Origin of the sequence: Brevundimonas sp. Root1279 (genome assembly GCF_001425945.1) — a bacterium.
Lineage (GTDB): Bacteria > Pseudomonadota > Alphaproteobacteria > Caulobacterales > Caulobacteraceae > Brevundimonas.
In genome coordinates, this window is record NZ_LMEB01000006.1 from 1 (window position 1) to 55,321 (window position 55,321).

The 55,321-nt window shown below is 70.6% G+C and carries 58 protein-coding genes (1 of these 58 cut by a window edge); 29 read left to right on the forward strand and 29 right to left on the reverse strand.

Annotated elements, in window-relative coordinates:
- A partial coding sequence (locus ASC65_RS07990) for a HAMP domain-containing protein (protein WP_162245663.1) occupies window positions 1-1,064 on the reverse strand: 1,064 nt, incomplete at its 3' end.
- A 182-nt stretch (window positions 1,065-1,246) separates the two neighbouring features.
- Here ASC65_RS07990 and ASC65_RS07995 point away from each other — a divergent pair.
- On the forward strand, window positions 1,247-2,443 hold the full coding sequence (locus tag ASC65_RS07995; protein ID WP_056451468.1) for a carbohydrate porin: 1,197 nt from the start codon (window positions 1,247-1,249) through the stop codon (window positions 2,441-2,443).
- Between the two features lie 7 nt (window positions 2,444-2,450).
- Here ASC65_RS07995 and ASC65_RS08000 read toward each other — a convergent pair whose 3' ends face one another.
- A complete protein-coding gene (locus tag ASC65_RS08000; RefSeq protein WP_056451470.1) occupies window positions 2,451-3,581 on the reverse strand; it encodes a S41 family peptidase in 1,131 nt (376 codons plus the stop codon).
- 230 nt (window positions 3,582-3,811) lie between these two features.
- Window positions 3,812-4,495, reverse strand: a complete 684-nt coding sequence (locus ASC65_RS08005; protein WP_056451472.1) for a hypothetical protein — start codon at window positions 4,493-4,495, stop codon at window positions 3,812-3,814.
- Window positions 4,496-4,621: 126 nt separating this feature from the next.
- Between ASC65_RS08005 and ASC65_RS08010 the strand changes: the two genes are divergently transcribed.
- From ASC65_RS08010 to ASC65_RS08050, 9 genes are all read left to right on the forward strand, one after another.
- Window positions 4,622-5,353, forward strand: a complete 732-nt coding sequence (locus ASC65_RS08010; RefSeq protein ID WP_056451474.1) for a response regulator — start codon at window positions 4,622-4,624, stop codon at window positions 5,351-5,353.
- Entirely contained in the window at window positions 5,350-6,975 is a 1,626-nt protein-coding gene (locus tag ASC65_RS08015) for an ATP-binding protein (RefSeq protein WP_056451476.1), read from the forward strand. The genes ASC65_RS08010 and ASC65_RS08015 overlap by 4 nt, the downstream gene beginning before the upstream one ends.
- Before the next feature lie 16 nt (window positions 6,976-6,991).
- On the forward strand, window positions 6,992-8,326 hold the full coding sequence (locus tag ASC65_RS08020; RefSeq protein ID WP_056451477.1) for a S41 family peptidase: 1,335 nt from the start codon (window positions 6,992-6,994) through the stop codon (window positions 8,324-8,326).
- Between the two features lie 111 nt (window positions 8,327-8,437).
- Window positions 8,438-9,445 (forward strand): type I glyceraldehyde-3-phosphate dehydrogenase, encoded by a 1,008-nt coding sequence (gene gap / locus ASC65_RS08025; RefSeq protein ID WP_056451479.1) that lies wholly within the window; start codon window positions 8,438-8,440, stop codon window positions 9,443-9,445.
- Window positions 9,445-9,810, forward strand: coding sequence for a hypothetical protein (locus ASC65_RS08030; RefSeq protein ID WP_056451481.1), 366 nt, complete (start codon window positions 9,445-9,447; stop codon window positions 9,808-9,810). Before gap ends, ASC65_RS08030 begins: the two co-directional genes overlap by 1 nt.
- Entirely contained in the window at window positions 9,807-11,015 is a 1,209-nt protein-coding gene (locus tag ASC65_RS08035; RefSeq protein WP_056451483.1) for a phosphoglycerate kinase, read from the forward strand. Before ASC65_RS08030 ends, ASC65_RS08035 begins: the two co-directional genes overlap by 4 nt.
- A 66-nt stretch (window positions 11,016-11,081) precedes the next feature.
- Window positions 11,082-11,636 (forward strand): heme NO-binding domain-containing protein, encoded by a 555-nt coding sequence (locus ASC65_RS08040; protein ID WP_056451485.1) that lies wholly within the window; start codon window positions 11,082-11,084, stop codon window positions 11,634-11,636.
- 110 nt (window positions 11,637-11,746) lie between these two features.
- The gene (locus ASC65_RS08045; RefSeq protein WP_056451487.1) at window positions 11,747-13,486 is read left to right on the forward strand and encodes a response regulator; all 1,740 of its coding nucleotides are present in this window, start codon (window positions 11,747-11,749) and stop codon (window positions 13,484-13,486) included.
- Between the two features lie 83 nt (window positions 13,487-13,569).
- A complete protein-coding gene (locus tag ASC65_RS08050; RefSeq protein WP_056451489.1) occupies window positions 13,570-14,595 on the forward strand; it encodes a class I fructose-bisphosphate aldolase in 1,026 nt (341 codons plus the stop codon).
- 19 nt (window positions 14,596-14,614) lie between these two features.
- Here the strand turns inward: ASC65_RS08050 and ASC65_RS08055 are convergent, their stop codons facing one another.
- Window positions 14,615-15,253: a DUF2799 domain-containing protein gene (locus ASC65_RS08055; protein WP_056451491.1), complete on the reverse strand. Its 639-nt coding sequence runs from the start codon at window positions 15,251-15,253 to the stop codon at window positions 14,615-14,617.
- A 129-nt stretch (window positions 15,254-15,382) separates the two neighbouring features.
- On the opposite strand from ASC65_RS08055, the gene ASC65_RS08060 reads away from it, so the two are divergent.
- The 3 genes from ASC65_RS08060 to rpoH all read left to right on the forward strand — a co-directional run bounded on the left by ASC65_RS08060 (window position 15,383) and on the right by rpoH (window position 17,833).
- Complete coding sequence (locus ASC65_RS08060; protein ID WP_056451493.1) at window positions 15,383-16,381, forward strand: RluA family pseudouridine synthase; 999 nt, start codon at window positions 15,383-15,385, stop codon at window positions 16,379-16,381.
- Between the two features lie 47 nt (window positions 16,382-16,428).
- A complete protein-coding gene (locus tag ASC65_RS08065; protein ID WP_056451495.1) occupies window positions 16,429-16,737 on the forward strand; it encodes a GNAT family N-acetyltransferase in 309 nt (102 codons plus the stop codon).
- A gap of 208 nt (window positions 16,738-16,945) precedes the next feature.
- Window positions 16,946-17,833, forward strand: a complete 888-nt coding sequence (gene rpoH / locus ASC65_RS08070) for an RNA polymerase sigma factor RpoH (RefSeq protein ID WP_056451497.1) — start codon at window positions 16,946-16,948, stop codon at window positions 17,831-17,833.
- 55 nt (window positions 17,834-17,888) lie between these two features.
- Here the strand turns inward: rpoH and ASC65_RS08075 are convergent, their stop codons facing one another.
- From ASC65_RS08075 to ASC65_RS08110, 8 genes are all read right to left on the reverse strand, one after another.
- Entirely contained in the window at window positions 17,889-18,692 is an 804-nt protein-coding gene (locus ASC65_RS08075) for a response regulator (RefSeq protein ID WP_056451499.1), read from the reverse strand.
- Between the two features lie 73 nt (window positions 18,693-18,765).
- On the reverse strand, window positions 18,766-20,061 hold the full coding sequence (locus tag ASC65_RS08080) for an adenylosuccinate synthase (RefSeq protein ID WP_056451501.1): 1,296 nt from the start codon (window positions 20,059-20,061) through the stop codon (window positions 18,766-18,768).
- A gap of 85 nt (window positions 20,062-20,146) precedes the next feature.
- Window positions 20,147-21,310 carry a phosphoserine transaminase gene (locus tag ASC65_RS08085; RefSeq protein ID WP_056451503.1) on the reverse strand — a complete coding sequence of 388 codons (1,164 nt, stop codon included), beginning with the start codon at window positions 21,308-21,310 and terminating at the stop codon, window positions 20,147-20,149.
- Window positions 21,310-22,230 (reverse strand): DnaJ C-terminal domain-containing protein, encoded by a 921-nt coding sequence (locus tag ASC65_RS08090; protein ID WP_056451505.1) that lies wholly within the window; start codon window positions 22,228-22,230, stop codon window positions 21,310-21,312. Before ASC65_RS08090 ends, ASC65_RS08085 begins: the two co-directional genes overlap by 1 nt.
- An 86-nt stretch (window positions 22,231-22,316) precedes the next feature.
- Window positions 22,317-26,030, reverse strand: coding sequence for a baseplate multidomain protein megatron (locus ASC65_RS08095; protein WP_056452539.1), 3,714 nt, complete (start codon window positions 26,028-26,030; stop codon window positions 22,317-22,319).
- Complete coding sequence (locus ASC65_RS08100) at window positions 26,030-26,488, reverse strand: NlpC/P60 family protein (RefSeq protein WP_056451507.1); 459 nt, start codon at window positions 26,486-26,488, stop codon at window positions 26,030-26,032. The genes ASC65_RS08095 and ASC65_RS08100 overlap by 1 nt, the downstream gene beginning before the upstream one ends.
- Window positions 26,485-27,138, reverse strand: a complete 654-nt coding sequence (locus tag ASC65_RS08105; protein WP_056451509.1) for a baseplate hub domain-containing protein — start codon at window positions 27,136-27,138, stop codon at window positions 26,485-26,487. The genes ASC65_RS08100 and ASC65_RS08105 overlap by 4 nt, the downstream gene beginning before the upstream one ends.
- On the reverse strand, window positions 27,138-27,767 hold the full coding sequence (locus tag ASC65_RS08110; protein WP_156459595.1) for a DUF2460 domain-containing protein: 630 nt from the start codon (window positions 27,765-27,767) through the stop codon (window positions 27,138-27,140). The genes ASC65_RS08105 and ASC65_RS08110 overlap by 1 nt, the downstream gene beginning before the upstream one ends.
- 110 nt (window positions 27,768-27,877) lie before the next feature.
- Here ASC65_RS08110 and ASC65_RS08115 point away from each other — a divergent pair, with 110 nt between their 5' ends.
- Window positions 27,878-28,537, forward strand: coding sequence for a DUF805 domain-containing protein (locus ASC65_RS08115; protein ID WP_056451513.1), 660 nt, complete (start codon window positions 27,878-27,880; stop codon window positions 28,535-28,537).
- 60 nt (window positions 28,538-28,597) lie between these two features.
- Window positions 28,598-29,326 carry a DUF805 domain-containing protein gene (locus tag ASC65_RS08120; protein ID WP_056451514.1) on the forward strand — a complete coding sequence of 243 codons (729 nt, stop codon included), beginning with the start codon at window positions 28,598-28,600 and terminating at the stop codon, window positions 29,324-29,326.
- Here the strand turns inward: ASC65_RS08120 and ASC65_RS08125 are convergent, their stop codons facing one another.
- The 8 genes from ASC65_RS08125 to ASC65_RS08155 all read right to left on the reverse strand — a co-directional run bounded on the left by ASC65_RS08125 (window position 29,327) and on the right by ASC65_RS08155 (window position 33,085).
- Window positions 29,327-29,863, reverse strand: a complete 537-nt coding sequence (locus tag ASC65_RS08125) for a hypothetical protein (protein ID WP_056451515.1) — start codon at window positions 29,861-29,863, stop codon at window positions 29,327-29,329. It lies immediately after the preceding gene.
- On the reverse strand, window positions 29,856-30,032 hold the full coding sequence (locus ASC65_RS16720) for a phage tail assembly chaperone (RefSeq protein WP_235561443.1): 177 nt from the start codon (window positions 30,030-30,032) through the stop codon (window positions 29,856-29,858). The genes ASC65_RS08125 and ASC65_RS16720 overlap by 8 nt, the downstream gene beginning before the upstream one ends.
- The gene (locus ASC65_RS08130) at window positions 30,029-30,334 is read right to left on the reverse strand and encodes a GTA-gp10 family protein (RefSeq protein WP_056451518.1); all 306 of its coding nucleotides are present in this window, start codon (window positions 30,332-30,334) and stop codon (window positions 30,029-30,031) included. Before ASC65_RS08130 ends, ASC65_RS16720 begins: the two co-directional genes overlap by 4 nt.
- Window positions 30,331-30,744 carry a phage major tail protein, TP901-1 family gene (locus ASC65_RS08135; RefSeq protein ID WP_056451520.1) on the reverse strand — a complete coding sequence of 138 codons (414 nt, stop codon included), beginning with the start codon at window positions 30,742-30,744 and terminating at the stop codon, window positions 30,331-30,333. The genes ASC65_RS08130 and ASC65_RS08135 overlap by 4 nt, the downstream gene beginning before the upstream one ends.
- Window positions 30,745-30,746: 2 nt before the next feature.
- On the reverse strand, window positions 30,747-31,154 hold the full coding sequence (locus tag ASC65_RS08140; protein ID WP_056451522.1) for a DUF3168 domain-containing protein: 408 nt from the start codon (window positions 31,152-31,154) through the stop codon (window positions 30,747-30,749).
- Complete coding sequence (locus tag ASC65_RS08145) at window positions 31,151-31,444, reverse strand: hypothetical protein (RefSeq protein WP_056451524.1); 294 nt, start codon at window positions 31,442-31,444, stop codon at window positions 31,151-31,153. Before ASC65_RS08145 ends, ASC65_RS08140 begins: the two co-directional genes overlap by 4 nt.
- On the reverse strand, window positions 31,441-31,707 hold the full coding sequence (locus ASC65_RS08150) for a head-tail connector protein (RefSeq protein ID WP_056451526.1): 267 nt from the start codon (window positions 31,705-31,707) through the stop codon (window positions 31,441-31,443). The genes ASC65_RS08145 and ASC65_RS08150 overlap by 4 nt, the downstream gene beginning before the upstream one ends.
- Before the next feature lie 142 nt (window positions 31,708-31,849).
- On the reverse strand, window positions 31,850-33,085 hold the full coding sequence (locus ASC65_RS08155) for a phage major capsid protein (protein WP_056452542.1): 1,236 nt from the start codon (window positions 33,083-33,085) through the stop codon (window positions 31,850-31,852).
- A 103-nt stretch (window positions 33,086-33,188) separates the two neighbouring features.
- Here ASC65_RS08155 and ASC65_RS08160 point away from each other — a divergent pair, with 103 nt between their 5' ends.
- Window positions 33,189-34,040, forward strand: coding sequence for a hypothetical protein (locus tag ASC65_RS08160; RefSeq protein ID WP_056451527.1), 852 nt, complete (start codon window positions 33,189-33,191; stop codon window positions 34,038-34,040).
- A 116-nt stretch (window positions 34,041-34,156) separates the two neighbouring features.
- Window positions 34,157-34,426 (forward strand): hypothetical protein, encoded by a 270-nt coding sequence (locus ASC65_RS08165; RefSeq protein WP_056451529.1) that lies wholly within the window; start codon window positions 34,157-34,159, stop codon window positions 34,424-34,426.
- Here the strand turns inward: ASC65_RS08165 and ASC65_RS08170 are convergent.
- Window positions 34,423-34,881 (reverse strand): hypothetical protein, encoded by a 459-nt coding sequence (locus ASC65_RS08170; RefSeq protein WP_056451531.1) that lies wholly within the window; start codon window positions 34,879-34,881, stop codon window positions 34,423-34,425. The genes ASC65_RS08165 and ASC65_RS08170 overlap by 4 nt on opposite strands.
- Window positions 34,882-34,963: 82 nt before the next feature.
- A complete protein-coding gene (locus ASC65_RS08175; RefSeq protein ID WP_056451532.1) occupies window positions 34,964-35,512 on the reverse strand; it encodes a hypothetical protein in 549 nt (182 codons plus the stop codon).
- Window positions 35,513-35,667: 155 nt separating this feature from the next.
- Here ASC65_RS08175 and ASC65_RS08180 point away from each other — a divergent pair, with 155 nt between their 5' ends.
- From ASC65_RS08180 to ASC65_RS08190, 3 genes are all read left to right on the forward strand, one after another.
- Window positions 35,668-36,081 carry a hypothetical protein gene (locus ASC65_RS08180; protein ID WP_056451533.1) on the forward strand — a complete coding sequence of 138 codons (414 nt, stop codon included), beginning with the start codon at window positions 35,668-35,670 and terminating at the stop codon, window positions 36,079-36,081.
- 84 nt (window positions 36,082-36,165) lie between these two features.
- Entirely contained in the window at window positions 36,166-37,044 is an 879-nt protein-coding gene (locus ASC65_RS08185; RefSeq protein WP_056451535.1) for a dihydrodipicolinate synthase family protein, read from the forward strand.
- Window positions 37,045-37,080: 36 nt separating this feature from the next.
- The gene (locus tag ASC65_RS08190) at window positions 37,081-37,554 is read left to right on the forward strand and encodes a hypothetical protein (protein WP_056451537.1); all 474 of its coding nucleotides are present in this window, start codon (window positions 37,081-37,083) and stop codon (window positions 37,552-37,554) included.
- Here the strand turns inward: ASC65_RS08190 and ASC65_RS08195 are convergent.
- From ASC65_RS08195 to ASC65_RS08225, 7 genes are all read right to left on the reverse strand, one after another.
- Window positions 37,536-37,976, reverse strand: coding sequence for an HK97 family phage prohead protease (locus ASC65_RS08195; protein WP_200939813.1), 441 nt, complete (start codon window positions 37,974-37,976; stop codon window positions 37,536-37,538). The genes ASC65_RS08190 and ASC65_RS08195 overlap by 19 nt on opposite strands.
- Complete coding sequence (locus tag ASC65_RS08200; RefSeq protein ID WP_056451539.1) at window positions 37,973-38,200, reverse strand: hypothetical protein; 228 nt, start codon at window positions 38,198-38,200, stop codon at window positions 37,973-37,975. Before ASC65_RS08200 ends, ASC65_RS08195 begins: the two co-directional genes overlap by 4 nt.
- 133 nt (window positions 38,201-38,333) lie before the next feature.
- Window positions 38,334-39,497 carry a phage portal protein gene (locus ASC65_RS08205; protein ID WP_056451540.1) on the reverse strand — a complete coding sequence of 388 codons (1,164 nt, stop codon included), beginning with the start codon at window positions 39,495-39,497 and terminating at the stop codon, window positions 38,334-38,336.
- 96 nt (window positions 39,498-39,593) lie between these two features.
- Window positions 39,594-40,835 (reverse strand): DNA-packaging protein, encoded by a 1,242-nt coding sequence (locus tag ASC65_RS08210; protein WP_235561444.1) that lies wholly within the window; start codon window positions 40,833-40,835, stop codon window positions 39,594-39,596.
- On the reverse strand, window positions 40,765-41,181 hold the full coding sequence (locus tag ASC65_RS17570; RefSeq protein WP_056451543.1) for a hypothetical protein: 417 nt from the start codon (window positions 41,179-41,181) through the stop codon (window positions 40,765-40,767). The genes ASC65_RS08210 and ASC65_RS17570 overlap by 71 nt, the downstream gene beginning before the upstream one ends.
- A 134-nt stretch (window positions 41,182-41,315) precedes the next feature.
- The gene (locus ASC65_RS08220; RefSeq protein ID WP_056451545.1) at window positions 41,316-43,715 is read right to left on the reverse strand and encodes a PAS domain-containing protein; all 2,400 of its coding nucleotides are present in this window, start codon (window positions 43,713-43,715) and stop codon (window positions 41,316-41,318) included.
- Window positions 43,716-43,761: 46 nt separating this feature from the next.
- The gene (locus ASC65_RS08225; RefSeq protein WP_082525991.1) at window positions 43,762-44,232 is read right to left on the reverse strand and encodes a YcgN family cysteine cluster protein; all 471 of its coding nucleotides are present in this window, start codon (window positions 44,230-44,232) and stop codon (window positions 43,762-43,764) included.
- Between the two features lie 162 nt (window positions 44,233-44,394).
- Here ASC65_RS08225 and ASC65_RS08230 point away from each other — a divergent pair, with 162 nt between their 5' ends.
- The 9 genes from ASC65_RS08230 to ASC65_RS08270 all read left to right on the forward strand — a co-directional run.
- Window positions 44,395-46,101 (forward strand): Hsp70 family protein, encoded by a 1,707-nt coding sequence (locus ASC65_RS08230; protein WP_056451547.1) that lies wholly within the window; start codon window positions 44,395-44,397, stop codon window positions 46,099-46,101.
- Window positions 46,098-47,915 carry a hypothetical protein gene (locus ASC65_RS17455; RefSeq protein WP_056451548.1) on the forward strand — a complete coding sequence of 606 codons (1,818 nt, stop codon included), beginning with the start codon at window positions 46,098-46,100 and terminating at the stop codon, window positions 47,913-47,915. The genes ASC65_RS08230 and ASC65_RS17455 overlap by 4 nt, the downstream gene beginning before the upstream one ends.
- A gap of 51 nt (window positions 47,916-47,966) precedes the next feature.
- A complete protein-coding gene (locus ASC65_RS08240) occupies window positions 47,967-49,784 on the forward strand; it encodes an ABC-F family ATP-binding cassette domain-containing protein (protein WP_056452551.1) in 1,818 nt (605 codons plus the stop codon).
- A 57-nt stretch (window positions 49,785-49,841) separates the two neighbouring features.
- Complete coding sequence (locus tag ASC65_RS08245; protein ID WP_056452554.1) at window positions 49,842-50,852, forward strand: alpha/beta hydrolase; 1,011 nt, start codon at window positions 49,842-49,844, stop codon at window positions 50,850-50,852.
- Window positions 50,853-51,437: 585 nt separating this feature from the next.
- Window positions 51,438-51,989, forward strand: a complete 552-nt coding sequence (locus ASC65_RS08250) for a hypothetical protein (protein ID WP_056451549.1) — start codon at window positions 51,438-51,440, stop codon at window positions 51,987-51,989.
- Between the two features lie 53 nt (window positions 51,990-52,042).
- Complete coding sequence (locus ASC65_RS08255; protein WP_056451550.1) at window positions 52,043-53,083, forward strand: ABC transporter substrate-binding protein; 1,041 nt, start codon at window positions 52,043-52,045, stop codon at window positions 53,081-53,083.
- Complete coding sequence (locus ASC65_RS08260) at window positions 53,076-53,840, forward strand: ABC transporter ATP-binding protein (RefSeq protein WP_056451551.1); 765 nt, start codon at window positions 53,076-53,078, stop codon at window positions 53,838-53,840. The genes ASC65_RS08255 and ASC65_RS08260 overlap by 8 nt, the downstream gene beginning before the upstream one ends.
- Window positions 53,837-54,586, forward strand: a complete 750-nt coding sequence (locus ASC65_RS08265; protein WP_056451553.1) for an ABC transporter permease — start codon at window positions 53,837-53,839, stop codon at window positions 54,584-54,586. Before ASC65_RS08260 ends, ASC65_RS08265 begins: the two co-directional genes overlap by 4 nt.
- A 108-nt stretch (window positions 54,587-54,694) precedes the next feature.
- A protein-coding gene (locus ASC65_RS08270) for a hypothetical protein (protein ID WP_056451555.1) crosses the window boundary here: on the forward strand, window positions 54,695-55,321 show its 5' portion. It continues 207 nt past the right edge of the window; only the first 627 of its 834 coding nucleotides appear in the window; it begins with the start codon at window positions 54,695-54,697; the stop codon falls past the right edge of the window.

The window sequence follows — 55,321 nt, forward strand, 5'->3', positions numbered from 1 at the left end:
CCCGAGCGGATGGCCGAGACGTTGGTCACGACCACGCCCATGGCTTCCTGCAGCTGGACGATGGCGCGGTTGAAGTCCTCCTTCAGGCGCGCGGCCTTCGGAGCGACCTCGGCGGTGAAGCGGTGGGTCAGGTTGCCGCCGGCCATGGCCGCCAGGCCCTCCCCCAGGGCGGTGATGGCGACGCGGTCTTCCTCCGCCTCGCGGGCCTTCTCGGCCTCGTTGCGGGTGCGCTCCGCCTCTTCCAGCGCGCGACGACGGTCGGCCTCGGCGGCCTCCTCGGTCATGCGTTGGACGATGAGGTTCTGCAGATCGCCGACCGCGCGGCCCACCGCGCCGATCTCGTCGCCGCGCCGGGCGCTGGCCAGGTCGACGTCGGTGCGGCCGCTGGCGAGGGCCCGCATTTCATTGGCCAGGGCGCGGATCGGGTTCACGATCACTCGGGTGGCGGCGGCGAACAGCGCCAGGCTGAACAGCAGGCCGGCGATCATGGCCGCCATCATCAGCCGCTGGCCGAACACCGACTGGGCCTCAGCCGCCAGCCGGGCCGCCTCCGCGGACGCCTCGATCTCGCCCGCCGTGGTCTCCATCCGGCCCTCGAGATCGAGGAAGGCCTGCTTGAACGCCGGCTGACCGGCGCGGGCGGCGGCCGGATCAGCGCCGGCGAGGCGGACGATCTGTTCAGCGGAGGCGATATAGGCTTGCAGCGGCGCCTCGACCTTGCCGAGGGCGGTCTTGACCTCGGGATCCGTGGCCAGGGCCTGGTTGGCCGAGATGGCGTCGCGGAAGCTCTTTACGTGATCGGCCGTCTCGGTGCGCACGTCGGCGAGGTCGACACCGGCCGAGGGATCCGTCGCGAGGATGGCCGACAACACGTCCGAGCGCAGGGCGTCGTGCATCATGTCGGCCTGCATGTGATTGCGCAGCACCTCGGCGGAGCGGCTGGATTCGCCCAGCGCTGAGGCAAGGGCCGAAGTCATCCAGAGGCCCGCGCCCGCACTGAAGGCGCACAAGACTAGAACAGCAACGCCGGCGACGACGACGCGCGAACGAATGGTCTTGAGCATGCAGGCCTCCCTATCCCACGGGATATGGTCTGCGAGACGTTGACGAAGCGCTGCCGCGACTATGCGGAAAACTACGTATGAAAGGCTTAAATCACCCGAAAGTCCGGCACCGTATCAAGATGTAGAAGCAACTGGTCAGAATCGACCGCTCGGCGAGAGCCAGATATCTTATAGTGATAAGAATGCCGGAAGTTTATATTACGACAACGCGCAAGATTAGCGCCGCCGCGATCGGTACATTTCTCGCCATCACATCAGTATCCGACCCGTGTTCCGCGCAGGAAACGACCCGCCCCTGGACGGTCGAGGCGACCTACACCGCCGACGTGACCGGCGTGGTCTCGGGCGGCCCCGTGCAGGCCGGCCGCTTCCTCGACAATCTGGACGTCATCGTCGACGGCGACCTTGAGCGGCTGATCGGCGCCAAGGGCGCGCGGCTGCATGTCTACCTGCTGAACAACAACGGCGGCGAACCCAATGCGGTCGCCGGGACCCTGCAGGGCGTCGACAACATCGAGGTCGGGGATCAGGGCGCGCGCCTGTACGAACTCTGGGTCGAGCAGGACTTCGGCGCCGACCGGGGGTCTGTGCTCGCCGGACTTTATGACGTGAACAGCGAGTTCTATTCGACCGGCGCGTCCGATCTGTTGGTCGCCCCGCCGTTCGGCATCGGCTCAGAGCTGGCGGCGACCGGGCCGAACGGGCCGTCGATCTTCCCCTCCACCGCCCTCGCCGCCCGGATCCGCTTCGGAAGCATGGAAGGGACCTATGTGCAGGCGGCGGCGGTCAACGCCTCGGCGAGCACCCTCGGCGACGTCGACGGCATCGACGCGGACTTCGACCACGGCGGACTGTTCCTGGCCGAAGCCGGATGGACGGGCCCGGTGCGGATCGCCCTCGGCGGCTGGCGCTATGGCGAACGACAGGACGACATCCGCGACCTGGACCTGGCCGGCGATCCCGTCGGCAGCATCGCCCAAGGCGCCTATGTGCTGGCGGAGGGGGAGTTTTATGCTGTGGAGGACGGCGTCAGCGCCCGCGCCTTCCTGCGCGCCGGCATCTCGGACGGCGACACCACCGATTTCAATGGCGGCTGGCAGGCCGGCGTACGGCTGGACCATCTGCTGGCGTCGCGCCCGGACAGCGCTCTTTCGCTCGGCTTCCACCAGGGCCGACTGTCCGACAAGGCCCGCGCCAATGCGCGCGACGCCGGCGGCGACCCGGCCCTGGCTGAGGAAGGCCTCGAACTGACCGCGGCCGACACCTTCGGCCGCCTGACGATCCAGCCGAGCGTGCAGTGGATTCAGAACCCGGGCGGCGACCGCGCCGCAGACGCCATCGTCGTGGCGACCCTGCGGCTTTCGGTGGCGCTGCGCTGACCCTGGTTTAGGGCGCGGCGGCGGCGGGCGGAGCCACGGCCCTGGCGGTGGCCAGGGCGGCGATGGCCACCTGCAGGGCCTGGTCACGACCCGCGCGACGATCGCCAGGGGCGGCCGAGGCGGACAGGTCAGGCGTCACGCCGCGCTTCTCCAGGCGGATGCCGCCCGAGGTGACGAAGTCGGCCCGGCTCAGGCTCAGGCTGCCGCCGTCGGGCAGGCGCGTTTCCTGCGAGATCAGCACGGCGCCGGCGGTGGGCTCGCCCACGACAACGGCGCGGCCGGCCTCCTGCAGAGCGGCGGGGGTCAGCTCCGCGGCGCTGCGACTGTTGGAATCGACCAGGACCGCGACGTCGTTGGCGGCCGGAACGGTCAGGTCGCCACAGGCGCCGCCGGTCTTCAGCACCACGGCGCGACCGGCGCGGCTGGTCCGCGTGGCCCAGGCCTGATCGCGCGGCAGGAAGCAGCTCAGCACGGCGTCGGCCTCAGTCAGGCGACCACCGGGGTTGCCGCGCAGGTCGATGATGACGTCGGTGTCGGGGGCCAGTTGGGCCAGTTCGCGGCCCATCCACTCGCCCAGGCCGGACTCGAAGCCCTCGATCCGCAGCACGACCACGCCCGGATGCGAGCGATCGGCGACGAAGGGCTGGGTCGGCTCCATGATCACGGGCGTGATCGTGACGTCGCGCAGAACCGCATCGGCGTCGCGGAAGGCCATGGTCACGGGCTGGCCGTCGACCACTTCCAGCTCCGGGTGCCAGGCGCCGGCGCCGGTGGTGTCCAGCTTCCAGCCGGCGTCGATGCCCGCGGCCTCCGCGGGCGAGCCCGCACGGACGCTTTCAACGACATACAAACCGGGCTGCGCCGGATCGACACGCAGCTTGACGCCGATCGTGGCGCGGCGCTCACGCAGCATGTCCTGGCGATTGGTGATCGCGGGCGCCGAGGCGCCGGCGTGATCGTCGTCCAGCAGGTTCAGCATCTCGCCAAGGACCGCATACAGGGCGCGATCATCGGCGGCGTTCAGGGCGCGCGGACGATAGGTCCGGCGGGCCTCGCTCCAATTCACACCGTGCAGGTGCGGATCGTAGTACTGGCTGCGGACCTCCTCCCAGACGCGATCGAACACCCGCTCGTTCATGCGGATACGCTCACGGGGCGGACGGGCTGACGCTTGCGCGGCGACAGCGGTCGGGGAAGACTCCCCAACCGGCGCCGTATTCACATCAGCTGCGAAAGAGGGTCCGGCGATGAGCGCAAAGCTCATTGCGGCTGACCCGGTCAGTCGTAAGAAAACGCGACGGAAGTTCATTGCGCCTAGCCTAAGGCGCCGAGCCGATAACGATCAAATCACGAAAATTATGGAAGTGATCACTGATCACCTTCTCTACGAGATTCAATGCGGTGGGTGAATACGTGGATGTTGCGATCCCCGCTCTGCTCACCGTCTTCGATGAAGCCGGAGTGATCAGCGTCCATGTTTCCGAAAGCTTCACGGAGCGGCGCGGTGAACTCGACTTCGCTGATCTTGCCGTCGCCGTCCTTGTCCAGCTCGGCCTTGCCGCCCTCCCCGCCGACGGTGACGACCTCGATGCGGCGTTCCCCGTCGCCGGTCCATTCGCCGCCCGGCCCGTGAATCACGATCTCGCGTTCCTCGCCTGCGCCGGGTTCGCCGCCGAGGAAGACGGCCCGTTTGCCGCCGGCCTCGCTCCAACTCGCCCCATCGCCGAAGGTTCTGACCTCGATGTTCTGTTCGCCAGGCCCACGGGGACGCCGCATGATCATGACGTCATGCTCGCCGGCCGGCCCCCGGCGGGCGGTCAGTTCCTCGGTCGACAGGCGGCCGTCGCCGTTCTTGTCGATCTGGGCGAAATGATCGTTCATCGGAGCCGTGAACTCCTCGCGCGACACTTGGCCGTCGCCGTCCTTGTCGAGCGAGCCTGGGCCGTCGGGGCCCATCACCATCACCCGGGTGTGAACCTCGGGGGGCGCAGGCGGCGGCGGAGCCGGCGGCTCCTGCATCAGGGCGGCCGAAAGGGCGATGAGGGTCAGCATGGCGGTTCTCCCCGTTTAATCCTGACGCCGTTCGACCATGCCCCCTTTGCCCCTGTATTTCAGAGGCCTTTGCATTTGTTTCAAACCTGAAATGACGGGATCAATCAGCTTCGCCAATATGGCCGGATGCAGCTCGACCCCACCCCCCGCATCCTGGTCGTCGACGACGATCCCGGCATCCGCGAGGTCCTTACCGACTACCTGGCCCAGCACGGCTATGAGACCGAAGGCGCGGCGTCGGCTGCGGAGATGGATCGCGCCCTGGCCGCCCGGCCGCCGGATCTGATCGTGCTGGATTTGATGATGCCGGGCGAGGACGGGCTGTCCGTCTGCCGTCGTCTGGCCGGCAAGGGACCGCCGATCGTCATGCTCTCAGCGATGGGCGAGGACACCGACCGGATCATCGGGCTGGAGCTCGGGGCTGACGACTACCTGCCCAAGCCCTGCAATCCGCGCGAACTGCTGGCCCGGGTTCGCGCCGTGCTGCGCCGTCCGCGCGAAGCGGCCGAGAATGAGGGCCCGGCCATGGCCTTCGCAGGGTGGAAGCTCGACCTGATGCGGCGCGAGTTGATCCGTCCCGACGGGCGCGCCATCGGTCTGTCGGCCGGAGAATTCGCCCTGTTGCGGGCCTTCGCCGAGCGCCCCGGCCGCGTGCTCAGCCGCGACCAATTGCTGGAACGGGCCCGCGGGGCCGACGCCGACGTCTTCGATCGCGCCATGGACGTGCAGATCAGCCGCCTGCGCAAGAAACTCGACGACGGCTCGGGCCTGGAGATGATCCAGACCCTGCGCGGCGAGGGCTATATGTTCGATGTGAAGGTGGAGCGTCTGAACGGCTCGGCGCGGAGCGGCGCGTGAAGGGCGCCTCGTCCATGCCGGTGCTGGTGCAGGTCGCCGCCCTGGCGGCGCTGGCCGTCGTCATGTCTCAGGCGGTGGCCTTCGCGGTGGTGCTTCTGGCTCCCGATCCGCGCCCCGCCGGGTTCAGCATTCAGGCCGCCGCTCGCGCGCTCAAGGGCGAACCGGCGGAGACCTCCGACGGACGCCCGCTGCGTCGCCGCATCACCGACCAGCCGGTCGACCAAGGCGACGATGAGACCGGCCCCGGAATCCGGATGGACCCGTTGCAGATGGCGATCACCGCCGGTCTGGCCCAGTCGCTCGGCGTCAAATCCAGCCAGGTACGCGTCGTCGTCGACAGGGAGCGCCCCCGCCGCCCGGGCCAGCGACCTTCAGGTCCCGAAGAAGGGCGGATGAATTTCGTCCTGGTCCGACCCGGATCCGACAAGCCCGGCGAGGGTACGATCGTTCGCGTTCCCGCGCCGCCCGCCCCGCCTCCGCCGCACGCGCCACCCCCGCCTCCAAAGGTCCCGGCGCGGGAAAGCGCGGAAGCCGCCTGGACACCCCGGGTGCGGATTGTCGGTGAAGGCTCGACCGAGGTCAGGACCGAACTGCACATGCGGCATGCGGTCCCGCGTGACGACAACGGGGCCTTCGTCCTGGACTCGACCACCCAAGAGTTCACCGTCCTGGCCGACCGGCTGACCTTCGCCCCCTTCTCGGCCTCGATGCGCCTCCCGGACGGGCGGTGGGCCACGGTCGAGCCGCCCCGCGACCTGCTCTCGCCCTGGCAACGCCGCCTGCTGATCGCCCTGGCGATCTCCATGCTGCTGTTGGCCCCCCTGGTGTGGTGGATGGCGCGGCGCCTGACCCGGCCGATCCGCGTCTTCGCCGAGGCCGCCGAACGCCTCGGCGCCGACCCCGACGCCGAACCCCTCGAGCCGTCCGGCCCCAGCGAGGTCCGCACAGCCATCCAGGCGTTCAACGAAATGCAGGCCTCGTTGCGCGATCACATGAGCCGCAGGGCCCAGACGATCGCCGCCATCGCGCACGACCTTCGCACGCCCCTGACCCGCCTGCGCTTCCGCGCCGAGCATGCGCCGGAAGCCGTGCGCGACCGCATGGCCGCCGATATTGAAGAGATGGATGCACTGATCAGCCAGGCCATGGCCTATGTCCGCGGCGAGGCGACGCCCGATCGAAGCGAAGCCTTCGACCTCGGAGATCTGGCCGAGGACTGCGCCGTCGGCTTCTCGGAAACCGGCGCCGAGGTGGTGTTCGACGGACAAAGCAGCCTGCCGGTCATCGGCGATCCGACCGCTCTGCGCCGGGGATTGGCGAATCTGATCACGAATGCGCTGAAATACGGCGGCGCCGCGCGCGTTCGCGCCTTCGCCGAGAACGGCCGCGCCGTTGTCGTCATCGAGGACGACGGTCCCGGCCTGAATGACGATGAGTTGGAGGCCGTGTTCGAGCCCTTCCATCGCGCCGAGCGATCGCGCAGCCGCGAAACCGGCGGCGCCGGCCTGGGCCTGACCGTGGCGCGTCAGGCGGCCCGCGCCCACGGCGGCGACGTCGTCCTGGTTCGCCGCGAAGGCGGTCTGACCGCGCGTCTCGACCTGCCTCTCGTTTCCCGCACCTGACGATATGGAGACCTGAATGCGCGTTCTGATCTGCGCCGCCGCCCTGCTCGCCGCCATGCCGGCGTCCGCCGCGCTGGCGCAAGCTCCGGCCTCCGCCGCGGAGCGAGCAACGGCGACACCCCGTGAAACAGCGGCCGCCGTGGCGGGGCGTATCCGGGAGTTCTATTTCGATCCTGCTGCGGCGGAACGGATCGCCGCAGACCTCGAGGCCGCTGCGGCCGCCGGAGCCTTCGACGAGCTGACCGACAACCGCGACCTGGCGGCGGCCCTGACGTCGCGACTGAAGCCGCAGGACGCCCACTTCGCCGTCGTCTACGACCCCGACGCTCCCCCGCCGCGCGCACGCGTCATCGGCCCGGCGCCTGCCGGCTCCGCACCGGCCCCCGCTCCCGAACCGCGGCGCGGTCCGAGCCCGGGAGAAGTCCGCAATCACTTCGGCTTCCGCAAGGTCGAAATCCTGCCCGGCAACATCGGCTACATCGACCTGCGGCAGTTCTCGGACATCGACTTCGAGAACCCGAACGACCCGGCCCGGCGGGCCGCGGACGCCGCCCTCACCTTCGTCGCCGATACGGATGCAGTGATCTTCGACCTGCGCGACAACGGCGGCGGCGCGCCCTCTATGGTGGGCTACCTGACCAGCGCCTTCACCCCCGCCGATGCGCCGATCTACAACATCTTCCACAGTCGCGAGGGTACGGAGAGCGAGGCCCCGGCGGTCTTCCATCCCTCCCCCCGCCTCGACGTCCCGGTCTATGTGCTGATCAGCGGCCGCACCGGCTCGGCCGGCGAGGCCTTCCCCTACACCCTGCAAGGGGCGAAGCGCGCGACCATCGTCGGGGAAGCTTCAGGCGGGGCCGCCAACCCGGGCGGCATGGTCCCCGCGGGCGGCGGCTTTGCAGTGTTCGTCTCCATGGGCTCTCCGAAGAACCCGGCGACCGGACGAAACTGGGAAGGCACAGGCGTGCTTCCCGACGTCGCCACGCCCTGGGACCAGGCGCTGGTCCGAGCCCAGACCCTGGCCCTGCAGGCCATCGTCTCCGCCGATCCGCAGCGCCAGGACGCCGCCTGGGCCCTTGAGGCGCTGGGTTCGACGACCCAGCCCGGCGACCTTTCGGCCTACGCCGGGACCTATGGCGAGCTGGTGGTGTCTGTCTCGGGCGACAAGCTGTCGCTGGTGCGCGGCCGCCGCCCGCCGGTGATGCTGCAGCGCCTGGACGGCGACGTCTTCACCACGGTCGGCGATCCGTCGCGCCGCATCCGCTTCAGCCGGGACCACGCCGGGCAGGTGACGGCCTTCGAGACCCAGTCTCTGGGTGGTCCGTCCACTCGCGCGCGCCGCACCGGCTGAGCTGAAGCGTTACAGTTCATCACGGCTTGTTACAGGCGCGGGGTTGAATCCCCGCGCCGACGGTTCCATTGAAGCGCCAACCTCGACACCTGCTTCTCAGGAGCCCGCCCCATGACCGTCCGCGTCGCCATCAATGGTTTCGGCCGCATCGGCCGCCTCGTCCTGCGCTCGATCGCCGAGCATGGCCGCAGCGACATCGAGGTGGTGGCGATCAACGACCTGGGCCCGGTCGAGACCAACGCCCACCTCCTCCGCTACGATTCGGTCCACGGCCGCTTCCCCGGCACGGTGACCACCGGCGCCGACTGGATCGACATCGGTACGGGCAAGATCAAGGTCACCGCCGAGCGTGACCCGGCCAAGCTCCCGCACAAGGAGCTGAATGTCGACATCGCCTTCGAGTGCACCGGCATCTTCACCTCGAAGGAAAAGGCCTCGGCCCACCTGGCCGCCGGCGCCAAGCGCGTGCTGGTCTCGGCCCCGGCTGACGGCGCCGACAAGACCATCGTCTACAAGGTCAACCATGAGACCCTGACCGCCGACGACATCATCGTCTCCAACGGCTCGTGCACCACCAACGCCCTCGCCCCGGTCGCCAAGGTCCTGCACGACCTGTTCGGCATCGAGCGGGGCTACATGACCACCATCCACAGCTACACCGGCGACCAGCCGACGCTGGATACGATGCACAAGGACCTGTACCGGGCCCGCGCCGCGGCCCTGTCGATGATCCCGACCTCGACCGGCGCCGCCAAGGCCCTCGGCCTGGTGCTGCCCGAACTGAAGGGCAAGCTCGATGGCTCCTCGATCCGCGTACCGACCCCGAACGTCTCGGTCGTCGACCTGAAGGTCGTGGCCGGCCGCGAAGTCACCGCCGAAGAGATCAACGCCGCCCTGCAGGCGGCCGCCGACGGTCCGATGAAGGGCGTCCTGGGGGTGACCACCGACCCGCTCGTCTCCACCGACCTGAACCACATCGCCGCCTCGTCGACCGCCGCCCTGCCCCAGACCCAGGTCGTCGACGGCAAGCTGGCCCGCGTCCTCACCTGGTACGACAACGAGTGGGGCTTCGCCTCGCGGATGGCCGACACCGCCATGGTGATGGCGAAGTTCCTCTGATGCGCGTGCGGCGGCGCCCCGTTTGGCTTTGGGTCGCCGCCGCCTTCGTCTGCATTACCGGCTTGATCACCGGCCCTGCCCTCTATGCTGCAGTCGAGTTCGTCTGGCTCGCGCTTCAGCCGAGGACCTTTTCGTCAGGGTTGGAGGTTGTCGTGGTCATCGGCCTCATCGGCCTCGCGTGGCTGATTGGGGTCATCCTGGTCGGCAAGCGCCTCCACGGCGTTGCTGGACGCCTCTTTGTCCTCGTGTCGATCATCGTGGCCGCCGGTTCGGTCGTTTTTGAACGGCTTCAGCCACCGACCGGGACCACCACCGTCACCATGAGCGCCGACCAGGCCGCTGTTTGGAGCACTCTTTCACAATGACCTTCCGCACTCTCGACGACGCCCCCAAGACCTTTGGCGACCTCGCCGGCAAGACCGCCCTGGTCCGCGTGGACTTCAACGTGCCGATGGAGGGGGGACAGGTCACCGACGACACCCGCCTGCGCGTCGCCCTGCCGACGATCGAGAAGCTGCGCGACGCCGGGGCCAAGGTCGCCCTTCTGGCCCACTTCGATCGGCCCAAGGGCCAGCGCGTGCCGTCGATGAGCCTGAAGCCGGTCGTGGATGACCTGGAGCGCCTGCTCGGCGCCCCGGTGCGGTTCGCCGACGACTGCGTAGGCGCCGAGGCCAAGGCGGTTCTGGCCGACCTCGACGCCGGTGGCGTGGCCCTGCTGGAGAACGTCCGCTTCCACGCCGGCGAGGAGAAGAACGACCCCGAGTTCGCCGCCCGGCTGGCCGAACTGGGCGACCTCTACGTCAACGACGCCTTCTCCGCCGCCCACCGCGCCCACGCCTCGACCGAGGGACTGGCCCGGCTGCTGCCCGCCTACGCGGGCGAGTCGATGCGCCGCGAACTCGACGCGCTCGACGCCGCCCTGGGCAATCCGAAAAAGCCGGTGCTCGGCATCGTCGGCGGGGCCAAGGTCTCGACCAAGCTGGATCTGCTGCAGAACCTGGTCAGCAAGCTCGACCGGCTGGCCATCGGAGGCGGCATGGCCAACACCTTCCTGTTCGCGCAAGGGGTCGACATCGGCGGCTCCCTGGCCGAGCGCGACATGGCTGACACCGCCCGCGAGATCATCGCCAAGGCCGAGGCCGCGGGCTGCGAACTGCTGCTGCCGATCGACGTGGTGGTGGCCACCGAGGTCAAGCCGGGCGCCGAGACCCGCACCGTCCTGGCCCGCGAAGAAATCGGCGACGACGAGAAGATTCTCGATGCCGGCCCGCTCACCGTCGAGAAGCTCGTCAAGGCCATGGCCCTGTCGCGCACCCTGATCTGGAACGGGCCGCTGGGCGTGTTCGAGGTGCCGCCGTTCGACGCCGCCACCGTCCGCGCCGCCCACGCCGCGGCCGAACTGGCCAAGTCGGGCGCCCTGATCGCCGTGGCCGGCGGCGGCGACACCGTGGCGGCGATGAACCACGCCGGCGTCGCCCGGGACATGACCTTCGTCTCGACCGCGGGCGGCGCCTTCCTCGAGTGGATGGAGGGCAAGCCCCTGCCGGGCGTTGAAGCGCTACGGGCCTGATTTCGCTCGTTAAGACTCCGGTGTCGGGTCGGCGTCTAAGGTCGCCCGGCAACCGGAGTGTCCGCCATGAAGGGCGTTGTTTTCAACCTTCTCGAAGAAGCCGTCACCCGGTCGTTCGGCCCTGACACCTGGGATGTGCTCCTGGACGCCTCGGGCGTCTCCGGGGCCTACACCTCGCTCGGCAACTACCCGGACAGCGAGATCGAGGCCTTGGTCACCGCCGCTGGACAGGCGCTGTCGCTCGATCGCGACGCGGTCCTGCGCTGGTTCGGGATCAACGCCATGCCGGTGCTGGCAGAGCTCTATCCCGCCTTCTTCACCAGCGCGGCCGACGCCCGCAGCTTCGTCGAGGGGGTGAACACCATCATCCACGCCGAGGTGCGCAAGCTCTATCCGGGCGCGGAATGCCCTCACTTCCGCATGCACGACGCCGGCGGCGACCTGGTGATGGACTACATCTCCAGCCGCAACATGTGCGCCCTGGCCCAGGGTTTCGTCGAAGGCGCCGCGGCCTGGTACGGCCAGCCGGTCGACTTCCAGCACACCGCCTGCACCACGCACGGCGACGCGCACTGCACCTTCAAGCTGGCATGGCCGCTCGCCGAAGCAGTCGCTGCGTGATCCTACCCGCACCCGAACTTGACCCGACTGATCAGCTTGCCCGCCTGGAACGCCGACTGACGCGCGAGCGCACGGCACGTTTCGCGGCCGAAGCGATCGCCGAACAGGGAATGCGCGACCTGTACCGGCAGCAGCAGCGGCTCGGCCTGGTCGAGACCATCGCCACCGCCTCCAACCTCAGCGACACGCCCGAGGCCGCCTTCGGCATGGCGCTGGACGCCATCTGCGACTTCACCGGCTGGTCTTCGGGCCACGTCTACATGTTTGCCGACGACGCCCCGGACGGCGACCTGGTCTGGTCGGGCGTCTGGCGCGGCGAAGACCAGTTCGCGGCGTTCCGTGAGGCCTCGGCCCGCATGTCGTTCGCCCGCGGCGTCGGCCTGCCCGGCCGCGTCTGGGAATCGGGCCGCGCCTGCTGGGTCGAGGACATCGAGCGCGACCTCAACTTCCCGCGTGTCCGCGTCGCCCTCGACAGCGGCCTGCGAGCCGCCTTCGCCTTCCCCGCCCTCATCGGCGAGGAGGTCGGCGCCGTCCTGGAGTTCTTCCTGCACCACCCCGCTCCGCCGGACGAGGAACTGTTGCGCACCCTCGACCAGATCGGGGGCCAGCTCGGCCGGGTGGTGGAGCGCTACCGGAACGCTCGCCGGGCCGCGGTCGACCACGAGCGCCTGGAAGCCCTCTATGCCGAAGCCCAGACCCAGCGCGTCGCCGCCGAGCAGGCCAGCCGCGCCAAGTCCGCATTCCTCGCCGTCACCAGCCACGAGGTCCGCACGCCGCTCAACGCCGTGCTCGGCCTGGCCGAGGCCCTGCGCCGCGAACCCCTGACGCCGGCCCAGCACGAACTCAACGACGGCGTCCTCGCCTCTGGGGCTATGCTGTTGCGCCTGCTTAACGCCGTGCTGGACATGTCCCGCATCGAGGCCGACCAGGCGACGGCTCAGATCGAAGCCTTCGACCTCGAGGCCAAGCTGCGCAGCATCACTTCGATCTGGACGCCGCGCGCGGCCGAGACCGGCGTCACCCTCGCCTTCCGCCTCGAAGGCGCCAATGGCCCGACCGCGATCCGTTCCGATGTCGGAAGGCTGGAGCAGACTCTGGTCAACCTGATCTCGAATGGGATCAAATTCACGCCTTCTGGCGGCCGGGTCTGCGTACGCGCCGTGTTATCGGAAGAGCGCCTGCGCCTCGAGGTTCTCGACGACGGGCCCGGCGTGCCGGACGACGCGCGCGAGCGTATCTTCAAGCCCTTCGAACAGACCGAGATCGGCCGCGACGCCGGAGGCGCCGGCCTGGGTCTGGCCATCTGCTCGGGCAACATCCGTTTGCTGGGCGGTGACATCGGCGTGGACTGCGACCCGTCCGACCGCAACCGGTTCTGGCTGGAGTGTCCGGTGGAGGTCGTTGCTCACGAGACGCCGGAGGACGCCTTGGAAGCGACCGGCCGCGAGACCGTTGGCCTGCGCGTCCTGGCGGCTGAAGACAACCCCGCCAACCGCCGAGTGCTCCAGGTCCTGCTCGCCCCCGCCGGCGTCGAGATGCGATTCGCCGAGGATGGCGTGGAGGCGGTCGAGGCCGCCCTGTCCCAACCCTTCGACCTGGTGCTCATGGACGCTAATATGCCGCGCATGGATGGCGTCGAAGCGCTGCGGCGGATCCGCGCCAGCGGCGGCGCCGTCGCGGCCACGCCGGTCTTCATGCTGACCGCCAACGCCTTCGCCGAGGACGTCGAGCGCTACCTCGCGGCCGGCGCCGACGGGGTGCTCACCAAGCCGATCCAACTCCCCGAACTGTTCGCCGTCCTGGCCGACTGCGGCGATCGCGCCACGGCCGCGCAAAGAGACGCAGCCTGACCACCGTTCGGCTGTAACAATGCGTGACTTCGAGGGCGACGGGGACTAAAGCGACCGCCAACAATCAAGCTCAGGAGGAACCCATGGATCTGTCGGCTCTCAACGCGGTGGCCAATGCGATGGTCACGCCCGGCAAGGGCATCCTCGCGGCTGACGAATCCACGGGCACGATCAAGAAGCGCTTCGACGCGATCGGCGTCGAGAACACCGAGACCAACCGCCGCGACTACCGCGAGCTCATGTTCCGCGCCGAGCAGACCATGCGCGAGCACATCTCCGGCGTGATCCTGTTTGAGGAAACCCTCTACCAGGACGCCGCCGACGGCACGCCGCTGGTCGAACTGATCAAGGCCTCAGGCTCGATCCCGGGCATCAAGGTCGACAAGGGCGCCTCCAAGATGGCCGGCTTCCCGGGCGAGACCGTAACCAAGGGCCTGGACGGCCTGTCCAAGCGCCTGCGCGCCCACTACGAGCGCGGCGCCCGCTTCGCCAAATGGCGCGGCGTCATCGACATCGCCGACGGCATACCGACGTGGGGCTGCATCAAGTCCAACGCCCACGCCCTGGCCCGCTACGCCCGCATCTGCCAGCAGGAGCAGATCGTGCCGATCGTCGAGCCGGAAGTCCTGATGGACGGCTCGCACGACATCGCCCGCTGCGACGAGGTCACCCGCTCGGTCCTTCAGGCCGTCTTCGCCGAGCTTTATGAGCAACGCGTGGCGCTCGAGGGCATCATCCTCAAGCCGAACATGGTCATCTCGGGCAAGGGCAGCGTCCGCCAGGCCCCGGCTCACGAAGTCGCCGAACGCACCATCGCCGCGCTTAAAGCCACCGTTCCATCGGCCGTGCCGGGCATCGCCTATCTCTCCGGCGGCCAGACGGACGAGCAGGCGACGGCCCACCTCGACGCCATGAACCGCATCGGCGGCTTCCCGTGGAAGATGACCTTCTCCTACGGCCGCGCCCTGCAGGCCGCGCCGCAGCGCGCCTGGGCGGGCAAGGCCGATAATGTGGCCAAAGCCCAGGCCGCCTTCCACCACCGCGCCCGCATGAACGGCCTGGCCTCGCTCGGCCAGTGGGAGAAGAAGCTGGAGAAAAAGGCGGCCTGAGCCGCCCTCTCTCCGAGGCTCACCAGGTCCCGTACTCATGGCGGAGGCGCCAGCGCACGTCGCGCAGTTCCTCCTCCGCGTCGTCGATCGCATCCTGGGCGCGACGCCAGTCGCGCTCGGTGTCCGCCCGTTCGCGCCGGATCTCTTGGATGCGGTCGCGAATGCGCTCGCGCTGCTCCTCAGTCAGGCCTTCGGCGCGCGCCTCGGCCTGCTTGGCGGTGATCTTCTCGTCCAGCTCTTCCAACCGGTTGCCCAGGCTGTCGACTTGGCTGCGTGCATCGTTCACCGCCACTTCTGCGCGGTACACGATCTGCCCATCGCGATAGGCCGGCAGGAAGTCTTCCTCCAGGTCCGACGGGCAAATGCCTGCATAGGACGACCCCGTCCGCCCCGCCTCGAAGCCGCGATCCCGCGTGCAGTAGCTGACCACGCCCTGCGACCAGCCGCTGCGATAGGCCGCGTCGTCCGGCGCCACGCCATGCTTCATGCAGGCCTCGGCGTGCTCGCCCAGCCGGCTCATCGTCAGCCCTGAGGCGCCGTCGGCATAGCCCTGACCCGACCAATCGCCCGCCAGGCACTGTTCTTCGCTCATGGTCGCGCAGCTGCCCAGCGTCAGCACCGCGCCCGCCGCCGCGGCGGCGATGATCCAAGTCTTCATTTTTCGCATATCCCCGATACCGGTTCCAAGATGACTCAGCTTGGCCATACAGCCAAGCCTGGGCTTGCCTGCGACGCCCGAGGCCGTGCTAGATCGCTTCGCGCCCGCCTCCGGGCGGCGGAGCGCCCGGTGTCCGACGAGCCCCTGATCGAAGACGAAGACGCCGAAGTGCTCGAGGCTCGACTCGACCAGGGCGGCGTCCGCCTCGACAAGGCCCTCGCCGACATCTTCCCGACCCTGTCACGCGCCCGCCTCCAGACCCTGCTGGCCGAAGGCGTCGTGACCCGCGACGGCGAACCCGTCTCCAGCGGCTCGGCCAAGGCCCAGCCGGGCCTCTACGCCGTCGCCCTCCCCCCGGTCGTCTCCGCCACGCCCCTGCCCGAGGCCATTCCCCTGACCGTCCTGTTCGAGGACGCCGACCTGATCGTGGTCGACAAGCCCGCCGGCATGGCCGCGCACCCGGCGCCCGGCAGCGAGACCGGCACGCTCGTCAACGCTCTGCTGGCCCACTGCGGCGACAGCCTGTCGGGCATCGGCGGCGTCGCCCGCCCGGGCATCGTCCACCGGTTGGACAAGGACACCTCCGGCGTCATGGTCGCCGCCAAGTCCGACCGCGCCCACGCCGGCCTCTCGGCCCTGTTCGCCACCCACGACATCGAGCGCACCTACCTCGCCCTGACCCGCGGCGCGCCTTCGCCGGTCAAGGGCCGGATCGAAACCCTGCTCGGGCGTTCGTCGTCAGATCGCAAGAAGATGGCAGTGCTGCGCTCGGGCGGACGGAACGCCATCACCGACTATGTCGTCCAGCAGGTCTACGGCATGCCCGCCAAGGCCGGGGCCGCCCCGCTGGCCGCCCGCGTCGCCTGCACCCTGCACACCGGTCGCACCCATCAGATCCGCGTCCACCTCGCGTCCAAGGGCGCGCCCATCCTCGGCGACCCGGTCTACGGCTCCGGCAGCCCGGCCGCCCCGGTGCGCGCCGCCATCGCCGCCGCCGGCCTGACCCGCCAGGCCCTGCACGCAGCGGTCCTCGGCTTCGTCCACCCTGTCACCGGCGAGCCCCTGCGCTTCGAGACCGCGCCGCCCGCCGATATGCAGGCGCTTGAAAAAGGGTTGGCCGAGCTTTGAAACGACCGACCATCGCCGCAAGCCTGTGCTTCTACTGAGGACCGCCCATGACCGACGCCGAAATCCGCGATAACTCCGAGGCCAAGCGCTACGAACTGCCGGTCGGCGCCGAGGTGGCCGTGGTCACCTATAACCTGTCGCCGGCCAATCTGATGATCACCGAAACCCTGGTGCCCCAGGCGCTCGAGGGCCAGGGCATCGCCAGCCGCCTGGCCAAACATGTCCTCGCCGACGCCCGCGAGCGCGGATTGCTGATCCTGCCGGTCTGCCCCTTCTTCGCCGCCTACCTGCAGAAACACCCGGAATGGACCGACGTCGTCCACCCGACCTACCGCCAGATTCTGGGCCTCGAATAGTCAGTCTTGAAAAAGGACGCACCTTGCGCTATATCACCGGCTACCGGCGCCGTGGTTTCGGAGCAACGGTCACGCTTCGATGTGACGATCCGCCTCTGACAAAGGCAGAAACCCGATCCTATCTCGTCGGTTGAGGGGTGAGACGTCGGCGCACATCCGGTGGCCGACGCCGCAGAGCCCGCTCGGTGTTTACGGTCGGAGGGACCAAATGGCTGTTGCTAGATCACTCGCGGTGATGTCGCCTGAACAGGGACTGTCGCGATACCTGACGGAAATCCGCAAGTTTCCGATGCTGGCGAAGGACGAGGAGTTCATGCTCGCCAAGCGCTGGACCGAGCACCAGGACCCCGAAGCCGCCCACCGCCTCGTCACCTCTCACCTTCGCCTCGTGGCCAAGATCGCCATGGGTTATCGCGGCTACGGCCTGCCGATCGGCGAAGTGATCTCCGAGGGCAACGTCGGCCTGATGCAGGCGGTCAAGAAATTCGACCCGGACAAGGGCTTCCGCCTGGCCACCTACGCCATGTGGTGGATCCGCGCCTCGATCCAGGAATACATCCTGCGCAGCTGGTCGCTCGTGAAGATGGGCACCACCGCCGCGCAGAAGAAGCTGTTCTTCAACCTGCGCAAGGCCAAGAGCCAGATCTCGGCCTTCGAGGAAGGCGACCTGCACCCGGAACACCTGTCGGCCATCGCCACCAAGCTGGGCGTGTCCGAGCAGGAGGTCACGGACATGAACCGCCGTCTCGGCGGCGACGCCTCCCTGAACGCGCCGCTGCGCGCCGACGGCGAGAGCGAATGGCAGGACTGGCTGGCGGACGACACCGCCGTCTCGCAGGAGACCCAGCTTGCTGAGGACGAGGAGAAGTCGATCCGTCGCAGCCTCCTCGAGGAAGCCATGCAGGAGCTGACCGAGCGCGAGAAGCACATTCTCACCGAACGTCGCCTCAAGGACGATCCGGTCACCCTGGAGGAGCTCGCCGGCCAGTACGGCGTGTCCCGCGAACGCGTGCGCCAGATCGAGGTCCGCGCCTTCGAGAAACTTCAGAAGGCCATGCGCGCCGCCGCCGAAGAGCGGAACCTGGTCGACGCCTGACCGCGCTCGTCGCCGCGCGGCGAGCGTTAGCGGAACAAGATGATTCAGGCGGGCGTCAGCCCGCCTTTTTCACATCTGGCGGGCACATCGCCAGCAGGGTGCCGATCGGCGCCGCCAGCGTCTCCTTACTCGGCGGACCCGACACAAGACTGACCTCGAGTGCGCCCACGGCCACGGCCAGGCGTGAGTCCGACGCCTTCATGGCGATGGATTTCAACGTCGAGGCCTGCTCGCGGATCGAGCGCGCGGCCTGCGGAGGGTCGTTGTCGAATTGGTCCAGCGCCGCCGCAAGGATGCGCATGCACTGATCCTTGGCAGCCGCGAGCGCCGCGCTGCCGGTCGCCGCCTTGTCGGCGCGCCGCTTGCGCTCGCCGGAGAACTCCCCGGAGTTGAAGCGCCGCCGGTCGGGGCCGACGTAGCCGACCGCCTCGACCCAGTCGCGCGGCTTGGTGGCGACGTTCTCGACTCGCTTCAGCAGGTCGGCGCTTGTGAAAGGCTTGCGCAGGAATTCGTGCACGCCGCAGTCGCGAGCGCCCAGGATCGAGGTCGCGGTCGCGTCGGCCGTCACCATGATGATCGGCGCGCGCCGGCAGTCCATGTTCGAGCGACGGATCTCTCTCACGAGCGACTCGCCGTCCAGGCCGTCGCCGCCGCGCTCCGTGAAGACGATGCATGGCTCCAGCGCCGCCGCCTTCTCCAGGGCTCGCTCCTCGCTCGTCTCGACCACGATCTGCGCCGCGCCCAGACCCTTGATGATCTCGACCAGCGTACGCGCGGCATGGGGGTTCGGATCGACGATCAGAACGCGCTGCAGAACGGGCTGCAACTTCGCCAGGACGCGACGATCGACAGCAAACAAGACTGAACCCTCCAGAAGAGCCCGACATGCTTAACCGCCGCGGGTTAAGGCCCCTTGAACGCTGGGGTTTTGCTCAGCCCTGGAAGGGGTCGCGCATCAGGATGGTGTCGTCGCGTTCCGGGCTGGTCGACAGCAGCGCCACGGGCGCCCCGATCAGCTCCTCGATCCGCCGCACGTACTTGATGGCGTTGGCGTTGATGTCCTTGAAGCTGCGCGATCCGGCGGTGCTCTCGCTCCAGCCTTCCAACTCCTCGAACACCGGCTCGGCTGCCGCCTGGTCCTTCAGGCTCGAGGGCAAATAGTCGACCACCTCGCCGTTGATCCGATAGCCGACGCAGATCTTCAGCGTCTTCAGGCCGTCCAGCACGTCCAGCTTGGTCAGGGCGATGCCGTCGATGCCGTTGATGGCCACCGACTGGCGCACCAGCACCGCGTCGAACCAGCCGCAGCGGCGCGCCCGGCCGGTGTTGACCCCGACCTCGCGGCCCACGGTCGCCAGATGCTGGCCGACTTCGTCATTGAGTTCGCAGGCGAACGGCCCCTCGCCGACACGGGTCGTATAGGCCTTCACAATGCCCAGCACATAGCCGACGCCGCGCGGGCCGATACCCGAACCCGCCGCGGCCTGACCGGCCACGGTGTTCGAGCTGGTCACATAGGGATAGGTGCCGTGATCCACGTCCAGGAAGGCGCCCTGGGCCCCCTCGAACAGCACGCGCTTGCCGCCCTTCTGGGCCTGGTCGAGCACCCGCCACGCCGGCTGCATATAGGGCAGGATCTTGGGCGCGATCTCGAGCAGCGACGCCAGCAGGGCCTCAGGGTCGATCGGCTCGAGGCCGAGACCGGCCCGCAGCGGATCGTGGTGGGCGCGCAGGCGATCGATCTTGACCTTCAGGTCTTCGGCGTTGGCCAGGTCACAGACCCGGATCGCACGGCGTCCGACCTTGTCCTCATAGGCCGGGCCGATGCCGCGGCCCGTGGTGCCGATCTTGGCGCCCGGCGCGCTGGCGGCGGCTTCGCGGGCCACGTCCAGCGCCGGGTGGATGGGCAGGATCAAGCAGGCGTTGTCGGCGACGATCAGCACGTCCGGGCTGATCTTGACGCCCTGAGCCTCGATCTTCTCGATCTCGCCGACCAGGTGCCAAGGGTCGACCACGACGCCGTTGCCGATGATCGAGGGCTTGCCCTGGACCACGCCCGACGGCAGCAGCGCCAGCTTGTAGACCTTGCCGTCGACGACCAGCGTATGGCCGGCGTTGTGACCGCCCTGGAACCGCACGACCATGTCGGCCCGGTTCGACAGCCAGTCGACGATCTTGCCCTTGCCCTCGTCGCCCCACTGGGCGCCGACTACTGCGACGTTCGCCAAGGTTCACTCTCCGCTGGTCCGGCTTCCGGAATGCGGGCGCAGCCTATAGCGGGGGAATCGCCGGGTGTCGTCCTAGCTGGGAGGATTATTCCGCCGGGACCGTCTCGAACGCCGCCTCGAAGGCCCAGTCCAGCCACGGGGCCAGGGCCTCGATGTCCGCCGTATCGACCGTGCACCCGCACCAGACGCGCAGGCCCGCCGGGGCGTTGCGGTGGCTCTCGATGTCGAAGGCCGCGCCGGCGTCCTCGACCAGGGCCTTCATCCGCGTCACCAGCGCCCGTCGCCCGTCGTCGTCCATCGCCGCCAGGCGCGGATCGACGATCTTCAGGCAGACCGAGGTGGTCGAGCGGATCTCCGGCGTTTCGGCCAGGTACTCAACCCAGGGAGTCCGCCGCACCCAGGCGTCCAGCGCCGCGGCGTTGGCCTCGGTGCGGGCGATCAGCGCGTCCAGTCCGCCGACCGACAGCCCCCATTCGACGCCATCGATCCAGTCCTCGATCGTCCAGACCGAGAAGGTGTTGATCATCGACCCCGACGCCAGCGTCCGGTCGAAGCCCTTGCCGTCGCGCAGGCGCAGCACCTTCGGAATGGCCCTCGGCGGCTCATACCCGTCCAGCCGCGCCACGGCCTTCGGCGAGAGCGCCGCCACACCCAGCCCGGCCTCGCCGCCCAGCGCCTTCTGGAAGCTGAACGTCACCACATCCAGCTTGTCGAACGGCAGCGGCATGGCGAAGGCCGCCGAGGTCGCGTCGCAGATGACGATCCCCTCGCGGTCGTCCGCGATCCATTCCGCCCCCGGTGCCTTCACACCCGAGGTCGTGCCATTCCAGGGGAAGACCAGGTCCTTCTTGGGATCGACCTTCGACACGTCCGGGAACTGCCCCCACGGCGCGGTCAGCACCTCGGGCTCCAGCTTCAGGTGGTCGCGTATGTCGGTGGCCCAGACCTGGCCGAAATTCTCGAAGGCCAGCACCTGCACAGGCCGTTCGCCCAGCATCGACCACAGCGCCGCTTCGACGGCTCCCGTGTCCGAGCCCGGAAGATAGACCATCTGCCAGTCCGCCGGGACCTGCAGCAGCTCCCGCGTCAGCCGCAGCCCATGGGCGAACCGCTCGACCACCTCCGGCGCGCGGATGCCGCGGCCCAGCAGCTCATGTGGAATGGCCTGGCTGGACCAGCCTGGCCGTTTGGCGGTCGGGCCGGCTGAGAACCACGGGCGGGCGGGCTTCACATTGGGCCGACCAGCCATTAGCCGCGCCCCTTGGCGCGCAGATCTTCCGCCAGTTTCGTCAACGCCTCGTCTCCCCCCTCGGGCAACATCACCATCAGCTTGGCCAGTAGGTCCCCCCGCTTGCCGCCGACCGCCGCCCCGCGCCCCTTCAGGCGCAGCACCTTGCCCGAGTTGGAACCCGCCGGAATGGTCATGTTGACCGTCCCCTCGGGCGTTCGCACCGGAACCTTGCCGCCCAGCACAGCGTCCACAAACGGGACCGGCAGGTCCATGGTCAGGTCCGCCCCGGACAGGGTGAACACCGGGTGCGGCGCGATCTTCAGGGTGATTAGGGCGTCGCCGGCCTCGCTACGCCCCGAGGCCCCCGGCGCACCCTGGCCGCGAAGGCGGATCGTCTGTCCGTCCGCCGCGCCCTTCGGGATGGTCACGTCCAGCGTGCGACCGTCCGAGAACTGGATCCGCCGCGTCGTCCCCGCGATGGCGTCCTCCAGGCTGATGTCCAGGGTCGCCTTGACGTCCTGCCCGCGGGTCATGCCTTGGCCGCCGAAGCCGCCTCGGGCCCCGCCCGGTCTCGCTCCGCCGCCGAACATGCCGCCGAACAGCTCGTCCAGGTCGATGTTCTCGAAGCCCCCGGCGCCGCCCCGACCCTGCTGGCCGAACGGATTGCCGCCGGCCCGACCGCCGCCTCCGCCGCCGAAACCGCGAAACTGCTCGCGCCCGTCGGCGTCGATCTCGCCGCGGTCGTATTTGGCGCGCTTCTCGGCGTCGCCCAGCAGGTCGAAGGCCGCGGTCACGCGCTTGAAGCGCTCGTCGGCCTCACGGTTTCCCGGGTTCTTGTCGGGATGGAGCTCCTTGGCGAGTTTGCGGAACGCCTTCTTGATCTCGTCCGCGCTCGCGCCCTTCGAAACGCCCAGTTCCTTGTAGGGATCGCCGGCCACGTTCGAGTCTGCTCCTGCCTAAGGGGTACGTTCGTCAGTTAGGCCATTCATGCCGCAGCGCAAAGGCGCACCGACCGATTTCGTCGTCACCCCAGTGGAGCAACCGCCTCCTCGCCCCAACCATGGCCCTCGCCCCACTGCGCCACGGCCACGATAGCCCCGCCGTCCGGGCCGTCCGGAAAATCCGCCTCGACCCACGCCGCCGGATATTCCGCGCCCGGCGCCTCTGCCTCGAAGACCCGCCTCACCTCCGCGCCGTCCAGCACTCGCACCCGAAAACGCATCGCATCCGACGCCGCGGGCTCCCCCTCCCACCGGTCGCCGTCGATGCGGGACCGGGGAATCCAGCTCAGCGTGCGACCCCCGCTCGCCGGCGCACGAACCCGCAGATGCGCCGGGCTCCACGGCCGCCCGTGACGTCCTGTCGGCGCATAAGATATCTCTCGCACCCCGAACCCGCCGATGGCCGCGCCCGCAGGACCCGCGCGCCAGATCAGCGGCGCGCCCACCTCGCCACCCGTCGCCTCCACCCGCGCCAGCTTCCGATCGAGGACGACCACCAGCGCGCCGTCCGTCGACCCGGCCGCCGTCGCAGCCTCGGTTCCTTGCTGTCCGCGCAGCAGGCCGCTCAGCCGCCAGCTCCCATCCGGCTCCAGCTGCGCCGTGCGGTGCTGCAGTATCTCCCAGCCCGCGGCCGTCTCCACCGCCAGGGCGTTCGCCCCGGCCAGCACCGCCGCCGTCGAGCGGCTCTCCGGCGCCGCTCCCTCGAAGCGGACGCATAGGCTGTTGGTCTCGTCCCACCGATAGACCAGCCCGGGCTCCAGCGCCCCGACCAGTCGCCCCACCGTCGCCGGTTCCCGCGCCTCGCCGCGGGGCGTCAGGGCGTCGACCGCGACCCCGGCGCTGATCGCCATGGGTCGCCACGGGTCCGCCGCGACCACGGCGATCGGCCGCGCGTCAGCCTCTGATCCCGCCAGCGGCGGCAGTTCGACGATCCTCAGGAACGGCGCGCCCGCCACGCCGACCGGCTCGCCCGCCGTCGGCCGGCTTCCATCCTCGCCGACCCGCACCCGTGACAGCGGCTCCAGCACCAGCGACGGCGCCTCGTCCAGCTCCGCCCGCGCCGCGCGCCAGTCCCGCCCGTCCAGCGAGACGACGTCGCCCGGCTCGATACGCAGCGCCTCCAGCGGCCCCAGCCGCACCGTTCGCGTCTCGCCGAAGAACTCCAGCGCCCGCTCCGCCGCCGCCCGCGCCAGGGCGTCGGCGCACACCGCCGGCAGATCGAGGTCGAGCCCGCCGCCCTCCCCGTCGCCGCGCACCGTCGCCGTGCCGGTCTGATAATCCGCCGACCCTTCGATGTAGCGCACCCGCGCCACCGCCGGTCGCGCCTCCAGCTCCCGATCCATCTGCTGGCTGGCGCCGGTGTCCGGCAGCGCCAGCGCCTCGGCATCCAGCGCGACCCGGTCCGCATCCGCGCCCACGATCGCCACCCGCCCACGGCGCTCAGCCGCCGCCAGGCCCAGCCCCGCCAGCAGCGGCTCCAACGCATCCCGGACCGGCATCGGCCGGTCGATGACATAGCCGTGGATCGCGCCGTCGACGGCCCCGATCTCGAACGCGTCTTCGCCCAGGCCGCCGCGCATCAGCACCGCCGCGATCAGATCTTCGGTCTCGCCGTCCAGCCGCCCGTTCAGCCAATGCCCGGTGCGCCAGGCCCCGGCGTCGGCCCAGACCTCCCCCCGCGCCGGAAACGCCGGCCACGGCCGCGCGTCCCAGCACCAGACGTCCGCCGCCGCCAGCATCGGCCCGCCGTAGACCTCCGACACCGGATTGTTGGCCGGCTCGGCGAAATGCCCCAGCACCGCCTCCAGCGCGCGCCGCTGCATGCGGTCATCCCGAGCCCCGGTCGAATGCGGCGGCAGGGCGCTCTCGGCGCTCTTGGGGTCCTGGAACAGGTTTGGCGCATTGGCCCCGCGATCCACCGCCGCGCAGCCGAACTCGGTGAGCCGGATCGGCTTCATGCCCGGAACCCAGGCCGTCGGCGTCGCCGTCCGTACGCCGGCGATGCGGTCGTGGTGCGCCTGGCTCCACCAACCCGTCAGGTCCTTCGAGCGATACAGCCAGTGCTCGCCATGGGCCCCGTCGCTGATCGGCGTGCGCACCTGCGCCGCCCGCTCCCCCTCGGACGCGTAGTACCAGTCGAAATTCTCGCCGCCTGCGACCTGCGCCGCCAGATAGTCCCGCGCGTCCGGCCCGGCGTACTCCGCCGCATCGACGCCGCCGTCCCCCGCCCGCCAGTCGCCCAGCGGCGCGTACCAGTCGATCCCGACGTAATCGATGGCCGGGTCGGCCCACAGCGGATCCAGGTGAAACACCACGTCCGCCCCGTCGTGCCGCCCGAAATACTCCGACCAGTCCGCTGCATAGCTCAGCTTCACATCGGGCCCGACTACCGTCCGGCACTCCCCCGCCAGCGCCCTCAGCTGCGCCACCGCCGGAAAAGCGCCGCCGGCGTCCCGTGTCCAGGTCAGCCCTCGCATCTCGGAGCCGATCAACAGCCCGTCCGCCCTGGTCTCCGCCGCCAGCGCCGCATAGTGCAGCGCCAGCCGCCGCAGCCCCCAACCGTCCGCCTCGCCGAACAGCAACGCCGCATCGCCCGCCGCGTCAGCCCCGTCGCGCCCCCGCACCCGACCGCGCCACGGATAGGGCGCCTGCTCGCCGCCGCCGTACGGATCCTCCAGCCCATTCCCGGGCGGCACGTCCATGAACAGGAACGGATAGAGCGTCACCTCCAGCCCGCGCGCTTTCAGCTCGGCCACGGCCTGCCGGACAGCCTCGTCCGAGGGCGTGCCGCCATAGGCCGGGCCGCCGCCGCTCTGCGAGATCAGATGCGCCCCGTCCCGGTCCAGCCCGGCGACCGACCAGTCCAGCGGCTCCGTGCGCTTGTCACGGCTTTCGACACCCGGCCGCACCCGGCAATACGCCGCCCTCAGGTCATCGCCGAACCAGCCGATCACCAGACTGACCCGCTTCAGGTTCGGAGCCTGGGCCTGCAGCTGGTCCAGCGAGATCACCAGATCCGTACGCCCATCGCCGCCGTTCAGGTTCTCGACCTGGCTTCCGGTCAATCCCTCGCGGCGCACCACGCCCTCGGTGGCCAGCACGAACTCGCCTGCGCCGGGGATCAGGCAGACGCCCTCCAGCCGATCCTCCAGCCGCCCCTCGCCCCGCGCTCGCCGAAACACCTCAAAACTCAGCTGCGGCACACGATTGCCGTACGGGCCCAGCGGCAGGTCCTCGAACACCACATAGGCCGTGCCGCGGTAGGCCGGCGCCGCGCCCTCGATCGCCTCGATCACCGGATCGGGCGTCTGGTCCGCCTCGCCGCGGTGCACCCGCATGGCGACCCCGGCCAGGTTCATCGGCTGCCCGTCCGCCCAGACCCGGCCGATCCCGTCGATCGCGCCCTCGCACAACGCCACGGCGAAGCTCAGGCTGTAGCCGTACTCCACCGTTCGCGGCCCGCCCTTGCCGCCCGAAGAGGTCTTGCGGCTCTCGCTGAAGCGCGCCGCCCAGATCACCTGCCCGGCCAGCCGCGCCCGTCCGAACACGCAGGCCATCGGCGCACCCTCGCCCGTGCCCTGCACCTTCAGCCCGTCCAGCCGCGGCCCCTTCTGCCGCGCCGGCTCCAGTGAAGCGACCACGCGCTGGTCGATCATGCTGCCGATGGTCGAGCCGATCACTCGCCCGATCGGCCCGCCGATGGAGCCGCCGACCTCGCTCAGAATGACCTGCGCCATCAGCCCGCCTCCGTCTCGGTCTCGGGCCAGGCGAAGGCGGCCGTCAGCCGGCGCCGCCACCAGGTCCCCATCCAACTCTCCACCACCGCCCGCCCCCAGTAGGCGTGGATCATCCGCGGCTCGCCGCCCCCAGCCAGCGCCCCCTCGCTCAGGATCGCGCAGTGCTTGGCCGGCGCGCCGGGGGCCATGCGGAACAGCAGCACGTCCCCCGGCTGCGCTCGTTCGAGCGGGATTTCCCGCAGCCAGCGCCGCGCCGCCAGCAACAGCGTCTCCTCGCCCCCGACCTCGGCCCAGTCAGGCCGGTATGGCGGCATCGTCTCCGGCTCGACCCCGACCAGCTCGCGCCAGACGCCGCGCACCAGTCCCAGGCAGTCCGCGCCTCCGGCCTTCAGACTCGCCTGGTGCCTGTAGGGCGTGCCCAGCCAGCTGCGGGCGATCTCCACGGCCCGCGCGTTCATCGCCGGCTCCCGCCGTCGTTGCGCCCGCCCTCGAGCGGCGCCGCGACGATGAAATCGTCCCCGGGAATGTCCGGAAAGCTCCGGAAATTCACGCCGTTGGCGAAGCTCCCGACACAGGTCGCCCAGCGCTTGTCGCAACTCGCGCCGGGGAAGTCGGCCAGGTCCACCCCACACCGCCCGTCGCCGAGCTGTGCATCGCAGTCGCGGCCATAGGTTCGGCCCACCACCCGCGACAGCGCCGCCAGCGGCCCCTCCAGCTCGGCGGTGAAGCCGCCGCCCTCCCGGCGGATCCGCGCCACCCGCCCGCCCCACAGCCGCACCCGCAGGTCCGGCCGCCGCCAGTCCACCCGCCACAGCGCGATCGCCGCCCGATCGTACAGACCCGCGTCGATGTCCGCCTCGGTCAGAGCCGCGTCGTCCAGCCCGCCGGCCGCCGCCGCCGTCCCCGCACTCAACCCGACCGCACCTTCCGCGGCCCCGGCGGTCCAGCCGCTCGCCGCCCGGCAGACGGTCCCCTCGATCTCCAGGTCGCAGTCGTGGTCGGTGAAGCCCAGAACCGCGCCATCGGCCCGCGTCAGCAGCCAGGCATGGCACAGGGTCGCGGCGCCGCTCTCGATGCGCGCCGCCATCTCCTCAGGAACCACCCGCATCAGACCCGCATCTCGATCAGCGGCGCGGCGGCCATGCGTCCGGCCGCGAAGCTCTCCAGCGTCACCTCGATGCGGTCGGTGTCGAAGCGCACCGGCGTGTCGAACTCGAACCCGGCCGTCACCGCCTCGCCCGCGCCCGGGGCCGCCGCCAGCGTCACCAGACCCGTCGTCGGATCGACGGAGAACACGTCCGCCGCCAGCTCGCTTCCGTCGACCGCGATCCGCACCGTCCCCTCGACGGGCTTGGCGATCACCCGTTCGGCCGCGGTCTCATCCTCGCCATACCGCTTTCTCAGCGGGAAGCTCATTCGCGTCCCGTCGCCCTCGCCCAGCACCTGATCCAGCGCCGTGGTCGCGGCGCCCGGCGCGCACGACTTGAAGTCCGCGAAGTCCCTGAACCGGAACCCGTACAGCCGCCCCCGCCGCGCCTCGAAGAAGCCGGTCAGCGCCGCCATGTCGTCCAGCGACCTCAAGTTCGCCCCGATCAGATAGCGCCGCCGCCCCGCCGCCCACGGCGTCGAGCGCCGTTCGAAGCCCGACGCCAGCGTCACCACCTCGGTGCGCCGCTCAACGCCTCCGGTCGACCCGAACGCCAGACGCGCGGGCAGCCTCACCTCGTGAAAGGCCATGATGTCTCCTTGTAGGATTTCGCCGCCGCCGCTCGTTCAGACGCCACGGCTCGGCTTGTCTTTACGTCTCCCGCCGACCACGGTGCCGCGGCATCGGGGGAGTGTGATTCATGCAGGGCGAGATCGTCAGCGTTGACGCCGTGACGGGCGACGGAAGGATTCTGGCGGCCGACGGACGGGAGCTCTCGTTCCGTGCCGCATCCTGCACCGCTCCCGTCGAGGTCGGCCAGTCGGTGGACTATGTCGAGATCGTCGGCGATGTCGCCGGGGAGATCACCCCGGCCGGCAAGGCCTTCCGCTTCGCCAAGCAGCGCCCTGCCCGCGCGCCTGGCGCCCTGGATTGGGGCTCGCTGTTCCTGACCTCCGAGGGCCGTCTTCGGCGCCTCCACTACTGGATCGGCATGGCCATTCTGCTGGTCGTCAGCCGTCTGCTCGGCCCCGTTCCGCTGATCGGCGCTGTCGTCGGCCTCGTGGCCTTCATCCTTTGCTTCGCCCTGCAGGCCCGGCGTCTGCGCGACATCGGCCAGAGCGCCTGGTGGCTGCTGATCCCGCTCGGCGTCTGGATCGCCGGCTGGTTCCTGACGATGAACGCCCTCCGCAACTTCTCTCCGGCGAGCTCACTCGGCATCCTCAGCCTCAGCTGGGCCACCCTCTTCGTCCCGGCCGTCATCGTGGTGCTCGGCCTCATCCCCGGCCAGCGAGGCCGCAACCGCTTCGGCCCGGACACCAAGCCCGCCCCGCCGGAAGCGACCGCCGCAACTTTCGCCTGAAGCCACGCTTGCCTGTTCGAGCACCCGCGGTCAGAAGGCCGGCGCTAGGGGAGTTTTCCAATGTTCGGTGAAGTCATCAGCGTCGACCCGACGACGGGCGACGGCGTGATCCTCGGCGAGGATCAGCAGCACTATCCGTTCGCCGCCTCTGCCTGCCGCGGCCGACTCAATGGCGGACAGAAGGTCGAGTTCGATGCCCTCGACGGCGTGGCCTCGGATATCTTCAAGCTCTCCGCCGCCCGCCACCGCCTCGGCATGACCCCGCCATCCTCGGCGCAGCTCAAGCGTGAGGACGCCGTCGACACCCCCCTCGGCTACGTCCGAAACAACCGCGGCTGGGGCCAACTGCTCTGGTCCCCGGACGGCCGCATCAACCGGGGTGAATTCTGGAAGGCCTTCATCGTTTTGACTGTCGCGAACGTGCTCCTGGGCTGGATCCCGTTCGCCGGCTCCTTCGTCAGCTTCGGGACCACCTGGGGCACGATCGCCATCTATTCGAAGCGACTCCACGACATGGGCCACACCGGCTGGCTGCAAATGCTTCCCATAGCGACCTGGATTGTTGCCATCATCCTCGCGATTCCGGCGTTGGCGGCCAATCCGGATAGCCTGTCCGGCGGGGTCAGCAGGATGCTTTGGATGCTCGGCCTCGTCCCACTGCTCATCGTCGGTGTCGCCAATCTCGGCTTCCTTGTCTGGGTCGGTTCCGTCGCAGGCCAGTCGGGTCCCAACCGCTTCGGCCCCGATCCCAAGGCCACGCCCGACCGCACCGCCGAAGCCTTCGCCTGACTACAGCCGCCGCGCGCCCAGCGCCGCAGCGCGAGCCAGCATCTGGGCGATCTGACCCTCGGACCGCAGCAGCGCCTGCGGCCCGCCGTCGACGGTGACGTTGACCGTCACCCCGCCGCCCGCGCCGGCCGCCTCAATGACGCCCGCCGTCTGCGGCCGGAACACCTCCGGCCCGCGCTCGCCGACCAGATAAGCCCCGCCGCCCAGCGCCAGCCCGCCCTCGGCCCGCGCGCCGGAGAAGGCCCCGCGCACCGCTTCGGCGATCGCCGTCCCCAGCCCGCCGCCGCCGTCGCTCCCTGACGCCGCCGCGTTCACCGCCGCGAGCACCGCCCGCGCCAGCTCGGCCAGGCTGACCTCGCCATCCGCCGCGGCCCGGGCCAGCGATCGCGCCAGGCCCTCGCCCGCGCGCCCGAAGGCCTCCTCGATCGAGGCCGCCGCCCGCGCCGCCGGCTCCTTCAGCGCCTCCAACGCCGCCGCCGCCTCGGCCGCCTGCCGCGGCACGTCATTCAGTCCTGTAGGCTCCATCGCATCAGTCATCCGGCCACGCCTCCGCCATCCGCTCGAACTCGTTTCGGCCCATCGGCGCGGCCTGCGCCGGCCCGGCCGTCAACATCCGCCACTCCGCCAAAGACAGCCGCCAGAAGGCCGCCGGCCTGATCCCCAGCGCCGCCGCCGTGCGCAGCATCCCGCCCCACGGCGTGCTCATCCGGCCTGACCGGAGGACGCCACAAAGGCCTTCGCGACCGCCTCCGCCGCCTCGCCCGGCGCGATCGCCGCCCGGTCCAGCTCGCCCGCCAACTCGAGCTCGCCCCCGCCGCGTAGCAGCGCCGCCAGCACCACAGTCAGGTCCCGCGCCGACAGCGTCCTCAGCCGCTCCGCCAGCGTCCCGATCCCGTCGACGCCCAGCCCCGTCTCGATCTCCGCCAGGGCTCCCAGCGTCAGGCACAACCGCCGCTCGACGCCGGCCAGCGTCGCTGTAACCTCGCCGCGCACGCCGTTGGCCGTCACGCCGCCACCCCGAACGTCACCTCGCCCGCGCTCGCCAGGCTGATCGCGAAGGTCGCTTCGCCCTCGTGCTCGCCGGCGTACTCCAGCGCCGAGACCAGGAACGGACCCTCCAACGTGCCGAAGTCCGGCACGATCAATCGCCAGGTCCGCGCTGACTGGTCGAAGAAGGCTTCCCGGATCAGGGCGTCCGAGGCGGCGTCGCGGAAGATGCCCTGCCCGGCCACCGCCGCCGACTTCACCCCCGCCCCGCCCAGCAGTTCGCGCCAGCGCCCGGCGCTGTCGCCGTCCGTTGCGTCCACCGACCGCGCGTTCAACGAAATGGTCCGCGCCCGAAGCCCAGCCACCGTCGTGAACACGCCCGGCGCGCCCTCGATCTTTAGCAGGATGTCCTTGCCCCTTTGAGCCCCCATGGTCAGATCTCCTCCGTGACGGCGCGCACCCGCAGCACCGCATAAGTCCGCGCCCGATCGGCGCTCGGAAACACGTCCGCGAACGTCGCCCTCAGGCTCGCCGTCCGCACCCCGTCGGCCTCCAGCACAGCGTCCGCCAGCCTCAGCCGCAGCGCCGCCAGGATGGCCTTGGCCTCCTCCGTCCCGTGAAAGCGCGACACGGTTGTCAGCGTCAGCAGATGCTCGACCCCGCCCCCGTCCGCCGGCAGCGGCCGGCTCTCAGCCCGCCCGATCAGCAGGTGCGGAAAGCCCGGATCCTCCGGCGCCCCGTCCCAGATCCGCGCCGGATCGCCCAACAGCGCCTGCAGCGCCGCATCGTCCTTCAGATGCGCGACCAGCGCCTTCTGCAGGGCCAGTTCATGCCCGCTCATCGCATCCGCTCCAGGTTGAGGATGGCCCGTCCGCCGACCGTCTCGCCGGTGGCGATGCGCCAGTCGGCCCCGCCGAAGCGCAGCATCCGCCCGCTCTCCAGCCGCGGGTCGGCCCTGGTCTCCGCGGCCACCGTCTCGACGGCGCGCAAGCCGCTCTCGTCGGTCCGCTCGCGACGCCTTCGCGCCCCCAGCTTCAGCCAGGCGTAGCCCAGCGGCTCCCAACTGACGGCCCGGCCGCCATAGGGCGTCTCGCTCTCAACGCCCGCGAACAATCCGGCCAGCGTCTTCACAGCCGCACCACGCGGTACGGCGCGATCCAGGCCTCGACCAGGGCGATCGGGGTCTCCGCCTCGCCCCGCTCATAGGCCTTCTCGATCAGCATCATGATGGCCAGCCGCAGCGGCGCCGGCGAGGTCGAGGTCAGGACCAGCCCGACCTCCCCCTCCACCCGCGCCCGCGCCGCATCGACCAGGGTCTGGATCAGCCCGTCCTCGGCGTCATGCTCGACGCGCAGGAACAGCTTCGCTTCCGTCAGCGAGACGGGTGCGGTCATTTGGATCTCGCTTTGCTTGAAAGTGGCGAGCGACGAGTGACGAGTGGCGAGCGCCACCGCGTCTTCTCGTCACCGACCGTTGCGCTCGGCGAGCGGCGGCGGCGATCTCGCCACTCGCCACTCGCCACTCATCACTCCGCCTCTACGAGGCGGCGAACTTCATCACCTTGATGGCGTCGAAATTCTGCACCCCGCCGCCGACGCGCTTGGTCGTGTAGAACAGCACATAGGGCTTGGCCGAATACGGATCCCTCAGCACCCGCACGCCGGCGCGGTCGACGATCAGATAGCCGCGCTGGAAGTCGCCGAAGGCGATGGCCGCGCTGTTGGCGGCCACGTCCGGCATGGTCTCGATCTCGGTCACCGGATAGCCCAGCAGGCTGGCCGTCTCGCCCGGCCGCTGTGCGGGCTGCCAGATGTAAGCCCCGTCGGCGTCCTTGAATTTGCGCACCGCCGAGACCGTCTTGCGGTTCATCACGAAGCGGCCGTTCGGGCGGTACTGGGCCTTGGGCGCATAGACCAGGTCGATCAGGCGATCGACCGGGCTGGTCGAGGCGAAGGCCCCCGCCGCCCCCGAGGCGACATAGCCGATCTCGCCCCACTCATGGTCGGCCTCAGCGACGATGTCGTAGCTGAGGAAGCCCTTCGGCTTGTTGACGCCGTTGCCGGTGACGAAGGCCGCCGTCTCCTGGGCGGCGAAGGCGTCCTCGACCTCGGCGGCCAACCACTCGTCGAGGTCGACCAGGGCGTCGTCCAGCAGCGTCTGGGTCGCCGCCGGGCTGGCGTACAGGTCCGCCGACGGGAACTCGAGCAGGCTCAGGGTGGCCGGGTCCGTCTCCGGCCGCGCCGCCGTCTCGGCGACCCAGCCCGAGGCCACCCCGGCGATCGACACCGGCTTGCGGAAGACGCCCGCGGCCACCGTGCGCACCGTGCAGATCTCGCGCATCGGCGAGCCCGCCATCAGGCGGCGCTCGATGGCCCTTTCGGTCTGCTCCGGCACGACATAGCCGGCCGAGTTCGACGCCGTCGACAGCCCCGCCTTCAGCTCCAGGCCGAAGCTGGCGCCCGTCTTCAGATAGCCGTCGAACGCCGCCTTCTCCTCCAGCGGCGCAACGCCGCTGGCTTCGCGCAGGGACGCGACGCCGATCTCCGGCCGGCGCGCCTCGCTCAGCGCCCGGTCCAGCCGAGCCTGGGCCGCGCCGACCGCCTGGTCGATGCGCGCCACCTTCTCCTCCAGCAGCGTGTCGGCGCTCGCCTTGCGCTCGATCTCGTCGAGCCGCGCATCATTGGCGCCTTTGAAGGCCTCGAACGCGGCCATCATCTCGTGCATGGCGGCGCGCGCCTCGGGGGCGCCCGAGGCGGTCTTGGTCTCTTTCATGATCTCTCCGGTTTTCAGGAGCCGCATAGTGCGGCTAGGGTCCGGGCGTGACCGCTCACTCCCGAATTTCAGTTCTGTCGATCCGTCGCGGGCGAGGCCGCGGGTGAGCGGCTACACCCGTCTCGAAAGCGTGGTCCTCGAAGCCCTCGTCTGGGACCTCTCCGAGGAGCTTCCCGCCCTCGGCGCTCAGGTCCGCGCCAGCAAGCCCGGCCGCCGACGCAACACCGGCTTCGGCCTGTTCACGGACATCGAGGCGCCCGCAGCGGCCGCCTCCAGCCCCAGCGGCGACTTCGGCACGGTCCACGTCATGGTCGGCGCCCTGCGCGACCCGATCGCCTTGAAGGTCCGCGTCCGCGACGGCCGGCTGCTCGGCCTCGTCGGCGACAGCTATCTGCAGGACACCCGCGCCATCGACTTCGAGCGCGTCGCCTTCGACCAGGTCTTCACCGTCGACGAGGACGGCCGCTCCGTGGCCTTCGTTCCATCGGTGCAGGCCTCACGCGAGCCCGAGCGCGTCGCGCCGCGCCCGGTCGCCCCGCCGCCTACGCCTGCGCCTGTGGCGCCTCAACCCAAGCCCCGGCCGCAGCTTCCCTCGGCGGTCAAGTCATCGGCGTCGCGACCCGCTGAGCCGAAGCCGCCCCAAACCACTGAGGCCAAAACCACTTTGGCCAAATCCACCGCCTACATGGACACCCTCTTCGACGGCTTCGCCAAGGATGTCGTCGTCGAGGAGCCGACCGCCTCCGAGCGGACCGGCCTGATCGTCGCTGTCTGGGCCGCGGCCTTCGGCGTCGCCACCATCCTGGTCCTCGGCTTCGAAGCGCCGCTGACGCCGGTCTTCGTCCTGGCCTTCATCGTCGCCCGCTACCTGCAGCGGCCGCGCGGCCTCGCCGCCGTCCGTCGGGGCCTGGTCGTCTGGCGCAGGCATCTCGAATCCAGCAAAGCCGCCCGTTAACCCACTGCCTGCGACGACTTGTCCACAGCCCACGGCCCGAATCGGGTCGGGAAACGCTGGCCCGGCCGCGAGCTGCGGATTAGCAATCCTCTCTTTTGTCGGACCGAGTGCTAGCGATGACCGCGACCCGCCTGCATGCCCTGACCACGGACGTCGTCGCCCTTGAGGCGGTGGTGCGCGCCCTGGTGCGGGTCGAGACGCGTCGCTCGCGCGCCGCGGGGGCTGAGCTGCTCGAAGCCCTGTCCGAAGAATCCGACCGTCTCAGCGCCGGCTCCATCCCGGGCGACCCCGACGTCGCCGCCATCCTGGACGGCCTTCAGACCTGGATCGACGAGCTCAAGTCCGACGTCCTCGACGCACCGCGTCCGACGCTGACCAGCGCCTAGGTCGGCCCATAGCGGCCCATCCGGACCGCGCTCGAGTTCATCTCCTGGATCACGAACCGCACGAACTCCAGGTTCCGGTTCTTCATCAAAACCCCCTCGCTCGTGCGTACGCCGCGCGGCTCGCGCGTCAGTCGGCCCGCGGCCACCAGGGCGTCGATCCGTCGTCGGACGGTTTCGCGCGGCAGACCCGTGGACTGCGCCACCGCGCGCCCGCTGATCGGTTTGTGCTGGGCGTCCGGCACGGGCTCCGTATCCATGTGCGCCAGCATCGCCGGATCGCGCAGATGGCTGCCGCTGCTCGCCGCACCGACGGTCAGCAGCACCAGAATGGTCTCTAGGTCGTCCTGCGGGTAGCAGTCCATCGCCTTGCGGGCGATGCGCAGGAGCGACTCCACCGCCACCACGGCCCTGGCTCGCTCGCCGGGCTTGACCTCCGCCTCGCCGTCCATCGTCATCGGCTCCGCTCCGCTTCGCGTCTTGCGTGCCTTTATGCCCCAGAATGGGTCGCTCCGCAGTCAGGCCTTCACCGGAGGCCGCTCACCGCACCACCTGCGTCATCAAGCGCCAGACCAGTATGCCGAGGATGATCAGCAGCCCGACCCAGTCGAACCTGCGCGACCGCGTCATCAGCATCGCCACCAGCAGGCCCAGGATCGCCGTCCGCGCGATGGTCGCGGCGTTCCACCCCGCCACGCCGGTGATCAGCGCCGTCGCCCAGGTCGACACCTGGTACAGGGCGAAGGTCAGCAGGAAGACCTCGCGCTCCTCGTCATAGTGGTGGCGCATGTCCAGGTCGGCGCCCGGCAGCACGCTGGCCATGGTCACGAACAGCAGGATGGGCGGCGCCAGCACCAGCGCGAACTGCGCCGCCGTCCGCGCGCGATCCGAGCCGTCCAGGCCCAGATACAGCGCCCACCAGTAGTTCAACGTCAGGCAGAACAGGGCGGCCACCCAGGCCAGCGGCAGGGCGTCCCACCGCACGCGGTCGCGCAGCCGGATCAGCCGGTGCAGGTTGCCGAACATCTCCGTCAGCCCGAGGCCGACGATGATCGAGATCAGCGTGATCGAGTGGGTCGCGATATCCATGTCGCGCCTCGCGTGTCGGCTCGGGACGCAAAGCTTGGAGCCAAGCCGTTCCCGCCGCAAGCTTGGCTGAACGCGGGTCGCCCAACAGGCTTGACGGCGTTTCAGCTTGAGCAGAGGGTGGCGCGGTCGGGCGGCGTTCAGAAGGGTATGCTGCCATGCGCCTCGTCGGACTCGCCCCCCTCATCCTCCTCTTCGGTTGCGCGCCTACCCAGGCGGGTGATGCCTCGTCCGGCCCGGACGGGGCCGCCCAGGAGGCGTCCGGCCGTCGTTGCCATTCTCCCGTCAGCACCCGGCTGATCGCCGTCGAGCCCGGCCGCGTCTACATCCGCACCCGCACCGGCCAGGCGCTCGAGCTGACCGGCGAGGACGTCTGCATCCAGGCCGCCAGCAACGGCGCCATCAGCCTGCGCCCGGCGGTCGGTCCCGCCACGGCCAATGTTTGCATCGGCGACGAGGCCCGCCTCGGCATCGTCTCGCACGGCTCCGGTCGGCGGTCCTGCAACGTCCGGGTCGCCCGCGTCGTGCCGAACGCCGAGATCGACGAACTCGAACGTCGCCGCAGCCCGTAAACCGGCGGACACAATCCGAAGCGTAGCCTGACTTGAGCCGCGCCCCCGCAACCGGCCATATCGGCCGGTTTCAGGAGCCTCGGCATGAAGTTGTTCTCCGGCCTGTCGGCCTTCCCCATCACGCCTGCGACGCCCGACGGCGACGTCATCGAGGCCGACCTGCGCGCCCTGATCCGCCGCATCGCCGGCGCCGGGGCCGACTCCATCGGACTGCTCGGCAGCACCGGGACCTACCTGTTCCTGACCCGCGAACAGCGCCAGCGCGCCATAGCCATCGCCGTCGACGCCGCCGAAGGCCTTCCGATCATGGCCGGCGTCGGCGCCCTGCGCACCGACGACGCCGTCGACCTGGCCCGCGACGCCGCCTTGGCGGGCGCAGCCGCCCTGCTCCTGGCCCCGGTCAGCTACAACCCCCTGTTCGAGGACGAGGTCTACGCCCACTTCGCCGCCGTGGCGGGCGCGACCGACCTGCCGATCTGCATCTACAGCAACCCGACCACCACCCAGTTCACCTTCAGCCCGGCCCTCGTCGGCCGCCTGGCCGCCGACCTGCCGACCGTCTCCGGGATCAAGCTGCCCCTGCCCCGCAACGGCGACATCGCCGCGGACCTCGCCGCCTTCCGCGCCGCCGCGCCTGAGCTCTCGATCGGCTACAGCGCCGACTGGGGGCTCAAGGACGCCCTGCTGGCCGGGGCGGACTGCTTCTACAGCGTCGCCGCCGGCCTCTTCCCCGAGCGCGCCGTCGCCCTCGCCCGCGCCGCCACGCAGGGCGACCGCGCCGAAGCCGACCGCCTCGACGCCGACTTCGCCCCGCTCTGGGACCTGTTCCGCGCCTGGGGCGGCCTCCGCGTCGCCTACGCCGCCGCCAACCGCCTGGGCCTCACGTCAGCGCAGCCGCCGAGGCCGATCCTGCCGCTCGATGAAGGGCTCGTCGGGCCGGTTGCGGAGGCGTTGGCGGGCTGACTGGACAAGCTCTGCCTTACCCTGAATGCTGGCGCGATGCGGACCGAAGTAGTCAGAACCATCGCTCTCCTGGCGATCCTCGCCGCGACGTCAGCCGCGACCAGCTCGTTTGCGCAGGACCCAGAGTGCTACGACGCCGAAGTGTCAGCCCGCATCGTCTCACAGACGCCGACCGTGATGCCCGGTTGCGACGACTGCATCATCATGCGCTGGCCCTGGATCCTCGATCTTGATGTCCGCCGGGTTCATTCCGGCGAGGTCGCTCGCGGCCGGATGACCGTGTTGACGTTCCAACACACCGACTTCCGGCGCGACCTTGGGTCCGTTCGCTGGAAGCTGCGTCGCAATACTTTGGGAGGGTTCAACGCCGTGCGGGCCTACAGCGACGACCCCGAGCGCCTGTGTTCGACGGACGAACCGCCCACGACGGCCTACGTCACGCCTCCGGACGGCCAGAGCATCGAAGACCTCCGCCGCGAAGGCCGCGAGTACTATAGCCGCGACGACTGAAACCTCGCCCCCGGCAGCATCGGAAACGTCACCAGCGACACCTCCCACAGCTCCACCTCAGTCAGCACCCTGAGCCGCCCGTCGCGCCGGGCCCGGCGGCTGCGGAAGCCGATCGACAACCCGTCCAGCGCCCCCGCCCGGGCCAGCGCCCGCGCATATCGTGCCTCCGGCGACCAGTCGAAGATCCGCCCCCCCACCCGCAGGCCGCGGTCGTCCTCGACCAGCGCGTCCCAGACCCCGACCACCGCCCGGGCCTCGTGCTGGTGCAGCATCCGCACCCCGCCCGCGCCCGTCCTGGCCAGGCTCGCCGCGAAGGCGCCCTTGGCCACGACGTCGCCGTTCAGGTCCGCCACGCCCCACAGCGACGCATAGCCCTCGATCGACAGCGCATCCGCCTTGAGGGCGGTCGCGAGCCCGCTCAATCCCGCCACTCCAGCCGGCGCTCGATCCGCTCCACGGCCTCGCGCGTGCTCTGGCTCTGTTCCTCCAGCCGGGCCAGCCGCTCGGCCACCTGCCTCTGCTCGCCGACCTTCTCCTCCAGCGAGCCGATCCGCGCCGCCGCCCCGCCCGCCCAGACCAGGCCGCCGATCGTCTGCACCACCAGGGCGACGATGATCGCCACGGGGATTTTTCTGATTTCGCTCATTTCCGTCTCCCTGTGAGGGTCGAGGGGCGAGGGTCGAGGGCGCGCGATCAGAGCCCGGTCTTGGGCGGACAACCGGGTTCCACCCCAGCCCCCGCTTCCTCGACCCTCGACCCTCGACCCTCGCCCCTCGCCCCTACTCTCCCAATCCAGCCATGCGTCGCCGCTCGGCGTCGGTCAGGAAGCTCGCCGCCTCCAGCCGCGCCCACAGCGCATCCCGTTCCGGCTGCAGCGCCGGCACCGCGTCGAGGTCCGCCTCGATGCGGCAGTCGCCCCCGAACCGCGGCGCCAGCCAGTTGCTCAGGGCCGCCGCCGTCTTGCGCGCCAAGGGCGCCACCGTGCCCCGCCAGAAGGCCGCATTGGCCTCGCGATAGTTGGCGTAGGTGGCGTCCCCCGGAATCCCCAGCAGCTGCGGCGGCACGCCGAAGGCCAGGGCGATCTCGCGCGCGGCGGCGTGCTTGCCGGCGATGAAGTCCATCTCCGCCGGCGTCCAGCTCATCGGCTTCCAGTCCAGCCCGCCCTCCAGGATCAGCGGCCGCCCGGCGTTCAGCGCGCCCGCCTGGGCCTCGCCGATCTGCGCCTTCAGCGCCTCGAACTGCTCGGCCGTCAGCCGCTCGCCGTCCTTCGAGCCATAAACCAGCGCCCCCGACGGCCGCGCCGCATTGTCCAGCAGCGCCTTGTTCCAGGCCCCCGAGGCGTTGTGCACGTCGACCGCCGCGGCCGCCGCCTCCAGCGGCGAAAAGCCGTAATGGTCGTCCGTCGGGTGGAACAGCTTGAGCTGCATCACCGGCGCCCAGCCGTCCGCCTGCCGCCCGATCCGCACCGATCGTCCGTCCACGGAATACTCCCAGGCCTCAGGCCAGCCGGCCCGTCCCGGCACGACCTTCACGCGGTCCGGCCGCAGCGTCCAAAGCTCCTCGGGCGCCGCATCGCCGACCGCCTCGGCATAGGCGTTGCCTGCCGTCTGCAGCGCCCCGTACAGCCCCTCCAGCCACTCGGCTCCCGACTGCTCGGGATTGGGCCGGGCCAGCAGCCGCGCCAGCGGATGATCGTCCCGACGCACGCCGTCCGCAAACACCGCCAGCGGCGTCGACGCCGCCGCCTCGGCCACCATCCGCACGCAGCGATAGACCACCGGGTTCCGGGCGAACCCCTCCTCGGCCAAATGCGCATAGTCCCGCGGCGTCCACCGCGCCCGCCCGCCGCCTGTCAGGGCGATCAACGGCCCTGCCCGACTGTCCTTGATCTCAGGCGCGCCCGCGCGCCGCCGAGCCCCGAAGGCCCGTCGCCAGTTCAGCATCAAACTCTCCATAGTACCTCCCCCTTTAGGGGAGGGGGACCGCCGAAGGCGGTGGAGGGGGCTGCCCGACGCCTCCGCGCCGCCCCCGCTCAATCCTCACAACACCCGCACGCTCGGCCCCGCCTTCGGCGTCGTCAGCAGCGCGCTCACCGCCCAGACCAGGGCGTCCGCCCGGTCCGGACTCGGCCCGCCGTCGGTCCCCCCCAGCGCCATCAGCTCCTCCTCCAGCGCCGGGAAGGCGCAGCAGTGGGTCACCCGGCCCTGTTCGTAGAGCGCCGCCACCGGCTCGGCCCGCACCGACTTGGACCGCGTGGCGTGCACCGGCGCGATCTTCACCGGGCACTCCGCCTGGGCCAGCACGGTGCGCACCATGTCGCCGCCCTGGTTGACCTCGGCCACCACCCGGTCGGCGCCGAACTCGCGCACCGCCTCGACCACCACCTTGGCCCAGCCCAGCGGCGACAGCCCACGCTCGGTCCGGTCGGCCAGCACATAGGCCCGCCCCTCGCGGCGGCCCGCCACGACGATGCCGCAGGCGTCGCCGCCCGCGCTCGCCGGCGGATCCACCGCCACCACGACCCGCTCCAGCTCCGCCGGCCTCGCCCCACGCGCCCGCGCCAGATCCTCGGCCCGGAACAGGGCGCCCTCGCTCTCGACGATCAGCCCCTCCAGCTCCTGAGCCTCCAGCCGCGTGCCGGCGTAAAGCGTCCGCAGATGCGCCAGGAAGCCCGGCGACAGGTTCTCCGCATTGGCCCGCGTCCCGGCCCGATCGGCCCACACCCCCGGCTCCGCCATCAGACGCCGCAGCGCCGGCAAGGGCCGGGGCGTGGTGGTGACCAGCAGCCGCGGCTCATCGCCCAGCCGCAAGCCCAGCCTAAGATTGCTCAGCACCGCCTCGGGCTTGCGCCAGGCGCAGAACTCGTCGGCCCAGGCATGATGAAACTGCGGCCCGCGCAGGCTGTCCGGATCCTCGGCCGAAAAGGCGTAGGCGACGCTGCCGGTCTTGGGCCACACCAGCCTTCGCCGTCCCGCCTCCCAGCGCGGCCGGTCGCTCTTGGCCGGCAGGGCCTTCAGCCCCGACGGCCCCTCGACCATCACCTCCCGAACGTCGTGCAGGGTCGGCCCCACCAGGGCGAAGCGCCCCGGCGACTTCATCGCCAGCGCATTGATCCACGAGGCCCCGGCGAAGGTCTTGCCCGCCCCGCGCCCGCCCAGCAGCACCCAGGTGCGCCAATCGGTGATCGGCGGGACCTGATGCTCAAGAAGGTCAAACTGGCTCGCCAGCAGCTCGCGCAGGCGGCCAGGGTCGAGGCTCGCCGTCCAGGCCCTTAGATTCAAGGACGGATCGGAGGCGGCGCAGACGGGACTCCAGCTCGTCGCGCAGTCGCTCAAGGGTTTCTGGGCTGTCGTCACGATGATCCATCTCGTCCTCTTGCTGCGGCGGCGGCGCGCACCTGCGTTCCCTGGCTTTCACATCGGCCAGGACGAACGCGGTGATCGCCTTCGTCGCCGCCATGAAGGCCACGACCGCCCGCAGCGTGCGCTGTGCCCCGATGGGGTCCTCGGGGGTCTGCTTCCTCGCGCTCAGGGCCTCGTCGCAGGCGTCGACGATCGCCACTGCATTGTCCGACTTCCCCCCCGCCCATGCGAGGATCCGCTCGGCCCTGTCCTGGTTCTCCGACATTTCCAGATCATGCGGCGCCAGCGCTCCTCGGCGGGAAGATCGCCGCCAGAAAAGCGCAAGTCATTGATTGCGAAAGCGTTCACCCCCGACAACCCGACTATAATTCCGCTTCAGGGTCGCCCCAGCGTCACGCCTCAGGCGACGGCGACCGCCGCATCCGATCCGGCCGCGTCCTGGTCCGCCAGCCGCGCCGCGATCACCCGCAGCAGCTGGCCGACCTCGATCGGCTTGCCGACATGGTCATCCATGCCCGCCGCGCGGCAACGCTCGATCTGCTCGGGCTGCACATTGGCGGTCAGGGCGATGATCGGGGTCCGGCGCGCCTCGCCCTCCAGCGCCCGGATGGCCCGGGTCGCGTCCAGCCCGTCCATCACCGGCATGTGCACGTCCATCAGGATCAGGTCGTAGCCGCCCGTCCGGGCCGCCTCGACGGCCTGCGCGCCGTCCGCCACCGCGTGCAGGGTCACCCCCATGCCGCCCAGGATCGCAGCCACCAGCTCGCGGTTCGGCGCCGCGTCGTCCGCCATCAGGATGCGCAAGCCTTCCGGGCTCGGCGCCTCACCGGCGGCCGCCGCCTGGTCCAGCGCCTCGGCGGCGCCCAGCGGAACTTCGAACCAGAAGGTCGAGCCCTCGCCGGGTCGACTCTCCGCGCCCACCTGGCCGCCCATCATCTCGATCAGCCGATGCGAGATCGCCAGCCCCAGGCCGGTCCCGCCATACACGCGCGTGGTCGAGGCGTCGGCCTGGGTGAAGCGCTCGAACACCGCGGCCAGCTTGTCCGGGGCGATGCCGATGCCGGTGTCGCTGACCGCGACCCTGAGCGACGCGCCATTCCAGCCCATTGCGACCCGGACCGCGCCCGAAGCCGTGAATTTCACCGCATTGGACAGGAAGTTCAGCGTCACCTGACGCAACCGTCCTTCGTCCCCGGTCAGCACCGCCGGCGCCGTCGGGTCCAGCGTCACCGCCAGCCTCAGCCCCTTGGCCGCGCACTGGCCCTCGACCATCGTCGCGGCCGCCTCGACCATGGCCCGCGGATCAAACGCCCGCGGCTCCAGCGACACCGCCTCGGCCTCCAGTTTGGAGTAGTCCAGAATGTCGTTGATCACCCCCAGCAGGGCCTCGCTGGCCGTGCCGATCCGGTCGGCGTAGCGCCGCTCCGCCTCCGGCAGGGCCGCGCTCGACTGCAGCAGGCCCGAGAAGCCGATGACGCTGGTCAGCGGGGTGCGCAGCTCATGGCTCATGTTGGCCAGGAACTCCGACTTGGCCCGCGCCCCGACCTCGGCCCGGTCGCGCGCCTCGGTCAGTTCCTGCTCCAGCCGCTTGGTGGCGGTAATGTCACGCACGACGTCCTGGAACTCCAGCGCCTGACCGGCGGCGTCGCGCACCAGCGTCGTCCGCGCCTCCATCCAGCGGATGTCGCCCGACCGGGTGATCACCCGATAGGTCATGCTCCGCTGCGTCGCATCGCCCCGGACGAAGGCCACCACGCCCTCCATCAGGCCCGGCACGTCCTCTGGATGGATCAGGTCGGTGACGTCCCGCCCGACGACCTCATCAGGGGTATGGCCGATGATCGCCTCGATCGCCGGCGAGACGTACAGGACCCGCTGGTCCATGCCGTAGGTGATGATGATGTCCGTCGCCCGATCGGCCAGCAGCCGGTAGCGGCGCTCGCTGTCCGCGACCCGGCGGGCGGCCATCTCCTGATCGGTGACGTCCTGGAACACCCCGAACAGCGACAGCACCCGCCCGGTCTCATCCCGATCGGTGTCGGCCTGCGCCAGCACCAGCCGCTCCGCCCCGTCCGGCCGGATGATCCTCAGCCGCAGCTTGTAGCCCTGGCCGGTCGCCAGCGCGTGCATCACCGCCGCCCGAAGCGGCCCCTGGTCGTCGGGGTGGTAGTGGCCGATGGCGTCGTCGCAGGAAGGATCGAAGGCGGTCCGTTCGACGCCGTGGATGCGATAGACCTCGTCCGACCAGGTCACCAGCATCGAGGTCGCGTCCAGCCGCCACTGCCCGACCCCGGCCATCTCCTCGGCCAGGCGCAGCAGCTCCAGCTTTTCGGCCTGGATCCGGTTCGCTTCGGCCCGTTCGACGATGTCTCCGGCCATTCGGGCCAGGACCCTCAGATTTTCGATCTCGGCCTCGTTCAGGCGCGGCCGAGGATTGACGTCCATCACCCCGATGGCGCCCACCGCCTCGCCGGCGGCGTTGCTGACGCTGGCGCCGGCGAAGAAGCGCAGATGCGGCTCCCCGACGACCATCGGGTGGTCGCAGACCCGCGGGTCCTCCAGGGCGTCCTCGATGACCAGCACCGCGTCCGCCCCCTCGGCCGTCACCAGCCGGGTGACGGAGACGCCGCGGGGCAGCTCGGTCACGCCCAAGCGGGTGCTGGCCTTGAACAGGGTCCGGTCGCCGGCGACCACGCTGATCATGGCGTGTGGGGTGCCGAACATGGCGCGGGCCAGCGCCGTCAACCGCTCGAACGGGCTGTCGAGGTTCAGGGTTTTCGACGTCTTGCTGCGCGCCATATCCGCAAGCTGCCGCAGAACAACGAAATTTCGGTTAGCGGCGCGGTTAACGCCGCGGCTCGGTCCCGCGCTCGTCCCGCCACTCCGGGGCCTCGAAGTCGAGGGCGTCCTCGGCGTCCTTGAGGGCCAGTTCCGACACGGTCTGTCCGCGCACCGATACCCCCGCCGTATGGACGGTTTCCGGGTCTCCGGAGACCAGCGGATGCCACCACGCCAGCGGCCGTCCCTCGTGGATCCGACGATAGCCGCAGGACTTGGGCATCCACTCCAGCGCCTCGATGTTGAACGGCGTCAGCTTGATGCAGTCCGGCACATGCTGTTTGCGGTTCGCATAGTCCGAGCAGGCGCATTTGTTCGGGTCGAACAGCTTGCAGTGCACCCGCGTCGGGATGACCTCGCCCGTATCCTCGTCCTCGAACCGCACCAGGCAGCAAAGCCCGCACCCGTCGCACAGGCTCTCCCACTCCTCGCGGGTCATGTCCTCGAGGGACTTGGTTTCCCAGAAGGGAGCGGTCACGGGGGCGGCGTTCGATTTCACACTGTCCCTTTACGCCGCCCCTGCGTCGAAAGCACGGCCGGCCGGCGAAATCCGCGCCGACGCCCCGCCGTGTCTCCCGCCCACTTTTCCAACCGCCCGCGCCGAGCTAGGGAGGCGGCGCAGTGCGTTCGGGGGCTACGCGTGATCATCGGCATCGATCTGGGCACGACCAACAGTGCGGTCGGCATTTTTCGCGACGGCAAGGCGGAGCTGATTCCGAACAGCCTCGGCCACGTCCTGACGCCTTCGGCGGTCAGTCTCGACGAGACGTCCGGCGACCTGCTCGTCGGCCTGGCCGCGCGCGAACGCCAGTCGACCCATCCGGAGCACACCGCCACCGCCTTCAAGCGCTACATGGGCTCCAACCGGGTCACCAAGCTCGGCGCGAAGGAGTTCAAGGCCGAGGAGCTGTCCGCCCTCGTCCTCGCGCGCCTGAAGGCCGACGCCGAGGCCTACCTGGGCCAGCCGGTGACCGAGGCCGTCATCACCGTTCCGGCCTATTTCAACGACAAGCAGCGCAAGGCCACCCGCCGCGCCGGCGAGCTGGCCGGCCTCAAGGTCGAACGCCTGCTCAACGAGCCGACCGCCGCCGCCCTCGCCTACGGCATCCATGAGCTCGGCGACGCCAGTCGCTTCCTCGTCTTCGACCTCGGCGGCGGCACCTTCGACGTCTCTGTGCTGGAGATCTTCGAGGGGATCATCGAGGTCCGCGCCTCGACCGGCGACAACCGGCTCGGCGGTGAGGACTTCAACGACATCCTGTGCGAGGAATTCCGCCGCACCGCCGGGAAGGACGTGCCGGAGAAAGACCGCGCCGATCCGGTTCTGCGCGAGCGCATCCGCCACGCCGCCGAGCGCGCCCGCCGCGCCCTCACCGACGGACCTTCAGCTTCCATGTCGGTGATCTGGAAGGAAACGACCTACGAGCGCGTCGTCACCGCCGACGATTTCGAGGCCCTGGCCGCCGGCCTGATCACCCGCCTGCGCGACCCGGTCCTGCGCTCCCTGCGCGACGCCGGCCTGCGCGCCGACGAGCTGAACGAGGTCATCCTCGTCGGCGGCTCGACCCGTATGCCGCTGGTCCGCCGGGCCATCACCCGCATGTTCGGCCGCTTCCCCGCCAACGCCGTCAATCCGGACGAGGCCGTCGCCGTCGGCGCCGCCGTCCAGGCCGGACTCAAGTCCCGCGACGTGGCGCTCAAGGAAGTCGTGATGACGGACGTCTGTCCGTACACCCTGGGCATCGCCGCCGGGGACCATGACGAGCGCGGCCGCCACCTCGGCGTCTCGTTCTCGCCGATCATCGAGCGCAACACCGTCATCCCGGCCAGCCGGATCCAGTACTACAGCAACTCCGCGGCCAATCAGCGGGTGGTCAGCGTCCCCATCTTCCAGGGCGAGTCGCGCAACCTCTCGGACAACATCGAACTGGGCCGCGTCGACGTGCCGATCCCGCCCGGCCCGGTCGGCAGCGTCCGCGTCGACGTGCGCTTCACCTACGACATCAACGGCCTGCTCGAGGTCGACGTCCACATCCCGCAGACCGGCGAAAAGCGCGAGCTGGTCATCGCCGACGACAGCGTCATGAACGACGCCGACTTCCAGAAGCGCCGCGCGGCCCTCGCCGACCTCAAGCACCACCCGCGCGACGCCGACGCCAACAAGACCGTCCTGGCCCGCGCCAACCGCTGCTACGAGGAATGCCTCGGCGACCAGCGCCGCTGGATCGCCGAGCAGATCGGGGCCTTCGAGGTGATCCTTGAGCGCCAGGACCCGCGTGATATCGAACAGGCGCGCACCCAGCTGACCGAGGTCCTCGACCGGTTCGAGGGCGAGACCTGGCTGTGAACGGCTCCATCTGGGCGACGCTCGGGATCGAACCGACCAACGACGCCATCGAGATCAAGCGCGCCTACGCCCGGCGTCTGAAGCTGGTCCATCCCGAGGACGATCCGGAGGGCTTCCAAGCCCTGCGCGAGGCCTACGACCATGCGACCCGCATGGCCCGCAACGGGTGGGCCGTCCCGCGCCCGGCCGAGCCGTCCGCAGACGAAGACGCGGACGACGGCGCCTGGACTCCCCAGGTGGTCGTCGCCGGCGCCGACGGCTGGTCCGACCGTCGGGATGACCGCTGGAGCCACGCCCAGACCGAGCCCCGCCCCGCTCCGGTCTCCGACGTTCCCGAGGACATCCGCGCCGAACTGGCCCGCGAGCGCGACCTGGCCGAGGCCCACAAGGCGCTTTGCGACCAGCTCAGCACCCTCGTCGCCAACCCGGACGGCGACCGCCACGAGGCCCTGTCGGCCATGCTGCGCATCCTGCGCTCGCCGGGCATGGACTCGCTCGACGCCTACGCCCGCACCGAGCGCTGGCTGGCCTATGTGACCGCGGTGGGCGGCCCGGTCGTGGACGACATGGTCGAGCCGCTGATCCAGTTCTTCCACTGGAACGAACAGCCGGTCGGCGTCGACCTGAGCCATGCCGTCCCGGTTCTGCGCCGACGCGACGCGGGCATCATCCTGCGCCGGCTCGAGCGCAAGATGGATCCGGACCACAAGGCCTGGATCGCCCTGCGCGACAAGCCGACCCGGCTCAGCCGCCTGCGCGAGCGTTTCGCGCCCGGTCTGGACAAGCGCGTGCTCGCCCTGCTGGAGCGCATCGACCAGGACCTGCCCGAAGTCGCCCAGCGCATGAACCCCGAGGCCGCCGCCTGGTGGCGCGAGCGGCGCCGGCGCCCCGAACTGCCGGCGCGGTTTCTCTGGGTCCTGCTGTTCGCGCCGCCGTTCGTCGGGTCGCAGGGCGTCATTTCGAATGTCTTCGGGCCGCCGAGCTGGGCGATCTTCTTCGCCCTGACCACCGTCACCGCCACCGCCTTGCTGGGGGCCGGATTGGCGTGGCTGTACGGCGTCGTCCACCTGCGCCTGCGCTGGGCCCACGAAGGGCTCGCGTGGCGCGCCCCGCCGTGGCTCCGGTTGGGCTGGGCGCCGGCGACCGCAGCCGTCGTGGTGCTGTCCAGCCTCCTTCCGGTCAGCCTGGTCGGCGCCGCCGCCTACTGGCTGTTGCTGGGTCCGCTGCTGGTCTGGACCCGGATCGTCAACGCCCACCTCGAGGCGCCCTACGACCCCCGGGGCAGCTTCTTCGCCGGCCTGCCGCTGCTCGCATGGCTGGTGATCCACACCCACAGCCCCCAGTCGGTCGGCCTGTGCTGGACCGCGGCCGGCGCGGTGCTCATCGCGCACCAGGGCCGCCCGGCGCTCGAGGAAGCCTGGCTGTCGCTGTCCGAGGCGCTCCGGCGTCAAATCGCCACCGGCCTGGCCGGCGCGGCCGTCCTCACCGGACTCGCCGTCCTCCTGACGCCGGACTGGTCCTATCGCGCCCTGCCCGCGGCGGCCGTCATCCTGCTGACCCTGGCCGCCCGCCCCATCCGCATGGCCCAGCCGCCGGCCGCGGTGACCCTGTGGCTGCAGTGGATGCGGTTCGGCTGGGTCGCCGCCTACATCCTCGCCGCCCTGGTTCCCGGCCAGGTCATCGCGGAGGCGAGCTATCGCGGCTTCGGCCTGTGGCTGGCGGCCGGAGCCCTGCTGACCGCCCTGTGCGAGGCCGCGCCGCGCCTGCAGGCCCTGTTCGCCCGCCGGGCGAGCAAGCCCGGGGCCCTGGCCTGACCGATCGACCGGGTGGCGGTCCGCCGCCGCCCGGTCTATAGCCCCCGCCTCATGGCCGCCCGTCCTCCCCTCGTCGCCCTCAAGGATGTCCGTCTGCAGGACGGTCCTCGCCCCCTGTTCGACGGCGTCGATCTGGCCATCGAGCCGCGCACCCGCGCCGCCCTGGTCGGCCGCAACGGGGCCGGCAAGTCGACCCTGATGAAGCTGGTCATGGGCCTGGTCGAGCCTGACGCCGGCGACCGCTCGGTCCAGGCGGGCGTCCGCTTCGCCTATGTCCCGCAGGAGCCGCTGATCACCGGCGAGACCCTGCTCGACTACGCCGCCTCGGGCGGCGCCGAGCGCTGGACCGCCGAGAGCTGGCTGACCGAGTTCGGCCTCGACGCCGACAAGCCCGCCGTCAACCTGTCCGGCGGCGAGACCCGCCGCGCCGCCCTCGCCAAAGCCTTCGCCGAAGAGCCCGACCTGCTGCTGCTCGACGAGCCGACCAACCACCTCGACATCCTGGCCATCGAACGCCTCGAGGAGGAGCTGCTGGCCGCCCGCTTCTCGGTCCTGGTGGTCAGCCACGACCGCGCCTTCCTGAACCGCACCACCCAGTCCGTGCACTGGCTGGAGGGCCGCCGGGTGCGCACCCTCGACAAGGGCTTCGCCGCCTTCGACGACTGGGCCGACAAGGTCATGGAGGAGGAGGCGGAGTCCCTCCGTCGCCTGACCAAGAAGATCGAGGCCGAGACCTACACCTTCTACCGCTCGATCACCGCCCAGCGGACCCGCAACGAGGGCCGCGCCCGCGCCCTCAACGCGATGCGCGCCGACCGCGCCGAGCGTGTGAAGGACCTGCCCCGCGAGCTGAACCTCGGCGTCGACGCCGGCGTCACCTCGGGCAAGCTGGTCGCCGAGCTCAAGGGCGTGACCAAGGACTTCGGCGACCGCACCGTCCTCAAACCCTTCACCACCCGGGTCATTCGCGGCGACCGGCTGGCCATCGTCGGCCCCAACGGCGCGGGCAAGACCACCCTGGTCAAGATCCTGCTCGGCGAGCTGGCCCCCGACGCCGGCACGGTCCGCCTCGGCGCCAACCTCGACCCGGTCTACCTCGACCAGTCCCGCGAGGGGCTGAAGTCCGACATGAGCCTGTGGGACGCCCTGACCCCCGGCGGCGGCGACTCCATCCTGGTGCGCGGCGTCTCCAAGCACGTCGCCGCCTACGCCAAGGACTTCCTGTTCCAGGAAAGCCAGCTCAAGCAGCCGATCTCGACCCTGTCGGGCGGCGAGCGCAACCGCCTGCTGCTGGCCCGGGCCCTGGCCAAGCCGGCCAACATGCTGGTCCTCGACGAGCCGACCAACGACCTCGACATGGACACCCTCGACAAGCTCGAGGAACTGCTGGAGCAGTACGACGGCACCCTGATCCTGGTCAGCCACGACCGCGACTTCGTCGACCGCCTGGCCACCTCGACCATCGCCATGAACGGCCGCGGCGACATCGTCGAGACCCCCGGCGGCTGGACCGACTTCGTGCGCCAGAACCCGGCCTTCCTGGCCCCGCCCCCGATCGGCGCCATCGCCAAGGCTGGGGCGCGTCGGGTCGAGAAGGCGGAGCCTTCTGACCGCGCCCCCGCCAAAAAACCCGGCAAGCTCTCCTTCAAGGACGCCCACCGGCTCAAGCAGCTGGAGGAGCTGCTCGAAACCCTCCCCGTCGAGATCGCCCGCCAGGACGCCATCCTCGCCGACCCCGAGCTCTACAGCCGCGACCCCGCCGCCTTCGACCGCGCCATGAAGGCCGCCGACAAGGCCCGCACGACCCTCGAGTCCGCCGAACTGGAATGGCTGGAGCTGGAAGAGAAGAAGGCGTCGCTGGCGGGTTGAGGCCGCGCTGACCTGTCACGCTGCCTGCCGTCCGGCTTGGCCGTAAGCTTCCCGACCATGCCGCTCACGACGCACACCCTGCCCCTGACCGACGCCGAGGCGCGGGCGGCCCTGCGGATCAATGCGGCCATGGCCCTCGCCCCGCGCCTCAAGACCAACGGCTGGCGGCTGGCCCTCGGCCAGAAGCTCAACGGGACCTTCAGCAAGGCCGCCGGCGCGGTCACCGAGGCGGCGCTCAAGCGGCGCGGCGTGCAGGTCTCGGCCGTGACCATCGACGGCCCGGCCGCCCCCCTTCCCCTGCGTCTGCTGGAACCGGGCTGCCCGCCCGAGGGCTTGGTCGTCGATCTGCACGGCGGCGGCTGGGTGGTCGGAAGCGCGGCGCTCAACGACCGGCTGACCGGCCATTTCGCCGAGGCGGGCTACGTCGTCGCCTCGGTCGACTATCGCCTGCTCGACGAGGTCCGCGGCGTCTGGATGCCGGACGCGGTCGCCGACTGCGCCGCCGCCCTGCGCTGGGCGCTCGGCGAAGGCCGCCGCCGCTTCGGGACCGATAGGGTCTTCGTCATCGGCGAGTCCGCCGGCGCCCACCTCGCCGCCTTGGCCGTACTCCAGCTTCGAGACGAGGGCGCGCTTGAGGGCCTGGCCGGTCTGATCTTCGTCCAGGGCGTCTTCGATCTCTCGGCCGGTCCCGCGGTTCGCGCCGCCGGGCCCGAGACTCTGCTGTTCGACGGCCCCAACCTGGAACGCGACCTCGGCCGCCTGACCCCCGGCCTCGACGAGGCCGCCCGCCGCGCCCCGGACCTGTCGCCGCTCTACGCCGACCTCGCCGGCCTGCCGCCGGTCCTGTTCGTGATGGGCGAATGCGATCCCTTCCGGGACGATAGCCGGGTCATGGCCGAGCGCTGGGCCAAGGTCGCGCCGGCCGCCCTGCTCGACGTCCCCACGGCCCCGCACGGCTTCCAGCATTTCGGCGCGCCCACGGCTCCGCTGGCGCAGGCCTTCATTCGCGGCTGGATCGGCGAAATTCGCGGCCAGGGCCCGCTTTCTGTGGAAAACGCAACGGCCTGATTCGCTTCCGCGAATTCCGTCCGCCCACAGATATGCACAGGGTTATGCACCGGCAGCGGGGCTGTTCCTCACAGCGGCGCTATTTCGGGCGCTTGCCGTCTAACGGATTTGGCGCGAACGTCAACAGGCCGAGGGACACGGCGGCGCGGAAAACCGGGGAGACCCGGGGCTCAAGCGGACCGGCCCGGCTCTCTGACCCAGGCGACCAGACCTCTTCGGAGGCGAGGCACGAGGGGCAGGATCCAGGCTCCCGAACGTCAAAGGCTTCGACCGGAGACGTTCACGGAGAACCAGATCGGGATCGATGGACGGCGCGGGCCAGCCTCGCGGAACGCCGGAGACCAGGAGCGCGACAGGAAACAGCTGACCATCACCGGGGTTCGCCCTGCTGATGCCGAAGCCAAGGCCCTGAACCTCAACGGCCAAGTCCAACCCGGACTTGGCGAGGGGACGAGGAAAACCGGCTTGCCGGGGCTCCTCGTCCCCTCGCTCAATTCCGGGTCCTGGTTTCGCGGGTCGCCGCCCCGTCGACAGGCCCGCCCCCCTCAAGCTAAACCGTGAAGCCTGTCTCAGGGGGATTTCGCCGTGCTCGCCATTCTTCTCGCCGCCGGTCTCGTCGCCGCGCCCCAGGCCGCCGTCGAACCGCGCGCGCCGGCCCTGACCAACGCCGAAGCCTGCCTGCGCGAGAAGGCCGACGCCGCCGTCGCCGCCGCGACCAGCGCCTCGGACGCCGCCGACTTCCTGCTGACCTACCTCTGCGCCGGTCCCGTCGACCGTGCCGCCACCTGGCAGCGCAACAGCGAAATGCTGGTGTCCATGAAGGGGATGTTCGACGGCCTGAAGGAAATGGGCCCACCCTATTCGGATGACGAAGAGTCCGACGAAGAGGCGGCCTCCGACGAAGCGCCCGAGGAAGCTGACGGAGCGGTCATGAACGACTTCTTCGGCGGCATGGAGAACATCAGCGTCGATCCGGTGACCGGCGAGTTTATCGTTCCCGAGGACGCCTCGAACGTGATGGCCTCGACCCTGCGCACCCAGACGAACGCCGTGGGCCAGTTGCTGGGCGACCAGCGCCCGGTCTTCCTGCGCGAACTGGCCGGCCAACTGGTGCTCCAGGCCCGCACGCGTCGTTAGCCTCGGGTTTCACCTCACTTCCCTTCCGACTGCCTGAGCCGTACACCAAGGCCATGAGCCGTCGAGGGAATCGCCTACAGTCGCCGGACCGCCGCGCCGTCCTCGCAGGCGCGGGCGCCCTGGCCGCGACCACCGCCCTGGCCGGCTGCGGCCGCCAGGAGGCGCCGGTCGATGACGACGGCCGCGTCCGCCTGCGCTTCGCCACCGACTGGCGCGCCCAGGCCGAACACGGCGGCTTCTACCAGGCGCTGGCCTCCGGGGCCTATGAGAAGCGCGGCCTCAACGTCCAGATCCTGCAGGGCGGTCCGACGGTCAACGTGCCCCAGCTGCTGGCCTCCGGCGCCGTCGAGCTGGGCATGGGCTCCAACAGCTTCATCCCGATGAACCTGGTCGCCGAGGGCGCGCCGGTGAAGGCCGTCGCCGCCTTCTTCCAGAAGGACCCCCAGGTCCTCATCGCCCATCCCGATCCGGCCCTGCGCACCATCGCCGACCTGGAGGGCCGCCCCTTCCTGCTCGCCGACGCCTCGCTGAACGCCTTCTGGGTCTGGCTGAAGGCCAAGTACGGCTTCACCGACGACCAGGTCCGCAAATACAACTTCAACCTGGCGCCCTTCCTGGCCGACGAGCGGGCGGTGCAGCAGGGCTATCTGACCTCCGAGCCGTTCACCATCGAGCGCGAGGCCGGCTTCGCGCCCAAGGTCTTCCTGCTGGCCGACGAGGGCTATCCCTCCTACGCCGCCATGGTCCTGGCCCCGAACGCCTTCGCCCGCGACAACGGCGCGGCCCTGCGCAACTTCATCGCCGCCTCGATCGAGGGATGGCGCGACTACATCCAGGGCGACGGCAAGGCCGCCGACGCCCTGATCCGCAAGGCCAACCCGGACATGACCCAGGCGATCCTGGACCAGGCCCGGGCCAAGCTGAAGGACAACGGCCTGGTCGACGGCGGCGACGCCGCCCTCTACGGCCTGGGGGCCATGATCGACGATCGCTGGCGCGAGTTCTTCGAGGTCACCTCCCAGGCGGGCGTCTATCCGACCAACCTGGACTGGCGGCAGGCCTTCACGACCCAGTATCTGCCCGGTCGTGGCTAAAGCCTCGGGGTCGGCCGCAGCGCTGCGCGCCGTCGTTGTCCGCTATCCGGGCCGGCCCGAACTCGGCCCGCTGAATCTGACCGTCGCCCCCGGCGAGATCGTCGCCGTCGTCGGCGCCTCGGGGGCCGGCAAGTCGACCCTGCTGCGCCTGCTCGCCGGGCTGGAGACGCCCGCGGGCGGAACGGTCCAACGTCCTGCCGGCGCCGTCGGCTTCGTCTTCCAGAGCCCGACCCTGATGCCGTGGGCGGACGCCCTGGCCAATGCCGCCCTGCCGCTGGAGCTGTGCGGGATCGCCCGCGCCGAGGCCCGCCGCCGCGCCGCCGAGGCCCTGGCCGCAGTCGGCCTCGCCGAGCGGTTGGGCGCCCGGCCGCGTCAACTGTCCGGCGGCATGGCCATGCGCGTCTCCCTGGCCCGCGCCCTGGTCGTCGACCCCGACCTGCTGCTGCTCGACGAGCCCTTCGCGGCGCTGGACAGCGTCACCCGTCGACGCCTGATCGAGGACCTGCACGCGCTGTGGGCCGCGCGCTCGCCGCGCCCGGCCCTGGTCTTCGTCACCCATGACGTCGAGGAGGCCGTCTACCTCGCCGGCCGCGCCGTCGTGCTGGACGCCGCCACGGGCCGCGTCGCCGCCGAACTCGCCCTGCCCGGCGCCCTGCCCCGCCCCGCGGGCTGGCGCTCGGCGCCCGAATGCCGCGCCGCCGTCGAGGCCCTGGCCGAAGCCCTGGCCGCCGCCATGCCGTCGCAGGACGCCGCGTGAGCCGGCTCGCCCCCTTCCTGCTCGTCGCCTTGCTGCTTGCCGGCTGGGAGACGGCCTGCCGCCTGCTGCACGTCCCGGTCTATCTGCTGCCGCCGCCCAGCGCCGTGGCCGTCGCCCTGGTCGAGCGCGCGCCGGTGCTGGCCGGCTCGGCCTGGGTCACCTTCCGCATGGCCCTTCAGGCGCTGCTCGTCGCCACGCTGGTCGGCGGCGGCCTGGCCCTGGTCGTCTCGCTCAGCGACCCGGCCGAGCGCGCCGTGCGTCCTCTGGCCGTGGCCCTGCAGGTCACCCCGGTCGTGGCCATCGCGCCGCTGGTGATCATCTGGGCCGGGCTCGACCACGCCGACCGGGCGGTCATCGCCCTGGCCGCCGCCGTGGCCTTCTTCCCGCTGTTCTCGGGCGTCCTGACCGGGCTGAAGTCCGCCGATCCGGACCTGGAGCGGCTGTTCGACCTCTACGGCGCCTCGCCCCTGCAGCGCCTCGTCCGCCTGCGCCTGCCCTCGGCCCTGCCCTTCATGCTCGAAGGCCTGCGCGTCGCCGCCGGCCTGGCGGTGATCGGGGCGGTGGTGGCCGAGTTCGTGTCGGGCTCGGGCGCCACCCAGGGCCTGGCCTGGAGGCTTCTCGAGGCCGGCAACCGCCTGCGCACCGCCGAGATGCTGGCCGCCCTCGTCTGGCTGATGGTCATGGGCGTGGCGCTGCACGCCCTGGTCGGCCTGGTGGAGCGCTTCGTGCGCCGCCGGCTGGCCTAGCTCTTGGCCTGAAGCGGTGGATAAGGACGCGGCCGTACGGCCCCGTTAGCGACGGGTTAAGCCAGACCCCTCTAGCTTCGGCTCAGTTCTCGCGTTCGGAGCCCTCCTTTGCGTCGCGCCTCGACCCTTGCCGCAGCTGCCGTAGCCGCCCTTTGCGGGGCCGGCCTCGCCCATGCGGCCTCGGCCCAGGAGGCCGCAGCGCGTCGTCCGAACACCGTCATTCCGCACGGCGGCCAGGCCTCCGCGCCGCGCGCCGGCCTGACCCAGGCCCCCGGTCCGGTCCGCCGCACCCTGACTCCGGCCAACGCCTGGCTGCAGCCCGCCCCCGCGGTCGTCCCGGCCTCCCAGCCCGCGCTCCAGCCGGTCGCCGCTGCGCCTGCGCCGCAGCCCCAGCCGGTCCGCCCCCAGCCGCAACCGCAGCCCGCGGTCGACTATCTGCCGAACCAGGGCCGCGGCCAGCCCGCGCCGGTCGAAGCCGTTTACGCTCCGGCGCCGGCCGCCGCGCCGGTCTCTGGGCCCGCTCCGGCCGACCGCGCCGCCGACCCCATGGCCCCGCGCCGCGACGCCCCGATCTTCCGCATGCAGCAGGGCGCCACGCTCCAACCCATGCCCGCGCAGGTCGCCGCCGACGCCGCCCCTCAAGCGGTAGCGACGTCCGCCGAACAGGCCCCCCGCCCCATCCGCGTCGCCACTGTGGTCAACACCGGCGAACAGCCGCCGCAGCAGGGCGCCCGC

Excerpts from the sequence above, each read along its gene's own strand:
- ASC65_RS08245 (WP_056452554.1), top strand. The coding sequence starts at position 49,842 with ATGCCGCTCACGACGCACACCCTGCCCCTGACCGACGCCGAGGCGCGG.
- ASC65_RS08085 (WP_056451503.1), bottom strand. The coding sequence starts at position 21,310 with ATGGCTGGTCGGCCCAATGTGAAGCCCGCCCGCCCGTGGTTCTCAGCC.
- ASC65_RS08115 (WP_056451513.1), top strand. The coding sequence starts at position 27,878 with ATGCAGGGCGAGATCGTCAGCGTTGACGCCGTGACGGGCGACGGAAGG.
- ASC65_RS08050 (WP_056451489.1), top strand. The coding sequence starts at position 13,570 with ATGGATCTGTCGGCTCTCAACGCGGTGGCCAATGCGATGGTCACGCCC.
- ASC65_RS08150 (WP_056451526.1), bottom strand. The coding sequence starts at position 31,707 with ATGACCGCACCCGTCTCGCTGACGGAAGCGAAGCTGTTCCTGCGCGTC.
- ASC65_RS08000 (WP_056451470.1), bottom strand. The coding sequence starts at position 3,581 with ATGAACGAGCGGGTGTTCGATCGCGTCTGGGAGGAGGTCCGCAGCCAG.
- ASC65_RS08240 (WP_056452551.1), top strand. The coding sequence starts at position 47,967 with ATGGCCGCCCGTCCTCCCCTCGTCGCCCTCAAGGATGTCCGTCTGCAG.
- ASC65_RS08095 (WP_056452539.1), bottom strand. The coding sequence starts at position 26,030 with ATGGCGCAGGTCATTCTGAGCGAGGTCGGCGGCTCCATCGGCGGGCCG.
- ASC65_RS08175 (WP_056451532.1), bottom strand. The coding sequence starts at position 35,512 with ATGGATATCGCGACCCACTCGATCACGCTGATCTCGATCATCGTCGGC.
- ASC65_RS08255 (WP_056451550.1), top strand. The coding sequence starts at position 52,043 with ATGAGCCGTCGAGGGAATCGCCTACAGTCGCCGGACCGCCGCGCCGTC.
- ASC65_RS08035 (WP_056451483.1), top strand. The coding sequence starts at position 9,807 with ATGACCTTCCGCACTCTCGACGACGCCCCCAAGACCTTTGGCGACCTC.
- ASC65_RS08065 (WP_056451495.1), top strand. The coding sequence starts at position 16,429 with ATGACCGACGCCGAAATCCGCGATAACTCCGAGGCCAAGCGCTACGAA.
- rpoH (WP_056451497.1), top strand. The coding sequence starts at position 16,946 with ATGGCTGTTGCTAGATCACTCGCGGTGATGTCGCCTGAACAGGGACTG.
- ASC65_RS16720 (WP_235561443.1), bottom strand. The coding sequence starts at position 30,032 with ATGAGCACGCCGTGGGGCGGGATGCTGCGCACGGCGGCGGCGCTGGGG.
- ASC65_RS08045 (WP_056451487.1), top strand. The coding sequence starts at position 11,747 with ATGCGCGACCTGTACCGGCAGCAGCAGCGGCTCGGCCTGGTCGAGACC.
- ASC65_RS08135 (WP_056451520.1), bottom strand. The coding sequence starts at position 30,744 with ATGGGGGCTCAAAGGGGCAAGGACATCCTGCTAAAGATCGAGGGCGCG.
- ASC65_RS08020 (WP_056451477.1), top strand. The coding sequence starts at position 6,992 with ATGCGCGTTCTGATCTGCGCCGCCGCCCTGCTCGCCGCCATGCCGGCG.
- ASC65_RS08125 (WP_056451515.1), bottom strand. The coding sequence starts at position 29,863 with ATGACTGATGCGATGGAGCCTACAGGACTGAATGACGTGCCGCGGCAG.
- ASC65_RS08040 (WP_056451485.1), top strand. The coding sequence starts at position 11,082 with ATGAAGGGCGTTGTTTTCAACCTTCTCGAAGAAGCCGTCACCCGGTCG.
- ASC65_RS08105 (WP_056451509.1), bottom strand. The coding sequence starts at position 27,138 with ATGCGGGTGGTTCCTGAGGAGATGGCGGCGCGCATCGAGAGCGGCGCC.
- ASC65_RS07995 (WP_056451468.1), top strand. The coding sequence starts at position 1,247 with ATGCCGGAAGTTTATATTACGACAACGCGCAAGATTAGCGCCGCCGCG.
- ASC65_RS08185 (WP_056451535.1), top strand. The coding sequence starts at position 36,166 with ATGAAGTTGTTCTCCGGCCTGTCGGCCTTCCCCATCACGCCTGCGACG.
- ASC65_RS08120 (WP_056451514.1), top strand. The coding sequence starts at position 28,598 with ATGTTCGGTGAAGTCATCAGCGTCGACCCGACGACGGGCGACGGCGTG.
- ASC65_RS08100 (WP_056451507.1), bottom strand. The coding sequence starts at position 26,488 with ATGAACGCGCGGGCCGTGGAGATCGCCCGCAGCTGGCTGGGCACGCCC.
- ASC65_RS08010 (WP_056451474.1), top strand. The coding sequence starts at position 4,622 with ATGCAGCTCGACCCCACCCCCCGCATCCTGGTCGTCGACGACGATCCC.
- ASC65_RS08190 (WP_056451537.1), top strand. The coding sequence starts at position 37,081 with ATGCGGACCGAAGTAGTCAGAACCATCGCTCTCCTGGCGATCCTCGCC.
- ASC65_RS08005 (WP_056451472.1), bottom strand. The coding sequence starts at position 4,495 with ATGCTGACCCTCATCGCCCTTTCGGCCGCCCTGATGCAGGAGCCGCCG.
- gap (WP_056451479.1), top strand. The coding sequence starts at position 8,438 with ATGACCGTCCGCGTCGCCATCAATGGTTTCGGCCGCATCGGCCGCCTC.
- ASC65_RS08205 (WP_056451540.1), bottom strand. The coding sequence starts at position 39,497 with ATGCTGAACTGGCGACGGGCCTTCGGGGCTCGGCGGCGCGCGGGCGCG.
- ASC65_RS08155 (WP_056452542.1), bottom strand. The coding sequence starts at position 33,085 with ATGAAAGAGACCAAGACCGCCTCGGGCGCCCCCGAGGCGCGCGCCGCC.
- ASC65_RS08200 (WP_056451539.1), bottom strand. The coding sequence starts at position 38,200 with ATGAGCGAAATCAGAAAAATCCCCGTGGCGATCATCGTCGCCCTGGTG.
- ASC65_RS08170 (WP_056451531.1), bottom strand. The coding sequence starts at position 34,881 with ATGACGATGGACGGCGAGGCGGAGGTCAAGCCCGGCGAGCGAGCCAGG.
- ASC65_RS08055 (WP_056451491.1), bottom strand. The coding sequence starts at position 15,253 with ATGAAGACTTGGATCATCGCCGCCGCGGCGGCGGGCGCGGTGCTGACG.
- ASC65_RS08165 (WP_056451529.1), top strand. The coding sequence starts at position 34,157 with ATGACCGCGACCCGCCTGCATGCCCTGACCACGGACGTCGTCGCCCTT.
- ASC65_RS08140 (WP_056451522.1), bottom strand. The coding sequence starts at position 31,154 with ATGAGCGGGCATGAACTGGCCCTGCAGAAGGCGCTGGTCGCGCATCTG.
- ASC65_RS08030 (WP_056451481.1), top strand. The coding sequence starts at position 9,445 with ATGCGCGTGCGGCGGCGCCCCGTTTGGCTTTGGGTCGCCGCCGCCTTC.
- ASC65_RS08110 (WP_156459595.1), bottom strand. The coding sequence starts at position 27,767 with ATGGCCTTTCACGAGGTGAGGCTGCCCGCGCGTCTGGCGTTCGGGTCG.
- ASC65_RS08180 (WP_056451533.1), top strand. The coding sequence starts at position 35,668 with ATGCGCCTCGTCGGACTCGCCCCCCTCATCCTCCTCTTCGGTTGCGCG.
- ASC65_RS08220 (WP_056451545.1), bottom strand. The coding sequence starts at position 43,715 with ATGGCGCGCAGCAAGACGTCGAAAACCCTGAACCTCGACAGCCCGTTC.
- ASC65_RS17570 (WP_056451543.1), bottom strand. The coding sequence starts at position 41,181 with ATGTCGGAGAACCAGGACAGGGCCGAGCGGATCCTCGCATGGGCGGGG.